Source organism: Stenotrophomonas sp. 22DLJC03, from assembly GCF_056861405.1.
Map to the genome: position 1 here is coordinate 845,940 of NZ_JBSPUG010000001.1, position 57,671 is coordinate 903,610.

Consider the following 57,671-nt stretch of genomic DNA (forward strand, 5'->3'; position numbering starts at 1 on the left):
TGGAGCTGCCCGAGGCCTACGACACACGCATCGACGAGCGTGGTGGCAATCTCTCCGGCGGCCAACGGCAGCGTCTGGCAATCGCGCGTGCATTGGCGATCGATCCGAAGATCCTGATCTTCGACGAGGCGACCTCGGCGCTGGATGCGGAGAGCGAGGAAGTCATCCAGGACAACCTCAAGCGGATGTCCGCCGGCCGCACCGTGATCATCATCGCGCATCGTCTGTCGGCGGTACGCCAGGCCAACCGCATCGTGACCCTCGAACGTGGGCGCATCACCGAGACCGGTAGCCACGAGGACCTGTTGCGCGCCGGTGGCCGTTACTCATTGCTCTATACCAAACAGATGGGCCTGCCCGCCGTGGCGGCTCCGCTGAACTGACCACCGCGCGCCCAGCCAAGGACAGCACGCATGTTGAAGGGACTGAGGCACCACCTGGGCATCCTGCGCGAGAGCCTGCGCGCGGAGCGTGCGCAGCCGGACCAACGCGATTCGGCGGCGCCGGACTTCCTGCCGGCGGCGCTGGAGATCCTGGAAAAGCCACCGAACCCGATCGGCCGCACCGTTCTCTGGTTGCTGATCGCCTTTCTGGCCATTGCATTGATCTGGTCGTGCCTTGGCCGCCTGGACATGGTCGCCGTGGCTGAAGGCAAGGTGATTCCGCGCGGCAACGTGAAGGTGATCCAGGCCGCGGACCAGGGTGTGGTCCGTGCGATCCATGTGGTCGAAGGGCAGTCGGTGAGGGCCGGCACGCCGCTGCTCGAACTGGACCCGACGGTCAGCCATGCCGAAGTCGAGCAGGCGCGCCAGGCGTTGCTGACCGCGCAGATCGATGTGGCACGGGCGCAGGCCGTGGTTGACCACGTTGCTGGGCGGGCCGGTCGCTTCATCGCACCGGAGGGAACGCCTGACAGCATCGTTGCCATCCAGCAGGCACTGGTGGCCGCCAAGCAGCGCGAGTTCGATTCCACTGTGGGCGGCTTGCAGCAGGAGCGTAGCCAGCGCGATGGCGAGCACGGCATGATCCTGGCCGAGATCGCCAAGTTGGAAGAGCAGCTGCCGCTGGCCACCGATCAGTTGAACAAGCTGGAGGAACTGAGCCGCGACAACTATGTGCCGCGACTGCAGGTGGCCGAAGTGAAGGAGCGTGTTGTCGGCATGCGCCAGGACCTGGCGATCCGTCGCGAAGAGCAGCGCAAAGCGACCGCAGCGCAACTGGCGGCCAGCCAGCAGATGAGCAAGAGCCGCAGCGAGTTCGCACGCGAAGCATTGGATGCCCTGACCGAGGCCGAAGCGGCGCGCGCGCTGCGTGGCGAAGAATTGAAGAAGGCCCATGACAAGGCCGGTCACACGGTGCTGCGCGCACCGGTGACCGGCGTGGTGCAGCAGCTGCAGGTGCACACCATCGGCGGTGTGGTGAAGCCGGCCGATGCGCTGATGGTGCTGGTGCCGCATGACGGCGAGCTGGTGGTCGATGCGATGCTGCCCAATCGCGATGCCGGCTTCGTCCGCGACGGGCAGCCGGTGGAGGTGAAGCTGGAGGCCTATCCGTTCACCCGCTACGGTGTGGTGGATGGCGTGGTCGAGACTGTGGGCCGCGATGCGGTACAGACCGAGAAGGAAGGGTTGCGCTACCCGGCCCGCGTGCGCCTGCTGCAGCCCTGGATCGAGGTGGATGGGAGGCGTCGCGCGTTGGCACCGGGCCTGGCAGCAACGGCGGAAATCAAGACCGGTGATCGGCGCATCATTGAGTACCTGTTGTCGCCGCTTTCAAGACGTGTGCAGGAAGCGGGGCGGGAGCGATGAGCGAGCGCGGACCTCAACCCTGAATCCGATCACATTTTTTGCCAACCGGCAACGTGCCGAAATTGTTGTTCAACCCAATGGAGTGGAGAACTGACATGAGTGGTCGCACCATCACCCAGGTTCCGAAGCGGTCCATCACCACGATCGTCAGGCGGATGAAGACCGCCAGCGCGAGCGCCTCGATTGGCGACAACGCAGCGCTGATGGCGTCCATTGCCGAGCTCATGCAGTTTGACGAGATGTCGATCCGTGTCGCGCTCGATGGCACCGGCTGGTCGGTGATCTCAGCCTCCGCCGAAGAGAAGAGCGGCTATTTCGGGATGGCGCTCTATCACGACGCGAGCAACTCCTTCATCGTTGCCAATCGGCCAACACAGGCCAACCCGGTGGATTGGCGCGACATCATTACCGATGCCCTGGCCACGCTGCACATTCCAACGCAGCAGCAGTTGGACGCCATCACATTCGGTCGACAGGCGCTGGCAGATGCCAAGGGAATCGGACTGAACTTCGGCGACCTGTATTTCCCGGGCTTCTCGCTGGGAACCGCGCTTGCGCAGACGCAGATGATGGATCTGTTCCTGACCCGCGACAACCTGCCGGTGGGCTTCGATATCAACCGGATGAGTGGCATTGGCAAGGGTTCAGCCGGCTTTGGCGTGGGGAATCCATCCGACAGCCTCGGCATGATCATGGCGATGGTGCATGGTCAGGGGGTGGATACGACGGCCGCGCAGGCCTTCATCCAGGGCCATTACACGCACTATGTGCGCCAATCGGATTTCGTTCCGGGCGGCGCCTGGACTGCCGGTGGCCGCCTCGGCGATGTTGTGATCCTGCCGGATCTCTATGTACTGACCGAGAGCGGGAAGTACGTGATGGTGACAGGCGTGGGTGCTCACAATGGCCCCGCCTATACCCTGTCAATCGAGGCCTACAAGGAGCATCAGGTCACCGCACAGGACTACATTGCGGTCATCCGCACCGACGGCACGCTCGCATTCCTGCCCAAGGCGGACAAGGAGCTCATCCTGCCCTCGGCTGATTTCATCGGGCAGAGCCAGAGCTATCTGCCCACCGGCTACATCCTGACCATCGCCGAACCGCAGGGCGACGGCGTGAGGATCGTAGGCGAGACGATCAATGGCGACGTCATCGAGATCGTCCGCACCGATCTTGATGGTGACGGGGACTACGACCGCATCGAGCGCGTGCTGCAGGAGAAGACCAGCGGCAGTCGCAACTTTGGCAACAATCGCTTCCTGATCTCCGGCGGCGATGTCAGCGACGAGGACGACTATGTCCAGACCGCGCAGGTGAGGATCGACAGCAACGGAGATGGAAAAGTCGACCAGATCGACAACGTCACCACCCGCGGCAACATCCGCATCGAGGTCAACACCGTCATCGCTGCGGATGGCACGGTGACCACCACCGACGATGTGCTGTATCTGGGTGTGAACATCGGTTCGATCGGTTCAAGCTTCGGCAGCTCGCTTAGTTCGGTACTGTTCGACGACGCCCTGGTCAGCAGCATCGGTTCAATCGTGTTTTCCGCACTGGGCGAGAATCTGGCCGAAGCGCTGGCGCAGCTGAGGGTGACCGAATCGGCGTTCCAGGCATTCGATGCCGCGTTCCAGGATATCGAACTGGATCTGGGCGCCAACGCCACCGGCGTGGTTTCGTCCTATCTGGCCGGTGAGCTCATCCATGCCCTCGGCCTGGAGGGAACGGTGGTCGGCGAGCTGGGCCAGTCTGCAGCGGCGCAGGCGCTGGGGATGATCATCCAGAACATTTCCAACGGCGTACCAGCGCTGAGCAACATCAACCTGGGCAGCTTCAACATCAGCACGGTGGTGGCCACCTGGCTGGGCACCAAGCTGGCCTCCAAGCTGGTGGAGTTCGATACCATCGCAGGGCAGATCGGCGCGTCGCTGGGGGCGTCCATCGGTGCCATGGTTGGCGCCGCCAGCGCAGCCTCCAGTGCGGCGATGGGCACGCGATTCGGGTCCATGGCCGGGCCGGTCGGCGCGGTCATCGGTGCGTTCATTGGCTACATTTTCGGCGGCGTGATCGGATCGATGTTCGGGGGCAAGCCGCGTTCCGGCGCCGAGGTGACCTGGGACCAGGCCTCGGGCAAGTTCGCCATCAGCGGCGTCTGGCAGCGCTCGGGCGCCACCCCGATGGCGGCCATCAGTTTCGCGCAGACGGTCAGCGGAACGCTGAACAACGTACTGGAACTGGCAGGTTCACGCCTGATCGATCCCGCGTCCGTGGTTGCCGGTGGATACGGAACCCACGGCAAGGATTTCGTCTATCGGCGCAACGGGGCGGTGGTCTTCAAGACGCGCGATGCCGCCGAGGTGATCGGCTACGGCTCCCTGGCGGCACTGCGTTCGCTGGTGCCACAGATGGCAGGCGGTGACATCTACATCAAACGGACCTTGTCCAACGGTCTGGCGACCACCCGTCCACAGGACTTCAATTCAACGCAGCTGGTGGGCGATCTGTCCGTGGCCCTGGACTATGGCCGCTACATGGCCGATCCCAGCGTGGTCAACGCCCTGCTGTCGACCGGATCGGCGGATGGTTTCGCCGCAGGCTGGGCCATTACCTTCGCACGTGCCCGCGAGCTGGGACTGCACCGGCGCGCCGCCAGCGACTGGACGGGCGGTTTCTCGGTGCTGATGGATGAGATCCTCGATGGCACCGTGGACGGCATCGGTATCGGGCCAGCCAATCTCTACATGGCACTCGACGGCAAGGAGCGCACGTTCACGGTGATGGCTGGTGATGAGCGCGCCGGAACAATACGCGACAGCATCGAAACCTCGATGAAGGATGAGATCGCCGGCAGCAGCGGGGCGGACCAGATCTCGCTGGAAGGCAATGTGCTGGCCTCTTCGGCAGCGCTCAAGGTCAACGGCGCGGCGATGAATGGCAGCCACAAGGTGGATGTGGCCGCGATCATCGATGCAGGCGACGGCGACGATATCGTCCGCGGCGGGGACCTTGGCAATGATCTGCTCGGCGGGTCCGGCAATGACACGCTGGTCGGCGGACGCCTGGATGACTGGCTGCTCGGGCAGGACGGTGACGACGTCCTGTTCGCCGGCGCGGTTTCCAACATCACCTTTGCGGCCGGCGATGCCGCAGCGGAGGCCGCGGCGATCGCCGTCAACGGCGGCAACGGCAATCTGCTGCGCGGCGGCGCAGGCAACGATCGCCTCTATGGTGGCCGTGGCGCGGACTGGCTTGAAGGCGGTGCCGGCGTCGACCGGATCCTGGGCGGCGACGGTGCCGACATCATCAGCGGTGGTGCCGGTGACGACCGCTTCGGAAATGGCGCCGCGCTGTTCGGCGGCGGTGGCTCGGACCAGTACCTGTTCGGATTTGGCGATGGCCGCGATGTGATCTTCGACGAGGCGGACGGCGCGTCGGTGGCCAACAAGGGCGGTGACTCGCTGGCCTGGCGCATCCGCCAGATGGAGCAGGGGCTGCTGGCACGTGGCTGGGCAGGCGGCGGCGACTACCTTGCCGACGGCACGGTCCGTGGCGGCGAGGATGCGATCGTGTTCAGCGCCGGTGTTGCGTTCGAGAACCTGCGCATGCGCAGGGACGGCAACAACCTGGTGATCTCGCTGGTGTTCATCGATTCGGCCGGCCGTGCCAGGACCACCAGCGACGAGCTGGTGATCAGCGACTGGTTTGAGACGACCCACCGGGTGGAGTGGCTGCGGTTTGCCAATGGTGAGGAGGTCCGCATTGGTGACATGACGTCCTACATCATCGGCAGCGCCGGATCGGACGTCATCCTCGGTACCTATGGCGCCGACTTCATCTATGGCGGTGACGGCAATGACGAGATCCGTGGCTTGGCCGGCAATGACTTCGGCATTGGCGGGGCCGGCGACGATTTCGTTGCCGGCGACGGCGACCAGGACTGGGTGATGGGCGGCTCCGGCAACGACCAGGTGCTCGGTGGCGACGGCAACGACACCGTGTTCGGCGACGGTGGCAACGACCGTGTATATGGTGGTTCCGGCTCGGATCTGGTCGTCGGCGGACGCGGCAACGACGAGGTCGTGGGCGGCGAAGGCGATGATGTCTTCCGCTATCAGCGTGGCGATGGCGAAGACATTCTTCTTGATGACTACGTCGACAACTGGGATCTGGTGTGGGAGAAGGGCAGCTACGTCAACGGCTACGTGCGCAACGCCGATGGCACGGTCAGCAAGGACGGCGTGGTGTACTTCAATGGCGCCAGCTGGATCAGCCACAACGACTGGAACGACGAGGCACAGGTGCTGCGCCGCCACATGGGCGCGCTGGATGGCGTGATCGCGCGCAACGCCGGCGTTGATTCACTGGAGTTCGGTGCGGGCATCGACGTCCAGGACATCCTGCTGCAGCAGATCGGCAACGATCTGCGCCTGACCGTGGGCCGTGATGGCGACGCGGGCCGTCTGTCGCAGTCCACAGACACGCTTACGATCAAGGACTGGTACGCGCTGGGCGGCTCCATCGAGAACATGGTGTTCGCCGCCACCGGTCGCCTGGGCGTTGCCGCGATGACGCTGCTGGGCGGCAGTGATGGCAACGACACCATCAGTGGAACGTCCGGCAAGGACTGGCTGACCGGCAACGGTGGTGACGATGTCATCGACGGCGGTGCTGGCGATGATCTGCTCAACGGCAATGAAGGATCGGACCTGCTGAAGGGCGGTGCCGGTGCGGACATCCTCTACGGCGGGAGCGGCGACGACACGCTGGAAGGGGGCAGCGACGCCGATCTGCTGTTTGGCGGGTTGGGCACCGACATCGCATCCTATGCCGGCAGCAGCGCGGTCGTTGCCTATCTTGGCAACACCGTCGGCAATACCAGCCATGCCAAGGGCGACGTGTATGAGGGCATCGAGGGCCTTGCCGGCGGAAGCGGTGCCGACCGCCTGGGCGGTGACGCCTCCGACAACATCCTGCGGGGTGGCGGCGGCAACGATCTGCTGCGTGGTGGAGCGGGCGACGATGTGTATGAGTACAACGTCGGCGACGGTGACGACCAGATCATGGACGCGGCGTTCGATCTGGAGGAAGTGGTGGGCGCGGACGGCCAGGTATCCGGCGCGTACCTGGCATCGTGGGATTACCTGGGCGATAGCGCGGGGCGGCATGCGTACCGGCTGACCCTGACCAACCGCCTCAGCGGAGAGGTGGCCTACCGCAGTTTCGATCAGGTCGATTTCCTGTTCTCGCAGCAGCAGGCCACGATCCCGCCGGCTTCGGCCTGGAACTACGGGGTGGGGCGCCTGCAGGGAACGACCTGGCGCAACACCGCCAACGGCCTGCAGCTGCTGCGTGAGGCGCCGCGCCAGGACGCGTCGGGCGACGACCTGTTGTCGTTCGGAAAGGGCATCAGCCTGTCCAATCTGCGCCTGCGCATTGTCGGCGGCGAGAATCAGTTGGACGTGGTCGCGGCCCAGAATGGATCGGTGAAGATCGGCAGTGACGGCAACGCGCAGATCAGTGTTGAGCGCACGCAGCTCAACGATGGCCTTACCGTTGAACTGCGCAATCTCCGCCAGCTCGCGCAGGGGGGCACGGCCGATGACGATCTGATCCTGGGCGGTACGGCGGCCGACGTCATCAACGGAGGGGCGGGTGAGGATGTTCTTTCCGGCAGCGACGGCAACGACACGCTGAGCGGTGGCGATGGCGATGACACGCTGGAGGGCGGTGCTGGCGCGGACGTGCTGGACGGCGGCAGTGACCGTGTGAGCCTGGGGCAGGCGATCCAGCCTGGGCAGGCCTACGGAGACACGATCCGCTACGTCTCATCCAGCGCGGCGCTGGTTGCCGATCTCGCCACGGGCTCGTTGTTCGGCGGGCACGCCACCGGTGACAGCATCGTGCTGAATGGTGGTGTCAGCTCGGTCGAGAACGTGGTGGGAACCGCTGACTTTGGTGACACGATCAGTGGCGACGCGCGTGCCAACCGGCTGCTCGGGTTGGGGGGCAACGACTGGCTGGACGGCCGGGCGGGCGACGACGTGCTCGTTGGCGGAGACGGCAACGATACGCTGATGGGAGGCGACGGCGACGATGCGCTGTCCGGCGATGACGGTGATGATCGTCTGGATGGCGGTGCGGGCAAGGACGTACTGGCCGGCGGCACCGGCGCCGATGAGCTGTATGGCGGCCTGGGTAACGATCAGATCAGTGGTGACGCGGGCGACGACAAGGCCTGGGGCGGAGACGGCGACGACACGTTGGGGGGACAGGCGGGCGCGGACCAGTTGTACGGCGAGGCCGGCGATGATGTCCTGTCCGGCGGCGCAGGCGACGACCTGCTGGAAGGCGGAGACGGCAACGACACGTTGTCCGGCGACGGTGGTGACGACCTGATGCGCGGTGGTGCGGGCGACGACACCTATGTTGTCGCGGGTCATGACGGAGCGGATCGGATCGAGGATTCGCTCGGTCGCAACCGGCTGGTGTTGCAGGACGCCGGTCCGGAATCGGTCTGGTTGCAGCGCAGTGGTGACGACCTGGTGGTGAGCGTGCTGGGCGGTGGATCGAGCGTTACGATCGCCGGCTACTACACCGGGGCAGGTCGCCTGCGGGAGATCGCAACAGCGGCGGGCTCGCTGTTCCTGGCCCATGCCGAGCCGCTGATCCAGGCCATGGCGCAATTCTCCACGCAGGTGCCGGCCGTCCTGCCGGCAGCCATTGCGGCGCAGCTGACGCGCTATTGGCATCCCACCGGCAAGGCCGGCCCGCAGCTGGCCAACCAGTCGCTGTCGACTGACGAGGACGTGGCACTGGCGGGCAACGTCAATGCCGTCGATCATGACGACAACATCTCCGGCTACGCCGTGCTGCAGGGGCCGACGATGGGCAGCGTTGCACTCGACGCAGCCACCGGTGCCTGGGTCTATACGCCGGCGGCAGACCGCCACGGCACCGACCGCTTCGTGGTCCGGGTGACCGATGCCGACGGCAATACCGCCGACCAGGTGGTGGACCTGGTGGTGCGTTCGGTCAATGACGTGCCCAGCGACATCCTCGCCCCGGGGCCGCTGGCGGTGGACGAGAACGCCGCCAACAACCTGTCGTTGGGCCGCTTCGGCCATGTCGACCGGGACGGTGCAGAGGATACGGCCACCTTCACCCTCATCAATGACGGCGGTGGCCGCTTCAGGATTGCGGCCGATGGCACGCTCAGCGTCCGCGATGGCACCAAGCTGGACTATGAGACCGGCACCGCGCACACCATCCGCGTACGCGTGACCGACGGCGCCGGCGCGTGGTTCGAAAAGGATTTCACGATCGACGTGCGCAACATCAACGAGGCGCCGTTCACGCCGACCCGCCCGCCGAACACCGCACCGGTTCTGGCCGGCGAGAAGACCGGGGCCGGCACGGTGGTGGGCACCTTCGTGATTGGCGATCCCGACACCACGACGCCTACCCTGCAGCTGGTGACCAACCCGGGCGGCCTGTTGGAGGTGGTGGGCAAACAGGTGCGCGTGCGTTCGGGCGTTGCGATCGACTTCGAGGCGTTGGCGACAGCGCAGGGCGCGACTCTGGTCGACCTCGATGGCGATGGCATCAAGGAAGTGCTGCTGACCGCCAGTGTCAGGGCATTCGACGGCGAGCTGGCCTCGGCCGGAACCCTCAGCTTCACCTATGCCATCGAAGACGAAAACGAAGCACCGACCGCGGTGGCATTCGCGGCCACAACCACCAGCTTCAACGAAACCGATCGGGTGGCCACCGGCACCACGCTGCCCGCGATCCTGCTGGGGACGCTGTCGGCCACCGATCCGGACACCGTGGCGGGTAGCGACTTCGCCACCATGGCCTACAGCGTTTCGGACAGCCGTTTCGAGATCGTCAACGGTAACCAGTTGCGCCTGAAGGCTGGCGCGATCGTCGACTATGAAGCGGGAAGTACGGTGACGGTAACAGTCACGGCAACCGATCGTGGCGGAGCTGGACTGAGTGTCAGCAAGCAGCTGGTGTTCACGGTCGTCAACCGCGACGACTATCTGTATGGCACCGCAGCCGGTGAAACGCTGGTCGGCCAGGCCAACCGCGACGTGATCCAGGGGTTGGGCGGCAACGACACCATCAATGGTGGCGGTGGCAATGACGATCTGTACGGTGGCGATGGCGATGACACCCTGCGCGGTGATGCCGGCGACGACAAACTGTGGGGCGAGCTCGGTCGCGATACCCTGTACGGTGGTGCGGGCATCGACGAACTGCGTGGCGGTGACGGCGATGACAACCTGTACGGCGAAGACGGCGATGACCGTCTGTATGGCGATGCAGGCAACGACATTCTCGATGGCGGTGCCGGCAACGATCTGCTGGAAGGTGGCATCGGCAATGACACGCTGAAGGGAGGCCTCGGCAACGACATCCTGCGCGGTGGCGATGGCGACGACCTTCTTGAGGGTGGCGCTGGTGCTGACACACTCTCCGGCGGGTCCGGTGTCGATACGCTGACCTATGCTTCGGCAACGGCCGGCGTGGTGCTGAACCTGGCGACGGGAACCCATGGCGGCGCAGCGGCCGGTGACGTGCTTGAAGATGCATTCGAGCGGATCATCGGCAGTGCATTCAACGACACCATCACCGGTAGCGCGGGTGATGACTACATCGAGGGCGGTGCCGGCAATGACACGCTCTACGGGGGGGGCGGCAATGACACGCTCTATGGTGGTGACGGTGATGATCTGCTGGATGCGCAGGCCGGCAACGATACGCTGTATGGCGGCGCCGGCAGCGACATCCTGATCGGTGGCGATGACAGTGACGTCTATCTGATCGATCGCGATTCGGGTGCGGATGAGATCCGCAATTACGATTCCAGTGGCGACGACATCGACGTCATCGGCTACCGCGACATCAGTCGGAATGATCTGTGGTTCAGCCGCACCGGCGATGATCTGGTGATCTCGGTGATCGGTACCAGCGTGGTGACCACGATCAAGGGCTGGTACACCACGACCAGCGCCAATGACCGCGCCAACTACAAGATCGATTTCATCCTGGCCGGCGAGCATGCCAGCAGTACCATCAACGCCGAGGCGCTGGTCACGCTGATGGCCGGCCGGACCAAGCCCGCCACGGTAGCCGCTTATCAGGCCCTGCATGCTGATGCGTCCTTCGAGAACCAATGGCGGCACCACTGGGATGGCAACGGTCTGCCCTCGGTCAGCGTCGTGGCGGACCAGTCGATCAACGAAGATGGACAGGTTGCCGTGCAGTTCACCGTGGGCGATGACCTGACCCCCGCATCCGGCGTGACCGTACAGGCGTTCGTACTGGACGCTACCGATCTCAGTTCCACTGTGGCCTGGATGAACGCGCCGACCATCACCGCCGGTGCCAACGGCGAGCGGACGGTGACCCTGGTGCCGAAGGGCAATGCCAGCGGACGGGTAGCGATCAAGCTGGTCGCCACCGATGCGGGTGGCCTGGTGACCGAGCGGGTGTTCTTCCTCGACGTGAAACCGGTGGTCGATGCGCCGGTGATCAGCCGCGCGGTGCAGGTCGGTACGACCCTCGACGGTGGCACGCTGGCCCTGGATGTGCAGGCTGCGTTGTCCGATACCGATGGTTCGGAGACCCTGGAGATCCGCATCTCCAACCTTCCGACCGGGCTGACCCTGAACAAGGGAACGAACCTGGGCAACGGCGTGTGGTCGCTGACGCCGGCGCAGCTGGCCGGCCTAGCGCTGGTCGGCCCGGCCACGTGGTCGGCCGATCTGACCGGCACTGCGGCGCTGACCGTGACCGCCATCGCCAAGGAGACCGCCACCGGCCTGACCAGCAGCAAGACGCAGACCCTGTCGGTCTCCATCAACGCGCGTCCGACCGACATCACGGTCGACCGCGCGTTGAGCACGGTCGAATCCACGGCGGATGCGCCGGTGGCCAATGGCACGGTGCTGGGCAACTTCGCCCGCGTCGACGCGGACAACGATGGCTTCACCTTCAGCCTGACCGACAATGCCGGTGGCCGCTTTGCGATTTCCGCGGCGGGTGTACTGACGGTGGCCAATGCCAGCCTGCTCGACTACGAGACCAACACATCGCATCAGATCGTGGTGCGCGTGACCGACGCCGGTGGCCTCACCCGCGACAAGACCTTCACCGTGGCGGTGACCAACGTCGATGAAGCTCCGGCGATACCGACCGTGTCCAGCCAGCCGGTGGCCATCGCTGCCGAAAATGCCGCGTTGGGCGGTGTGGTGATTGCCAACCTGGCTTCCAGCGGCGGCAATGGCAGCTACAGCTATGTGCTGGAGGGAGACTCGCGCGGCTGGTTCACTCTGGTCGGTAACCAGCTGAAGTTCCGTGACGGCCTGGTGCTGGATTTCGAGGCGCTGAAGGCCGCCGGCATGACACTGAGCGATGCTGACAGCGATGGCCGCCAGGAGGTGGTGTACTCGGTGTCGGTGAAAGCGGTATCCGGTGGATTGACCTCGGCCGGTGCGCGCACCATTACCGTGCGCCTGGAGGACGTCAACGACGCGCCTCATGGTATCACTGCCGACCGCTCGCTCAGCATTGCCGAGAACACGGGCAACGGCACCGAGGTCGGCAGGTTCAGCGGCCAGGACCAGGATGCCACCGACGGCCTGACCTTCACCCTGGTCAACAATGCCGGCGGCCGCTTTGCCATCACTGCTGCTGGTGTACTGAGCGTCGCCAATGGTGGGCTGCTGGACTACGAGGCAGCCACTTCGCATGCAATTACAGTGAGGGTGACCGACACCCACGGCGCGACCCGCGACCAAGTGTTCCAAGTGGGCGTGTCCAACGTCAACGAAGCACCACGAACGCCGGACGTCGTGCAGCACGTGGCCCTCACCTCCGAGAACACCGGCGTGTCCGGGCAGGTGGTAGCCACGCTGTCCTCGTCTGATCCGGACGGAACCGCGCCCTCGTACCAGATCATCAACGACCCGTTTGCCTGGTTCGTGATATCCGGCAACCAGCTCAAGTACAACGTCAGCAGCTTCGATTTCGAGGCCGTGGCGCCGTACCTGCAGCTGATCGACGGCGATGGCGACGGCCAGCTGGAGGCGTACTACAACGTCACGGTGCGTGCGACAGACGGCGCGCTGGTGTCGGGCAACCGCGAGATCACGGTACGCATCGAAGACGTCAATGAAGCGCCGACAACCTGGGGCCAGAGCCTGACGCTGGCTGAATCGTCGCCGGGCGCAGGGCAGACCGTGTTCCAGTTCACCAACTGGTCCGACCCCGACAGCCAGTGGTACAACCGCGACCACCGTTTTGCCATTACCGGCGGCGCCAGCAATCTGTTCGGCATCAATGCCACCACCGGGCAGATCGCATTGCACGGGCAGCTGGACTATGAATCCGCACAGAGCCACCAGATCCAGGTGACGGTCACCGATCGTGGCGGATTGTCGAGCACCACCTGGGTGACGATCAATGTGCAGAACGTCAATGAGCGTCCGACGATTGCGACCTGGCAGGATGGGAACTTTGTCCAAGTGGTGTCCGCCAGTGACCCCGAGGACTTCTTCGCACGCCTGGTTGTCACCAGTGCCGTTGAGTTTGTCGGAACGTCGGGCCAGTATTGGGACACCTATTCCGGGGACACCTACACCTTCGATGGGGGAACCACCACGCGGGCCATCTCGGGTGATGGGTTCCTTGCGGCCTACTCGGACAATATCTTTCTCCAGCGCATTGTTGCCCGAGGTGGACTGCGCACGGAGACCTCGGGAGATTGGGGGGATCCACGCGGAAGTGGGGCTGGCTACTTCCAGGAGGTCAATTACGATACCTGGTATGAGATCGTGGTCCAGTCGCAGGACAGCGCCGGCCTGTGGAGTGATCCTTTGAAGTTTGTCGTCAACCAGTGGGGCGGGCGCCTGGGCCCAGTCGTACTTGATTTGGATGGCGACGGCGTCGAGACCGTGGGCTGGGCGCAAAGCGCCACACGCTTCGACATGAATGGTGATGGCGTGCGTGACCTGACAGGCTGGGTCGGGCCACACGATGGCCTGCTTGTCCTGGACCGCAACCGCAACGGCACGATCGATTCCGGCGCCGAAATCTCGTTCACGATGGATCTGGAGGGGGCCCATTCCGACCTTGAAGGCCTGGCTGCCTATGACAGCAATGGTGACCGGCGCCTGGATGCCAACGACGCTCGCTTTGCAGAGTTCCAGGTCTGGCGCGACGCGAACCGCGATGGCATCAGCCAGATCGGTGAACTGTTGACGTTGCAACAGGCGGGCGTGGCGTCGATCAATCTTGATGCGCGCCGCACCGGGCAGATGCCCGGTACATCGCCGGACAACACCACCTACGCCAACGGTCAGTACACCCGTACCGATGGCACCCAGGCGGCCTTGTCGGACATGTTCTTCGCATTTGGAGAGCGGGAGGAGGACGCTGACGGGGACGGCTTGAATCTCAACGGTGGCGCCGGCAAGGGCGGACGTGACCTGGGCAGCGGTGATGCCGCCTCCGGCCGGGTCAACCGCCGAGGCGGCGATCCACGCTTAGCGCCTGCAGCTGACCTGTCGCAGGCCCCGGCGGAACTGGCGGCGGCAGAATCCCGGGATCGCTTCGGCGGCGTTGAGCCCACAGCCGCCGAGCGGATGCAGCAATCGGCTCGGTCGGAACAGCGTGCCCCCATCGACGAAAGCATTCCGTCCGGCCCGGCAACACAGCGCTCAGCCTTGCATGACAATCTGGCGCTGGCACAGAAGAAGCGGTTCCAGATGATCGAAGCGATGTCCACGTTCGACGCCCAGCCCTATGCCCAGGGCATCAGCACGGCGGCGCGCGATCCGGCCACCATGGAACTGTTGACCGCCATTCCCGACTACAGGATTTCCCGTTCATGATTACGTCCACGACCGACACCACCGCCGCCGAAGGGGCGCCGCGCACCGTTGCCGAGGCCCTCGGCCAGATCGTCTGGCTGCTTTCGCAGTCGCCGCTGCACCGTGAGATGCAGCTCAAGGACCTGGAATGGTCGTTCATGCCACCGCTGCTGAAGGAGCAGTTCCGGGTGTTCCGTTTCGGCACACTGCCGCCGCTGCCGGGCATGCAGGAAGCCGGTGCGGCCTTCGCCGGGTTGACCCAGCAGGCGCTGGAGCAGCTGCCGCTGGGCGTTGCGATCTGGGCGAACCTGTCCGAGCAGGCCGAGCAGAAGCTGGAGCAGGGCGAGCGGCTGGAACTGGACGACTGGAACAGTGGCGATCGCCTGTGGCTGATCGAGTTCATCACCCCCTTCGCCCAGCCCGGCAATGGCCTGGCCGAGGCCATGCTGGGCGATCTGCTGACCGGGCCGTTCGCGGGGCGCAGCCTGTCCATGCACCGGACCGATCCGGACACCGGCCGGCGTGACAAGGTGACCCTGGGCGGCGTGCCGTCGCAGGCGGCCTGATCCGGGAAGGGTGAACGTCCGCCCCGGCCGCCACTCTGGCGGTCGGGGGAATAGCGGCAAGCCCGGTGGGCCGGGGCTCGATGATAGAATGCCGGGTTTCTGGCAGTGCCCACCATGGGCGGCCGGGTATCGGCAACTCCGGCTGTGTGCTATGACAGGCACCAGCCCCCGGACAATGGAATCACTTACCTATGGCGCGCGGCATCAACAAAGTCATCCTGGTCGGCAATCTCGGCAACGACCCGGACGTGAAGTACACCCAGGGTGGCATGGCGATCACCCGCATCAGCCTGGCCACCACCAGCGTCCGCAAGGACAAGGATGGCAACCAGCAGGAACGTACCGAATGGCATCGCGTGGTGTTCTTCGGCAAGCTCGGCGAAATCGCCGGCGAGTACCTGCGCAAGGGCAGCTCGGTGTATGTCGAAGGCAGCCTGCGCTACGACAAGTACACCGGCCAGGACGGCGTGGAGAAGTACTCCACCGACATCATCGCCGACGAGATGCAGATGCTGGGCGGCCGCGGTGAAGGCGGCGGTGGTGGTGGTGGTGGCGGCAATTACGGCGGCGGTGAGCGCCCGCAGCGCCAGCAGGCGCCGCGCCAGGAGTACGGCGGCGGCGGTGGCCAGCGCGGAGGCCAGGGTGGTGGCTATGGCAACCAGGGCGGCAACCAGGGCGGCGGCTACGGCAACCAGGGTGGCAACCAGCGCCCGCAGCCGCAGCAGGCGCCGCCGATGGACGACTTCGCTGATGACGATATTCCGTTCTGATCGAACGGTCGCCTGCAGCAGAAAAGAAAGCCCCGCGATGCGGGGCTTTTCTTTTTCCGGAATCCATTCGGAGTTGTGCCCCGCAGCATCGGTTTTCGTGCACCGCGACTTGCAAACAGACAATTTCCTCCCCTATGGTGCAATCGATTGCATTGCTGTGAATCGTTGCGTTTGATACCGGTTGGGAGGCCGGCAGGTGGATGTCCATCCATTCGATCAGACCGGCCCCGGCGACGGGCCTCACGCGGCGCGATGCGCTGCGTCTCGCAGTTGCCGGCAGCATTGGCTTGGGGGCGGCAGGCATGCTCCCCGCATTCGCCGCCACTGCGCAACTCAAGGGCAACCTGAAGCATTCCGTCGCCCGCTGGACCTTCCCGCAGCTGTCGGTCGCCCAGCTCTGCACGACAGTGAAGGACATCGGTTTTGCCGCGATCGACCTGGTCGGTCCGGAGGACTGGCCGACGCTGAAGGCCAACGGCGTGTACAGCTCGATGTGCAACGGCGCGGAGCTGGGCCTGACCAAGGGCTTTGCTGGCCGCCAGTTCCATGACCAGTTGGTGGAACGCTACACGCGGCACATCGATCTGGTCGCCGATGCCGGTTATCGCAACCTGATCTGCTTCTCCGGCAACCGCAACGGCATGGACCCGAAGGAAGGTCTGGCCAATGCAGAGGCCGGCCTCAAGCGCATCCTCGGGCACGCCGAGAAGCGCGGTGTGGTGCTGGTGATGGAGCTGTTGAACTCCAAGGTCGATCATCGCGACTACCTGTGCGACCACTCCGCATGGGGTGTGGAGCTGTGTCAGCGGCTCGGCTCGGACAACTTCGGCCTGCTCTACGACATCTACCACATGCAGATCATGGAAGGCGACATCATCGCCACCATCGGCAAGCATCATGCCTGCTTCAAGCATTACCACACCGCGGGCGTGCCCGGCCGGAACGAGATCGGAGACCAGCAGGAGCTCCACTATCCGGCCATCTGCCGCGCAATCCGCGACACCGGTTTCAAGGGATATCTGGCGCAGGAGTTCATGCCTGCAGCGCCCGATCCCGTTGGCTCATTGCGCGAGGCAATCCGCCTCTGCGACGTCTGAAACGATATCCACCCAGGTGAGAAACCCATGGCAGATAATCACTACGACGCCATTGTTGTTGGCTCGGGAATCAGTGGCGGTTGGGCAGCGAAGGAGCTGACCGAAAAGGGCCTGAAGGTCCTGATGCTGGAACGTGGACGCAACATCGAGCACGTCAAGGACTACGTCAATGCGATGAAGGAGGCATGGGATTTCCCGCATCGAAACCGGCCCACCCAGGCGATGAAAGCCGATTTCCCGGTGCTGATGCGCGACTACGGGCTGGCCGAAAACCTGGAAGGAATGTGGGCCAACGAGCAGGACTCGCCCTACGTCGAGACCAAGCGCTTCGACTGGTTCCGTGGTTACCACGTCGGCGGCCGCTCATTGTTATGGGGCCGGCAGAGCTATCGCTTCTCCGACCTGGACTTCGAGGCGAACCTCAATGACGGCATCGCGGCCGATTGGCCGATCCGCTACGCCGATATCGCGCCGTGGTACGACCATGTGGAGAAGTTCGCCGGTATTGCTGGTACGCGTGAAGGGCTGGACGTGTTGCCGGATGGCGAGTTCCTGCCGCCTATCCCATTGAACATCGTCGAGAAGGACGTGGCCGCACGGATCAAAAAGGCATTCGGCGGCACCCGGCACATGATCCACTCGCGCACTGCCAACATCACCAAGCCCATGCCCGAGCAGGGCCGCGTCAACTGCCAGTACCGCAACAAGTGCATCCTGGGTTGCCCCTTCGGCGCTTACTTTTCCACCCAGGCAGCGACACTGCCGGCGGCGATGAAGACCGGCAACCTGACCTTGCGGCCGTTCTCGATCGTCAAGGAAGTGCTCTACGACAAGGACCGCAAGCGTGCCCGCGGCGTGGAGGTCATCGACGCCGAGACCGGCCAGACCTACCAGTACACCGCCAAGGTCATCTTCCTCAACGCCTCGTCGTTCAACTCGACGTGGCTGTTGATGAACTCGGCCACCGATGTCTGGGACGGCGGGCTGGGCTCCTCGTCGGGCGAGTTGGGGCACAACGTGATGGACCATCATTTCGGTGCGGGTGCCTCCGGCCGCGTCGAGGGATACGAAGACAAGTACTACTTCGGCCGTCGTCCGTGCGGTTTCTACATTCCGCGGTTCCGCAACGTCGCGGCCGACAAACGCGGCTACCTGCGCGGCTTCGGCTACCAGGGCGGTGCCAGCCGCACGGGGTGGTCGCGCGAGATCGCCGAGCTCAACATCGGTGCCGACCTTAAGGAAGCGCTGACCGTGCCGGGCGACTGGCGTATCGGCATGACCGGCTTCGGCGAAATGCTGCCGCACCACGACAATACGATCCGCTTGGACCGGGAGCGCAAGGACAAGTGGGGGCTGCCGGTACTGGCGATGGACGTTGCCATGCGCGCCAACGAACTGGCGATGCGCAAGGACATGGCCGCCGATGCCGCAGAGATGCTGGAAGCGGCCGGCGTCAAGGACGTGAAGATGCATGACAACGACTACGCCCCGGGCAAGGGAATCCACGAGATGGGGACCGCGCGGATGGGACGTGATCGGAAGAGCTCGGTGCTGAACCAGCACAACCAGGTCTGGGATGCGCCCAACGTGTATGTCACCGACGGTGCCTGCATGACCTCCAGCGCCTGCGTGAATCCTTCGCTGACCTACATGGCGCTGACGGCCCGGGCCGCCGACCATGCGGTGCGCGAACTGAAAGCGGGGAACCTCTGATGGATCGCCGTGAACTGTTGAAAATGATCGTCGCCGCCACTGGTGCGGCCATGGTCGGCCTGCCTGCGCTCGTGCAGGGGCAGGCCCCGGCCGCCACTGCGAAGATCCATTTCTCCGACGCCGATGTCGGCACGCTGGACGAGATCGCCGAGACCATCCTGCCGCGGACCCGGACGCCAGGCGCGAAGGATGCCGGCGCCGGCCTGTTCATGGCGACGTTCGTCAGCGACTGCTATACCGCCCGACAGCAGGCAACGTTCCGCGCCGGCCTGGCCGACATCGACAAACGCGCCGGCGGCCGGTTCGTATCGCTCACACCAGAAGCCCGCACCGGGCTGCTGCGAACGCTCGATGCGGAAGCCAAGGCACGTCATGCCGACGTGACCGAAACCGGTACGCCTGAAGAGGGCGAGGCGATGCCACACTACTTCACGATGCTCAAGCAGCTGGCCATCTTCGGATTCTTTACCTCCAAAGTCGGCGCGACCGGGGTGCTGCAGTACGTTGCGGTGCCGGGGCGCTACGATGGCGACCTCGGCTATGTTCCCGGCACGCCGGCGTGGGGGACCAGCTGATGGAGCGCAAAAGGATGATCAAGCCGCTGCTGATCGCGGTGACCGTGCTGGTTGCCGCACCCGCCTTCGCGCAGAACGGTGCCGACGCTGCACGCGATCCGAAGAAGACCGAGGTGTGGACGCCGGTGCCTGCGACCGTGGCCACGCCGCCAGGCAGGGCCCCGTCCGACGCAATCGTGCTGTTCGATGGCAAGGATGTCTCCGCGTGGGAGTCGGAGCAGGGCGGACGCGTGCCCTGGAAGGTTGCCGATGGCGCCATGACCGTCGTGCCCGGCAGCAAGGGCATTCGCACCAGGCAACGCTTCTGCGACGTCCAACTGCATGTCGAGTGGCGCACGCCCACCGACACGAAGGGCTTCGAGGGACAGAACCGGGGCAACAGCGGCATCTTTCTGCAGGAGCTGTATGAGCTGCAGGTGCTCGACAGCTACAGCAATCCGACCTATGCCAATGGCCAGGCGGGTTCCATCTACAAACAGGCGATGCCGTTGGTGAACGCCTCGCGCGCGCCGGGCGAGTGGCAGGCCTACGATATCCTCTGGAAAGCACCGCGCTTCTCGGCGGGCGGCGGCCTTGCGTCGCCCGCGCGCATCACGGTGCTGCACAACGGCGTGCTGGTGCAGGACGACACCGTGCTGGCAGGCAAGACCGAATACATCGGTGCGCCTTCCTACGCGCCACATGGGTGTGCGCCGCTCTACCTGCAGGAGCACGACTCCAGGGTCAGCTACCGCAACATCTGGGTGCGCGAGCTGTAGTGGCACGCGGCCGGCGTGGTTGCCGGCCGCTTACTTCGCCAGGTAGCTGGCGATGTCATCGATTTCCTGCTGCGACAGCTGGGAGAAGGGCGGCATCAGCCCGCCGCCCTTGCTGATCTTTTCCTTGATCTGCGCGGGTGCCATGCGCTTGCCGATATCGGTGAGCGCCGGGAATGCGCCCGGCATGCCCGCGCGATCCGCACCATGGCAGGCCACGCAGTTCGCGGTGTAGAGCTTTGCACCGGCGGCCGGGTCATCCTTGCACCATGCTGCTGTCGCAAGGCTCATGCCTCCCAGGGCCGCCGCCATTGCCAGGATCATTTTCATGTGGGGCTCCTTGATGCGTCAGCGCCGCGCATGGGCAGGCGCTTTGGTGGTCAGGTGTTCACGCAGATAGTCCGCACCGGTCTGGACGACCTTGGCCGGATCGCGTGGCTGGTCGTGCTCGATGATGTACCAGTGCACGCCGGCGGCTGCCGCAGCAGGCAGGATCGCGTTCCAGTCCAGCACGCCCTGGCCCACCGCAGCGAATCCGCCTTCGTCTTCGGCCTGGTCCTTCGGCGCATTGTCCTTGGCATGCACGGCGAACATGTGCCCGCGGAATTTTCCCAGCATCACCGCCGGATCCAGGCCCGCACGCGCGACCCAGGCCAGGTCCAGCTCGGTCTGCAGGTCGGGGCCGGCCGCGGCGAACAGCAGTTCCAGGCCCGTCCTGCCGTTGAAGTCGACCAGCTCGAAGTCGTGGTTGTGGTAGGCCAGGCGCATGCCCTTGGCCCGCACCTGCCTGGCGATACTGCCCAGTTCCTGGCCCAGCGCGGTCCAGCCTGCGGCGTCGCTCGGGCGATCCTTCTTGTCCAGGTACGGAACCACCAGCGTCGTGTTGCCAATTGATCGGTTGAAGGCGACCACACCGTCCAGGTTGCTGCGCAACTCGGCCAATGGCACGTGCGATGAGATCGCCTTGATCGAATACCGGTCCAGCAGCTGCTTGAGTTCCGTCGCGCTGGTGTCCTGGGTGCCGACCGTTTCCACCGCGTGTACGCCAGCGTCGTGGACGATCTTCAACTGCTGGTCGAGCGAGCCGGCGTTGCGCAGGGTGTACATCTGCACCGCGATCGGTTTCTGCGTGCTGGCGGCTTCGCCTGCGAAGGCGGGCAGGGCAGTGAGCAGCAGGACGAGACTTGCAGTTCTACGGACAAGGGTTTTCATCTACAGATCCTCCCGGGTTTTCAACCGATGGCAGTCCAGGCGCGCGACCTGGCCGATGCAATGACACGATCGACGATCTGCGCCGAGCGCAGCCCATCTTCGAAGGTCGGCAGTCCCTGCGGGCGCTCGCCGTTGATGGCGAGATAGGTATCCGCAACAAATGCTTCGAAACACTGCGCGTACCCCTGCGCGTGACCGGCCGGCAACACCGACAGCCGGCGCTGCTCGGCACTGCCGGCGCCGGGCCCACGCACGAAGATTTCCTCGCGCTGGTCGGGCAGGCCGATCCACAGCCGCTCGGCGTCTTCCTGGTTGAACGCCACGCTGGCGTTGGCGCCATCGATCTCGAACCAGAGGCGATTGCGGCGTCCGGCCGAGACCTGGCTGACCGTCAGCGCCGCCAGCGTACCGGCGCCGGTTCTGAACAATGCCGCCGCCACGTCCTCGCTCGTCACCGCCTGCATCGGGCTGTCCCCCGTCGGCGTGCTGAAGCTCTGACCGGTGTCGGTGCCACGTTCGGCGATCACGGTATCGAACGCCGCGCTGACTTCGGTGAAGCGCTCGCCGCTGACCCATTCCACCAGGTCGCACCAGTGCGAGCCGATGTCGGCGAACACGCGCGATGCGCCACCCAGCGCCGGGTCCACGCGCCAGTTGTTGCTGGCAGGGTCCAGCAGCCAGTCCTGCAGGTAGCTGCCGTGGATCAGATGCAGCGGCCCCAGATCGCCTTGGGCGATGCGTGCGCGCGCCTCGCGCACCACCGGGTGGTAGCGGTAGACGAAGGGCACCGTAGCAACCAGTCCGGTCGACGCGGCCAAACCTGCCAGCGCCTGCGCATCTTCCAGCGTGGTGGCCAGCGGCTTCTCGCAGATCACGTGCTTGCCGGCTTCCAGCGCAGCCTGCGCCATCGAGCGGTGCAGATGGTTGGGCGTGCAGACGTGTACGACCTGCACCTGCGGATCGGCGACCACCTCCTCGATGTTCCGGTAGGCGCGCGGCACATTCCACGACTGCGCTGCCTCACGCGCGCGCTGCGGTGACGAGGCCGCCACGCCGCGTACCTCGGCACCAGCCAGCAATGCCGCACGGCGATGCACGGTACCGATCATGCCGGCGCCGATGATCGCGATTCCAAGCTTTGGCATCGGCTGCGGTCCTCAAGGCGTGGAAGGTGTGGCCGCGGCGGCAGGCCGCTCGCGGAACAGCAGCAGGAAGGCGACCAGCACGACCAGTGCAACGCCGGCCGGGAACAGCCAGATCTTCTGCCAGTCCGGCCCTGCGGCCGTCGTGTAGTGCTCGACCACCGCGCCGGACAGGAAGGTGCCGATCAACATGCCCACGCCGTAGGTGGCCAGGGTGATGAAGCCCTGCGCGCTGCTGCGTGCATCAGGGCCGGCATGCGCATCGGTGTAGATCTGGCCGGTGACGAAGAAGAAGTCGTAGCAGATGCCGTGCAGCACGATGCCGATCACCAGCAGCGAGAAGCCGCCACCCGCATCGCCGAAGGCGAACATGACGTAGCGAACCACCCACGCGGCCATGCCGACCGCCAGCATCGTCTTCACCCCCAGCCGCACGAACAGCAGCGGCATTGCCAGCATCAGCAGCACTTCGGAGACCTGGCCCAGCGATTGCAGGCCGGCCGCGCCGCGCACGCCCAGGTCGTTGAGATATGGGTTGGTGAAGTTGTAGTAGAACGACAGAGGGATGCAGATGGCGATGGATGCCAGGAAGAACACCAGGTAGGCGCGCGACCTCAGCAGCCGCAGCGAGTCCAGCCCCAGGATCTGCCCCAGTCCAGCGTCACGCTGCTGTGCCAGAGGCGGCGTATGCGGCAGGGTGAACGCGTACAGGCCCAGCGCCAGCGAGGCCATCGCCGCCATCTGGAACGTGAGCTCCAGACGATGCGCCTGTTCCCAGCCCAGCCAGCCGATCAGCACGCCTGCCACGATCCAGCCGATGCTGCCGGCCACCCGCACCAGCGGGAACTGTTTCTCGGGCGACTGCATGTGCCGCATCGCCACGCTGTTGGCCAGCGCCAGCGTGGGCATGAACAGCAGCATGTAGCCCATGACGTACGCCGAGAACATGCTGAAGCTGGTGGCCGTGGACGCCAGCCACATCAGCACAGCGCCGGCCAGGTGCAGCACCGCGAGGATGCGCTGCGCGGCGAAGTAGCGATCGGCGATCAGGCCGACCAGGAAGGGCGCGACGATGGCGCCGATGGACTGGCTGAGGAAGGCCGTTGCCACCTGGCTGGCGCTGGCCTGCAGCGGGCCCTGCACCAGGTACGTCCCCAGGGTGACGAACCAGGCCCCCCAGATGAAGAACTGCAGAAACATCATCGCGCCCAAGCGCGACATGGTGTGCGTCATGGCTTGCCCTCCCAGGGCGGTAATGGCTCAGATCCCCAGCATGCGGCGCAGTGAGTGTGGGGCCGTGCCGCTGTCGGCGAAATCATCGAAGGCACGCTCGGTTACCCGGATGATGTGGTCGCGGATGAACGCGGCACCTTCGCGTGCGCCGTCCTCGGGGTGCTTCAGGCAGCACTCCCACTCCAGCACCGCCCAGCCCGGGAAGTCGTACTGCGCGAATTTCGAGAAGATCGCCTTGAAGTCGACCTGGCCGTCGCCGAGCGAACGGAACCGCCCCGGACGATCAATCCAGTCCTGGTAGCCGCCATAGACACCACTGCGCGCGCTTGCGTGATACTCCGCGTCCTTGACGTGGAAGATGCCGATGCGATCGTGATAGCGGTCAATGAAACCCAGGTAGTCCATCTGCTGCAGCAGCAGGTGGCTGGGGTCGTAGAGGATCTTCGCGCGTGGATGCTGATCCACCACATCGAGGAAGCGCTCGAAGGTCGCGCCGTCATGCAGGTCTTCGCCCGGATGGATCTCGAAGCACAGGTCCACGCCGCAGGCGTCGAAGGCATCCAGGATCGGTCGCCAGCGGCGGCCGAGCTCGGCGAAGGCTTCTTCCACCAGTCCCGGTGGACGCTGCGGCCAGGGATAGAAGTAAGGCCAGGCCAGTGCGCCGGAGAACGTGGCATGCGCGGTCAACCCCAGGCGCTGGCTGGCCTTGGCCGCCAGCAGCAGCTGCTGCACCGCCCAGGCCTGGCGTGCAGCCGGATCGCCGCGCTTGTCTGCCGGCGCGAAACCGTCAAACAGGCTGTCGTAGGCGGGGTGGACGGCAACCAGCTGCCCTTGCAGGTGGGTGGACAGCTCGGTGATCTGCAGGCCATGCCCGCCCAGCATGCCAGCGAGGTCGTCGCAGTAAGCCTGGCTGCGCGCGGCCTCGGCCAGATCGAACAGGTGGGGCGCGCTGGTCGGTACTTGTAGGCCAGAATAGCCCAGCGCCGAGGCCCATCCGGCCAGCGTGTCCAGTCGATCAAAGGGAGGTGTGTCGCCAATGAACTGCGCCAGGAACAGCGCTGGACCCTTGAGCGTCTTCAAGATGATTCGCCCTGATGCAATCGATTGCATTACCCTAGCATGGGCCTCCTGCAGACCCGTTGTGCACTGCACAGCGGCTGGAACAACGTAACGCCATGGCAACCATCTACGACATCGCAAAGCACGTTGGCGTTTCCGCTGGCACGGTGTCGCGTGCGCTTTCGCGGCCGGACAAGGTGCTGCCGGCCACCCGCACGCGCATCGAACAGGCGGCTGCTGCCCTGGGCTATGTGCCCAACACGGTCGCCCGGACGCTGAAGACCCAGCGCAGCGGCAAGATCCTGGTCACCGTCCCGGACATCGCCAATCCATTCTTCGCGCAGATCCTGCAGGGCGCGGAGGACGCGGCGCAGGCGGTCGGTTACGCCGTGCTGCTGGGCGATACCCAGAATCTGCCCGAGCGCGAGGAGCGCTACGCGCAGATGCTCCGGCGCAACGAGGCCGACGGCCTGATCGTGCTGGGGCACCGCCTGCCGCCGACGGCCCACGAGATCGTCCAGCAGCGGGGCACCGCTGCACCGGTGGTCAATGGCTGCGAATTCGATCCCGCGCTGGGCATCCCCAGCGTGCACATCGACAACGCGGCCGCCGCGCGCGCGGTGATGGACCATCTGTATGGACTGGGGCACGAGCGCATCGCCGTGGTCGGCGGACCGTCCGACAATCCGCTGCACCAGCAACGGATGGAAGGGGTCCGGGCCGCCGCCAAGGCGCGTGGCCGCCTGCGCCAGCTGGGCATCGTGCCGGGCGACTTTTCCCTGCAGTCCGGCCATGCGGCTGCGCAGGGGCTGTTGGCCTCGGCCGCCGCGCCGACGGCGATTTTCTGCTTCAGCGACCAGATGGCGCTGGGCGCCCTGGCGGCCTGCCGGGATCTGGGCATCCGCGTGCCGGATGACCTGTCCATCGTCGGCTTTGACGATCTGGCATCGTCGCGTTACCTCACGCCGCCGCTGACCACCATCCGGCAGCCCATGCGCGAGATCGGTGAGCGCGCGGTCAGCCTGCTGCTCGCCATCATCGAGCAGGTCGATGTGCCGCTGCAGCAGACGCTGGATTTCAGCCTGATGCTGCGCGGCTCGACGGCTGCACCCAGGAACGGCTGAGGGCGGTGCGCGGCAATGGACGTGCGGCCGCCGGCCCGCGCCGTTGCAGCCAGCAACCCTTGATCCGGAATTGACGCGAAGCTGTCAGACTCGGCACAGGCAGCCCGCCAGGCTGCCAGGGGGGAACGTGCGATCGCTCAAGGGGGTCGGCCATGCCGTTCTTGATTGACGCGACGGAAGTCGCAGTCGAGGGCATCGGCGCGGCACGGCGCATCGGCTGGATGCGCTTCGTCGGCAATGGGCTGGGGGCGATCCCCATCGCTTCGATCATTCTCGAACGCCAGGATGGCGCTTGGGCGTGGGTACTGTTGCTGCTCAACGCGTTGGCGTGGCCGGCGCTTGCACTACTGCTGACCCACCGATCCCGCCAGCCCGCAGTGGTCCAGTTCCGCTGCATGGTGGCCGACTCCTTCTTCGGCGGCGGCTGGATCGCCTTCATGGCGCTGAGCGCGGTCCCCAGTGCGTTGTTCGCCGCGCTGCTGGTCGCCGACAAGATCGCTGCCGGTGGCGTGCGGTTGGCGATGCGGGCGACGCTGGCACTGGTGCTGGGCTTTCTGCTCAGCTGGTGGGCGCTTGGATTTCCCTACCAGCCCATCTCCTCGCAGCGCACGATCGTGCTGAGCGTGCCGTTCCTGTTCGTGTATGGCATCGGGCTGAGCATCCTGAGCTGGCAACTGGCACGCCGGGTCAAATCACAGAACCGCCAGCTGCAGCGGTTGAGCCGGATGGATCCACTGGTGGAGCTGGCCAACCGTGGCTTTCTGATCCTTCGCGCGCAGCAGGTGCTGGACAAGGCGCAGGGACAGGGTGGATTCGCCTGCCTGCTGATGCTCGACGTTGACGACTTCAAGCGCATCAACGATTCACATGGGCACCGGGCCGGGGATGAGGTGTTGCGGCAGATCGCCGCCACCTTGCGCGAATTCGCGCGCCCGGGCGACATACCGGCACGGTTGGGTGGCGACGAATTCGTGGTGCTGCTGCGTGATTGCACAACGCGTGATGCGATGCATGTGGCCGAGCGGATCCGGCTGCATCTGCTCGAAGCGGCAAGGCAGGTGGCACCGGGCGTGGAGTTCAGTGTCAGCATCGGTATCGCGGCGACGCCGGGCCAGGGCACCGTGGAAGACTGGTTGGCCACGGCCGACAAGGCTCTCTATCACGCCAAGCGCCAAGGCAAGAATACGGCCAGCTGGGCGGACTGATATACGGCACCGCACGCCGTGCGCATGCGGGTATCAGAGCGCTCGTTCCCAGACCTGGCCGAGCAGATCGTGGCCAAAGCTGTGGTGGGGTTCTTCCTGCACCAGCTGGAAGCCTGCGCGTTCGTACAGGCGCCGGGCATCGGCCAGCACGCTGTTGGTCCAGAGCGTCATCCGCGTATAGCCGGCGGACGCCGCAAACGCGATGCACTCTTCCACCAACCGGGCGCCGATGCCCATGCCGCGCGCGGTGGCATCCACATAGAGCAGGCGCAGCTTGGCGGTGCTGTCGTCCTGCCTGACCACGAACACCGAGCCCACCATGTCGCCGTCCTTCTCGGCGATCCAGCAGCGTTCACGCGCCGGGTCCAGTTCGCGCAGGTACCTGGCAACGATCTCCGACACCAGCGCTTCGTACTCCGCATTCCAGCCGAATTCGCGGGCGTACAGCGCGGACTGCCGCGAGACCACCAGCCCCATGTCGCCCGGCCGCGGGTCACGCAGCAGGTACGAGGGAGACCTGTCGCCCAGCACGCTTTCGATCTGGCCCATGGCCGAAAGCAGCATCAGCTGTGCCGTCTCGGGCAGCGTCGCCAACAGCTCGGCCATTTCCCGCCGCGAGGTTTCTTCCAGCGGCGCGAACACGCTGTGCCCAACCGGAGTCAGGGTCAGAACGACCACGCGCGCATCCTCGGCCGAGCGGTCCTTGATGAGATAGCCCTGCCGCTCGAACCTGGCGATGACCCGGCTCACATAGCCGGCATCCAGGCCCAGCTCGCGGCACAGGTCCGAGGGCGACAACGGTGCGTGGTGGGCCAGTTCGTACAGGATGCGGACTTCGGTGAGGGACAGGCCACTGCGCAGCAGCGATTCCTGCAGTACGCCGATCTGCCGGGTATAGAAACGGTTGAAGCGCCGCACTGCATCGGCGCGTTCGGAAAGCGTACCCGTTGTCATGGCCGATCCACTTGTTTGACTTGGTCAAATAATTACTTGCCCAAGTCAAATAATCAAGGGGTAGGCAGCTCCGTGCTGCGGGCGTCGCCCAGCACCGGCGGCGGCTGTGCGCTGCTGCATGCACAGCGCAGTAGCGCGGCGGCCAGCGCGGGATGCTGGCCGCGCATGGCCAGCTGCAGGGCGGTGATCGGCATGCCTAGTTCCAGCGCGACGAAGGCCAGGCCCGGCCGATGCAGGGTCTGCATCGAGGCCGGCACGATGGCGATGCCCAGGCCCGCTGCGGCCAGGTTGATGGCCGAGGCCACCTGTGGCGCTTCCTGCTGGATGGTGGGGGTGAAGCCCTGGCTGCGGCAGGCAGCGACGACATCGGCGCTCAGGCCATAGCCGGATTTCCGCGAGAACAGGATGAAGCGCTCATCGCGCAGCTCGGTCAGTGCGATGCCCGCCCGGCAGGCCAGCGGGTGTTCGGCCGGCAGTACCGCCACCAGTGGTTCGGCGCTGAGCTGCTGGATCACCAGCTCGCCGGGATGCGAGTACGGTGGGCGCACGATTACCGCGTCCAGTTCGCCGTCGTCCAGGCGCCGGATCAGGGATTCACTGCCGTCTTCGACCAGTTGCAGCTGTACCGCCGGATGCGCCTGCCGGAACCTGCGCAGCAGGGCGGTCACCGCGTCGTTGTATGAGGCCGATTCGGTCAGCCCCAGCGTGAGCGTGCCGACCTCGCCGCGTGCAGCGCTCAGCGCCTGTTCCTTGGCCTGGTCGACGCGCGCGAGGATGTCCACTGCAGCCGCCCAGAACACGCGGCCAGCGTCACTGAGCACGATGCCGCGTCCCTGGCGATGGAACAGCGGCGTGCCGATCTCTTCCTCCAGGGCGCGGATCTGCTGCCCGAGCGGTGGCTGGGCGATATGCAGGGCCTCAGCGGCCTTGGTGAAGCTCTGCAGTTGGGCGGTCATGACGAAGTAGCGCAGGTGGCGCAGTTCCATTGGAACCTCAGGCGTTCTGGTGCTGTACGAACACGGTATTGGACGGTCGCCGGTGGCGGCAACATCATCGGTATCCCACGGCAGATGTCCAACTACAAGGGAGACCACATGAAGAAGACACGTCGGCTGCGCGATCTGCTTCGGCAAGGCAGCGTGATCGCACCGGGCGTATTCGATGGCTTGTCGGCACGCCTGGTGGAGCTGGCCGGCTTCGATGCGGTGTACGCCAGCGGCGGGGCCATCGCACGTTCGGCCGGCGTGCCGGACATCGGCCTGCTCGGTCTCAGCGAAGTGCTTGCGCAGGTGGAACGGATCGTCGATGCCTGCGATCTGCCGGTGATCGCCGACGCTGACACCGGCTTCGGCGGCACCGCGAATGTTGAACGTACGGTGCGCGCGTTGGAAAGGGCAGGGGTTGCCGCCCTGCATATCGAGGACCAGGCCTTCCCCAAGCGCTGTGGCCACCTGGACGACAAGACGCTGGTGGACGTGGGCGAGATGTGCACGAAGATCCGCGTCGCCTGCCAGTCGCGGATCGACCCGGAGCTGATGATCATCGCGCGTACCGACGCCATCGCCTGCGAAGGCCTGGACGTGGCGATCGAACGCGCGCGTGCGTATGTGGAGGCGGGCGCGGACATGATCTTCGTTGAAGCACCGGAAACGCTGGAACAGATCGAGGTGATTTCGCAGCGTGTTCCCGGGCCGAAGTTGATCAACATGTTCCACAGCGGCAAGACGCCGCTGGTGCCGGTGGCGCGGCTTGCCGAACTCGATTACCGGTTGGTGATCATTCCCTCGGACCTGCAACGCGCGGCGATCCGGGCCATGCAACGCACCCTGCAGGAGATTGCTGTGACCGGTGACAGCGGACGTGTCGCCAATGCGCTGGCCAGCTTCAGCGAGCGCGAGGAGATCGTGCGTACCGGTCGTTATCTGGCGCTGGATCGCGCCTGAGTCGAGGAAGCCTGCCGGGGGCAGGGAGGCGGCCTGTGCAATCGTGGCGTAACGGCCATTCATCCTGCACGCGGCATCGCCACGGCAATCCTCTACCATGGGCCACCCCGCCCGGACCTGCCCTGATGCATGACGCCCTTGTTGCCCAGCCCAAGCCCCCCGTCCCGAGGATCGCGGCCTGGCTGATGATGCTGCTGGGCATGTGGCTGGCGTTGAAGCTGGGCCTGGTGGTGACCCTGCTGTCGGGCCTGCTGGTGTTCCAGCTGACCCACCTGCTGGCTTCCACCGTGGAGGGCAAGCTGCCGCCAGGCCGGGCGCGGGCCATCGCGGTGATCGTGCTGTCAGCGGTGATCATCAGTGCGCTGGTGCTGGCCGGAATCGGCGTGGCGTCATTTTTCCGCAACGAGACCGGTGGGCCGGACGCGTTGCTGGCGCGGCTGATGGAGATCCTCAATTCGTCGCGGCACCAGGTGCCGGCGCTGCTGCAGCCGTACATCCCCGAGGACATGCCGGCACTGCGTACGGCGCTGAACGACTGGGCCGCCGAACATCAGCGCCAGCTGGGCGTGGCCGGTACCTCGGTGGTGCAGGTGGGTGTACGCGTACTGATCGGTATGGTGCTGGGCGCGATGATCGCGCTGTACGACGAACTGCCGCTGCCGAAGATGGGGCCGCTGGCGCAGGAGCTGATCGGCCGCACCAGCCGCCTGGCCACCGCGTTCCGCCAGGTGGTGTTCGCGCAGGTGAAGATCTCGCTGCTCAACACCGTGTTCACCGCCATCTTCCTGCTGGGCGTACTGCCGTTGTTCGGCGTGCACCTGCCGTTGTCCAAGACCCTGGTGCTGATCACCTTCATCGCCGGCCTGCTGCCTGTGGTGGGCAACATCATCTCCAACACCATCATCACCATCGTCGCGCTGTCGGTTTCGTTCTATGTGGCGGTGGCGGCGCTGCTGTACCTGATCGTGATCCACAAGCTGGAGTACTTCCTCAACGCACGCATCGTCGGTGGTGAGATCCAGGCCCGTGCCTGGGAGCTGCTGCTGGCGATGCTGGTGATGGAAGCGGCGTTCGGCCTGCCGGGCCTGGTTGCCGCGCCGGTGTTCTACGCCTATGTGAAGCGCGAACTGGTCGACCAGCGCTGGATCTAGTACGGCAGGGTGTGACGCATTTGCCCCGGCCAGGCGCTTGGTGAGGCCTTGCCGGCGCATTCGCGGTGACTGCGGTATACCCGTGGTCACGGTTCGCGCGGCACTGGCTTGGCGCTACCGGGACCGGCAGCTACAGTGATCCGCACTTCAGGGGAAATTTGCATGGCCGGCAAGGCATCGCCCATCGGGTTGCGGACCTGGGTCTGGATCCTGGCGGGGTTGTTCGTGGTCTGTACGCTGCCGTTGATGGCCATCGCGCTGGTCCAGGGCACACTGCGCTACAGCGCCGCCGAAGACAATCTGGTCAGCCTGCGCCAGCTGCGGCAGACCTTCGACCTGGCCAACCTGGTCTCCGCCGAACGCGGCCCGGCCAACAGCCTGCTCGGCGCCGACCCGGCCGATGCCGCCGAACACGCGCGGCTGGCTGCGCAGCTGGCGATGGCGCGCAGGCGGGTGGATACCTTGATGCAGCAGCTGGACAGCGTGTTCGGGGCTGCTCCCAGCGTAGTGGATGAGCAAGGCCTGCTGGCCGATGCGCAGCGTCGGCTGAAATCGGCGCGTGCGGCGGTCGACCGCGTCACCGCGCAGCCGCAGGAGGAGCGCCGGGTGGAGGAAGTGGAGCGGGCGATCAACAGCATGTTCGCGGTCGTCGACCGGCTGCACCTGCTGACCTCGGCGCAGATCAATCTGCTGGTCAGTGTCGACCGTGAAGCAGCCATTCCGGCGATGCAGGGCCAGGTGCTGATCGATCTGCGCGAGCATGGCGGTCGCCTGGCGTCCAATGTAATGGCACCGGTGGCGGTGCGGGGCGCCTGGCGCGACGAACAGGTACGCGCTGCTCTGCAGACCGAGGGCCGCCTTCTGGAGCTGTGGCGGCTGGCTGGCAGCCACCAATCGGTGTTCCGCAGTGACCCGGCGCTGTCCTGGCATTGGGACATGGCTCGCTGGCAGTTCTTCGGCGAGTCGCTGCCGATGATCGAGCAGCTGATCGAGGACGGTCGCCGCGGCGTGCCGCCACCGTGGACCGCGGCCGAGTTCACCGCACGCTACGTGCCGACACTGCAGTCGCTGGAAGCGCTGCGTGATGGTTACCTGAGCGTGTCCATCGCCCGTTTCGAGCGCACCCGCAACCGCGAGGCGACGCGGCTGGCAGTGCTGCTGGCGACTGCGCTGGGCACGCTGGTGGTGCTTGGGGTGGCCCTGCGCATTGCCCATCTGCAGATCCTGCGGCCGTTGCTGCAGGCGCAGCGGCAGGTGATCCAGATCGCCTCCGATGCACCCGGGCCGGAGCAGCACGTCACCCATCCGCTGGCCGAAATGCAGCGCCTGTTCGATGCCATCGAAGTGCTGCGCGAGAAGTCGCGGGAACGCTCGGCGTTGACCAGTGAGCTGCGCCAGCTGGCCGGTACCGACGAACTGACCGGACTGCTGAACCGGCGCGCGCTGGAGGAAGTGGTGCAGCAGCGGCATGCCGAGGGCGAGGCCAGTGCGGTGGTGATCCTGCTGGACGTCGACCGCTTCAAGGCGATCAACGATGGCCATGGCCACGATGCCGGTGACCAGGTGCTGGAGCAGGTGGCACAGCTGCTGCAGCGCCACCTGCGCCGCAGTGACAGCATTGCCCGCTACGGTGGCGAGGAATTCCTGGTGCTGTTGGCCGACGGTGATCTCGCGGGTGGCCGCCGCTTGGCGGAGTCGCTGCGCCTGGCGCTGCAGCAGCTGGACATCGTAATCTCGGGTGGCATCGAACTGCGGGTGACCGCCAGTTTCGGCGTGGCCCAGGGCGGCACCGATGCACTGGGCTGGCGCACGCTGCTGCGTGCCGCCGATGCCGCCATGTATCAGGCCAAGGCGCAGGGCCGTGATCGCGTCCGGGTGGCCGGTGGTGGGCGCGTTCCGCGCTGAAACGCCACGTTCATCGCTGGCGCACGCAGTGCCATCTAGACTGACCCTCCGATCGCTTGGAAGGAGCCATCATGACCGCTCGCCCTGTTGTCGCCGCAGTGCTGCTGGCCGGGTTGTTGGCCGGCTGTACCTCCACCGCTTCGCAGACGGCTGCGGATGCGCCGCGCCATCCTTCGATCGCCGCGGACCTGAGCCCGGTGCCGGCCTTCACCGGTGGCGGTGCGGGTTGGAGCATCGAGATTGCTTCTACCGGCAAGGGCAACCACGATGCCAGCCTCAGCGCTGACGGCCGCACCCACAAGGGCACGCTGCGCTATATGGGGCAGCCGGCGGATGCACCCAGCTCGCTGGTCGTGCTCAACGGTGAACTTGGCAGGCAGCCGGCCGTCGTCGAGATCAAGCGCGAGTCGTGCCGCACTGCCGAAGGTGTCGACACCCTGGCCAGCGTACAGGTGACGATGGAGGGGCAGCCACAGCGCCGCGGTTGTGGCCACCTGGCGGTGTATTGAGGTCACGCGACGGCATGCTTGAGATTCCCACGCTTTACACCGAACGCTTGCGGCTGCGCCCGCAACGGCTCGATGACTTCGAGGTCTACGCCGCGTTCCTGGCATCGCCGCGCGCGGGCGGCATGGGCGGTCCGTTTGGTGAGGTCGCCGCGTGGGGGCAGTTCTGCCACGATCTGGCCAGCTGGCAGTTGTTCGGCCACGGTGCGCTGATGATCGAGCGTGGTGACAATGGTGCCTGCATCGGCCAGGTTGGTATCAACCACGGTCCGCTGTTCCCGGAAAAGGAACTGGGCTGGCTGCTGTACGACGGCCATGAGGGGCAAGGGTTCGCCACCGAGGCGGCCGGCGCGCTGCGCGACTGGGCCTTCGTGGTGGCGCAGCTGCCGACCCTGGTCAGCTACATGGCGCCGGACAATATGGCATCACAGGCCGTTGCGCAGCGGCTGGGCGGCGTGCTCGATGCGCAGGCCGTGCGCAGCGATGCGGATGATCTGGTGTACCGCTACCTGCGTTGAGGCCTAGCCGCGGGTGGCGGGGGCCTGCACCGTGCGGCCGAGCGCCTTGGCGACGCCTTCGCGCTTCTCGATCAGGAACTCCATCAGTGCACGCACGCGAGGTGGCATCTGCTCGCGCGAAGGCACATACAGGTAGAAGCCGGGGAACGGCGTGGACCACTCCGGCATCAAGCGGAGCAGGCGTCCATCGGCCAGCATCGGCTGCAAGGAGAGGTCGATGTGCTGCATCACGCCCAGTCCCTGCAGCGCGGCGCGGATCATGCCCTCATCGTCGTTGGTGACATAGCGTCCGCGCGGTTCCACTTCAAAGTCATGACCGGGCTGGCCCGGCGTGCTGAATTCCCAGGCATAGATCCCGCCGCTGCCGGTCTGCCGGTAGCCCAGGCACTCGTGGGCGGCCAGTTCGGCGGGCGTGGTGGGCGTGCCATGGCGGGCCAGGTAGGCCGGCGAGGCGACCACCACCATTTCCAGCATAGGCGTGACCGGCACGGCGATCATGCCTTCGGCCAACCGCTCGCCAAGGCGGATGCCGGCGTCACAGCCGTCGGCAACGATGCTGGACAGGCCGTCGTCCATCACCAGCTCGATTCGCAGCTCGGGGTAGCGCGCGAAGAACTCCGGTAGATGCGGTTCGATCAGCGTCTTGGCAGTCAGGCGCGCGGTGTTGATGCGCAGCAGGCCGGACGGAGCGTCATGGCTGGCGCGCAGGTCGCGTACTGCGGTTTCGATGGTGCTCAGCGATGGCCGCAGTGCGTCGAACAGGCGCTGGCCTTCCTCGGTGAGCGACATGTCACGGGTGGTCCGGTGCAGCAGGCGTACCCCCAGCTGTTTCTCCAGGGTCTTCAGGCTCTGCGACAACGCCGGGCGTGAGACCCCCATCTCAACGGCCGCTTTGGTGAAGCTGCGGTGGTGGGCGATGTGGGCAAACCAGGCCAGCTGGGGCAGCAGGGCCGGGTTGATCGGGCTGGGTGCGCTCATGGGGCTCGGTCGGCAGGAGGGCGGGAGAAGATGGCGGCACAGGCTGTCGTTCTTTGGTAATTGCAGCTTACTACTTTGGTTGTGATTGGCCTCTTTTTCGGTCCCAATCCCGAGTCTATCGTGCTTGCATCGGCGACACCCGTCGCCTCCCGCCGCTACCGAGGAGCCGCAGCATGGAAACCATCAACATCCAGAATCCGGACATGGCCTGGCCGATCGCCGCCGACCTGCATTTCCCGCCGGACTTCGACCGCAACCGGGTCTATCCCGCGATCATCAGCATGCATCCGATCGGCAGCTGCAAGGAGCAGACCGCCGGCAACATCTACGGTGAGGCCCTGGCTCGCGAGGGCTACATGGTGATCGCCTATGACGCCAGCTTCCAGGGCGCCAGCGGTGGCGAGCCGCGTCGGGTCGAAGACCCGACCCAGCGCGTGGAGGACGTACGCCGCGTGGTCGACCATCTGGTCACTCTGCCGTACGTGGACGCCGAACGCATCGGCGTACTGGGCATCTGTGGCGGTGGTGGCTACGCGATCAACGCCACCATGACCGAGCGACGCATCAAGGCGGTCACCAGCATCACCGGTGTCAACTTCGGCCGGCTCAGTCGTGAGGGCTTTGGCGGCTTCGATCCGATCGGCACGCTGGAGGCCATCGCTGCCCAGCGCACCGCCGAGATGCGCGGCGGCGAGGCCCGTGTGGACCTGTTCCTGCCGACTTCGGTGGAACAGGGGCGCGCCGCCGGCATCACCGATATCGACGTGCTGGAGGCCACGGACTATTACCGCACGCGTGAGCCGCAGCCCAACGGCGTGGTCAGTGCGTTGTTCTCGCATCGCGGTGCAGCGGTGGGCTGGGATGCCTTCCACCTGGCCGAAGTCCTGCTGACCCAACCGTTGCTGGTGGTGATCGGTGACAAGCCGGGTGGCTTTGGCGCCTACCGTGATGGCCTGGAAATCCATGGCCGTGCGGCGTCGAAGCACAAGCAGTTGAAGGTGGTGGAAGGCTGGTCGCACTACGACCTGTATGACAAGCCGGAGCCGGTGCGCGAGGCCCTGTCAGCGGTCGTTCCCTTCTTCAAGCAGCACCTGTGAGCTGATGTGGCAGGTGGTGCCGGCCACGGGCCGGCATCATCTGTACGCGGAGTATTCCGCCCAGTCATCGAGATCGGCCAGTTCCGGCGCCAGCGCATGTTCGACCGCGCGGCGCAGCAGTGCCGGCGCGACGTAGTGCCGGTGTGCGGCATCGATCAGCGCCATGTAGATGCGGCCGAACGCATTGAGGGTCTGCACGCGTGAGCCGAGGCTGATCTCGATATGTCCATCGGCACAGCGCTGCACTCGTACGCTGCTGCGGAAACGCAGATGGCGATCATCGGCGCCGAGCAGCACTTCGGCATAGTCATCTTCTGTATCGACATGCGAATCCAGCACTGGATAGCGGCCGGCGAACAACCGGCTGCGATCGGTCGACAGTAGTGACGATACCGGGCAGCCGAGCGGTGACGTACGCAGCCGCAACGGCGCAACCAGGCGGTTGCGCAGCGCCATCAACCGGCCCACGCCGCTGGGGGGATTGCGCAGGAAGCCTTCCAGTACCTCGGCCAGCAGTGTCGACGCGGAACGCTGCCGCACCTGCGTACTGTCCAGCAGTAGCGTAGTCAGGTCCTGGTAGTGGCTGAGCGGTAGCGCGGTGGCCAGCAGGCCGTCGTTGTGTGGCGGCTGCGACTGGATGGGGTAGGCCGGCGTAGCGCGTTCGACGAACCCACGCAGCGGCTGCAATGTGATCCGCCGCAGCGGGCCGAACCATGCGCGGGTGCGCGCGCATAGCCGGGCACGCAGGCTGGGGGCCGCAGCCTGCAATGACAGCTGTACCAGCGGTGTGGCCGTCAGTGCGGCGGCCGTTGGCCAGCAGGCTTCCGGCAGTACGTCGGTCAGGCTGGGAATGTCGGCGGCATTGCGCTGTACCTGCGCACGGGTGTGCTCGCTCATCGCACCGGCCAGTTCATTGCTGTGGCACGACAGCGCGAACAGCGCCGGATGGTTGCGGTGGTTCGATGCGAACTGGTGCCAGGTGCCGCCGCCGAAGCGCACGGTGAACAGGCAGTCCGGCGGGATGCGGACGCGCCGCAGCGTGTGCGCGAAGACGCCGGGATCGCTCGCCAGCTCGGCGTCGGAAGCGCTGGCGAAGCGCAGCTCGGCACCAGCGCTGCCGGCGATGGCCGTGAACATGCGTGGACCGGCATGGCGATGGAACGGATGGCCACCGGCACCAACAGAGAAACTGTACAACGAGGACGGATCACCCTGCTGCAGATGCATGCCGCCCAGCCGTGCGGAGGGCTCATCCAGCGCATCGATGAAGGCCGGATGGTGGCGCTGGCGCTGGCTGGCGTCGGTGATCAGTGCATCACCGGCACCGATGCCCAATTGCGCGATCAGCGTGACTTCGGTCGGGCTGGCTCCTTCCCGGGCGGGAAGCTTGACTGCTGGAAACGAACGGCGGTCGCGGGTCGATCCAGGCATGGTCGCGCTCCTTGGCAGGGATGCTCAGCGGGCAGGGGACTTGCGGCGGGCGCGGGCTTCGCGCTTGAGCGGGCCACCGACCGGACAGACTTCAGCGGCCCAGGAGAACAGCGTATTGGCCAGGCGGTCCGGCACCTGCCGGAAGTACACGAACTGGCCACGCTTCTCGCGTTCGATCAGCCCGGCTTCCTCAAGGATGCGCAGATGGCTGGACAGCGCGGGCTTGCTGAAATCGAAGCGCTCGGCCAGTTCACCCGCGCTGAGCTCGCCGGCGCTGAGATAGGCCAGGATCTGTCGGCGGGCGGTGGAGGCGAGGGCTTCGAAGATGCGGTCCATGGCGAGCTAATTAACTAATTCGTTAATTGATAGTCCTCCCGCTACGGCCGGCTGTCAAGCGTCGGCCAGTTGCACGGCCCGCATGCCCTTTGCCATCCTCCCTGTTGCTTTCCGCCCTTGGAGTTCCGATGCGCGCTGCGTTCTGGCTGGTCCTGGCCCTGCTGCCCACCCTGGCAGTGGCACAGCCCGCGCGCACGACCAAGGGCAACGCCCCCGCGCAGGACCCCTTCAGCGAACTGTTCGATACCGCCTGCATGCAGCACATCGGTGCCCCGGCGCGGCTGCAGTCATTGATGGAATCCAATGGACTGTCGCCATTGCAGCCTGCCGAAGCGGCCACGCTGCTGCAGGGCCAGCCGGGCGTGGCCTGGATGGTACCGCTGGCCAGTGGCCGCTATGCGGTGAGCTGGGCCGACGATGGCACCTGTACGGTATATGCGGAGAAGGCAGATGCGGCGGTGGTGCAGAAGGGCTTCGCACGGTTGATGCTGGCCGCACCGAAGCCATTGCAGGCACGTTCGTTGCCTGGGCGCGGACCGCTGTCGGCCGACCAGGTCGCCATCCAGTACGGCTGGGCCACACCTGGCCAGAGCAGGCTGCAGGTCCGTTTCCGCCTGGTCACGCGGCAGGCACCGGAGGCCGGCGTGCAGGCGATGGCGTCGGCGACCCCGGGTGAGGCGATGCTGGAACAGGCCGCGCCCGGACGCTAGCGCCGGGCCAGGCGCGGGGCCACGCCCGCGATTCAGCTTTTCACCGGGGATGTGGTATATCGTTTATCGATAAACCCACCCCGGGGCGGCGAAGCCACCCCAACACCGGAGGCCGCTTGACCGCTCGTCCCGCCCGCGCCAGATCCGCGCGAGGCTTGTTCACCCTGGCCCAGGCCGCCGTACAGGCCGTCCGGGCAATGTGCTGGCTGGGCATCCTGGCCGCACTGCTGGCCGTGCCGCTGGTTGCCCACGACCGTCGCTGGCTGCTCGACAGCGTCCACGACGCCAATGCTGCCGCCGCGCATGGCAACGACCTGTTCCTGCATTTCTGCCTGGGCCTGGGCGCGATCGTCGCGCTGCTGGTGCTGTGCCTGGTGTTCCTGCGCCACCTGCTGCGGCTGCTGGCATCGGCGGCACGCGAGCGGCCGTTCACCCATGCCAATGCGCAGCGCCTGCAGCGCATGGCGTGGTTGATGCTGGCGATGGAACTGCTGTCGATCCTGATCGGCGCCTACGCCGCATGGATGGGCCCGGACTTCACCTGGATGGAAGTCGGTGGCGGCATGTCGATCACCGGCCTGGTCGCGGTGCTGATGCTGTTCGTGCTGGCGCGCGTGTTCGCGGTGGGTGCGGCGATGCGCGATGACCTGGATGGCCTGATCTGATGGGTATGTACTGATGGCGATCGTCATCACCCTGGACCGCATGCTGCAGGAGCGGGGCATGACCCTGTCCGAGCTGGCCGGGCGCATCGACATCACCCTGGCCAACCTGTCGATCCTGAAGACCGGCAAGGCACGCGCCATCCGCTTTTCCACGCTGGATGCGATATGCCGCGAACTGCAGTGCACACCTGGCGACCTGCTCGGGCATGACCCGGCGCAGGCGCAGGAGGCTGACTGAGTGTTTCCCCTTTTCCCTTACCTACTGACGAAACGGACCTGAAATGGAATGGTTGGCTGACCCCTCGATATGGATGGGCCTTGCAACCCTGGTCGTGCTGGAGATCGTTCTCGGCATCGACAACCTGGTGTTCATCGCGATCCTCGCCGACAAACTGCCGCCGCACCAGCGCGATCGCGCGCGGGTGATCGGCCTGGCCCTGGCCCTGCTGATGCGGCTGGTGCTGCTGGCCGCGCTGGCATGGATCATGAAACTGACCGAGCCGCTGCTCACGCTGTTCGACCACAGCTTCTCCGGGCGTGACCTGATCCTGCTGGGCGGTGGTCTGTTCCTGCTGTTCAAGGGCACGATGGAACTGCACGAACGGCTGGAAGGCCGCGAGCATCACGAAGATGGCAAGAAGGTCTATGCCAGCTTCGCGATGGTGGTGGCGCAGATCGTGGTGCTCGATGCGGTGTTCTCGCTGGACTCGGTGATCACCGCGGTCGGCATGGTCGACAACCTGGGCGTGATGTATGCCGCGGTGACCATCGCGATGGTGCTGATGCTGGTGGCCAGCAAGCCGCTGACCCGCTTCGTCAACAAGCATCCCACGGTGGTGGTGCTGTGCCTGGGCTTCCTGTTGATGATCGGTTTCAGCCTGGTGGCCGAAGGCCTGGGCTACAAGATTCCGAAGGGCTACCTGTACGCGGCCATTGCCTTCTCGATCCTGGTCGAAGCCTTCAACCAGTGGGTGCGTTTCAACCGTGAACGCAATGAGCGCCGCCAGCCGTTCCGCCAGCGTACCGCCGACGCCGTGCTGCGCATGCTCGGCGCGCGCCCGGCCAATGGTCATCACGATGAAGATGCGAGCGAGCAGGTAGATGCCGAAGAGCGGTTGCAGCCGGCCGAGCACGAGATGATCCGCAGCGTGCTGGGCCTGGCCGATCGCCCGGTGTCGAGCGTGATGACCGTGCGTGCCGACGTGCAGTGGATCGACATGGCGCGTGGGCCGGAGGATGTGGTGGCACGCCTGGTGGCGTCGCCGCACACTCGCTTGCTGGTGGGCGATGGCGATCTGGACAGTCTGCGCGGTGTGGTACAGAGCCGCGACCTGCTGGCCGACCTGCTGCAGGGCAAGCCGCTGCAGCTGGAAGCCAACCTGCGCGAGCCGCAGTACGTGCTGTCCAGTGCCAGCGCATTGCAGGCGCTGGAACTGATCCGCCAGCACCCGGTGCCGCTGGCGGTGGCGGTGGACGAGTACGGCAGCGTGGAAGGCCTGGTGACCGCCAACGACCTGCTGGCGGCCATTGCCGGTGACCTGGTCGACACCCAGGACGAGCGCTATGGCGTGGTCGCGCAGGGTGACGATTGCTGGGAGGCCGATGGCGCGCTGACCCTGGACGATCTGCAGCGGCTGACCGGTGTGTCGCTGCCGCGCAGTGACGACTACATGACCATCTCCGGGCTGGTGCTGGAACAGCTGGGCCGCCTTCCGGACGCCGGCGATGCGGTGGAGGTGACCGGTGTACGCGTCACCGTGCTGGCGATGGAGAAGCGCCGCATCACGCGACTGCGGGTGGAGCGTCTCGACGGAATGGCTTGACCTACCTGTTGTTGTAGAGCCGAGCCCATGCTCGGCTGCATGTTGAGAAACCGAGCATGGGCCCGGCTCTACATTCAAAGCAGCGCCGCATGGCCCGGCTCTACACAACACTGCCGGCAACCGTCACCATGGCGGGCCCGTTTTCCTTCCCGGATGGTTGCAGTGCTGAGTACGATCGGTTTGTTGATGGGCCTGTACGTGGCCTGGCGCCTGTTCTGGCCGCTGCGTATGCCCACCGGGCTGAAGGTGGTGCTGTCGCTGCTGCTGGTGGGCGTGGCCGTGCAGCTACGCATTGTTGCTACCTTCTGGGGCACGATGGCCTCGCCGGAAATTCCGAAGCTGTCCATCGCCACGTTGGCCACGGGTTCGACTGCCGTACTGCTGCTGGCGCTGGTCCTGCTGGTGCTGGACGCGGGCCTGCTGGTGTCGCGCATCCTGCGCAGGCCACGTGCTGTATCGGCGTTGCGCGCGCCGAAGCTGCGGCCGGTGGCGGGTGTGCTGGCGCTGCTGGTCAGCGGCTATGGCGTCAGCCAGGGCATGGCCGTACCCGAGCCCCGGCAGATCGAAGTGAGCATCGCCGGACTGCCGGCTTCGTTCGACGGCTATCGCGTGCTCCAGCTGACCGACATCCATGCCAGCCGCCTGTTGACCGGTGACTGGGTGCGCAAGGTCGTGGACGAGAGCAACGCACTGAAGCCGGACCTGATCGTGATCACCGGCGACCTGATCGATGGCAGCGTCCAGGCCCGCCGCGATGACGCGCGCCCGTTGGCTGACCTGCAGGCGCCCGACGGCGTCATCGCCATCACCGGCAACCACGAGTACTACGCGCAATACCAGGAGTGGATGCAGGCGTTCCGCGCGCTGCACATGCAAGTGCTGGAGAACAGCCACCTGCAGGTACGACGCGGTGATGCAGCGCTGACCATCGCCGGCGTCACCGACCCGGTGGCGGCCCGCTATGGCCTGCCTCTGCCGGACCTGGAGGCCGCGCTGGCGGGTGCCGATCCGGCGGCACCCGTGATCCTGCTTGATCATCGCCCGCGCAATGCACGCGAGGCGGCGGCGCGTGGCGTCAAGCTGCAATTGTCCGGACATACCCACGGCGGGCAGATCATCGGTATGGACCAGCTGGTGAAGCGTGCCAACGGTGGCTTTGTCTCCGGCCGCTACGACGTGGATGGGATGACCCTGTACGTGAGCAACGGTGCAGGCCTCTGGGCGGGTTTCCCGGCACGCATCGGCGTGCCATCGGAAATCACCCTGATCACCTTGCGCCGCGCACCGTGATGCAGACCGGGGTCGGATCCCTTTGCCAACGGCAAAGGGATCCGACCCCGGTCTGACCCTGCACGCAGGTGCACCGCGCCATCACCCTGCGCATGACACCCTGCGGCGATGAATGAAATGACGGCGGCGCGGCAGCGCTCGATGTGGGTGGCCGGCCTGTCCACGGTGGTGGAGTGGTACGACTTCACCTTGTATCTGTACTTCGCCACGGTGCTGTCGCGGGTGTTCTTCGGCGGCGGCAAGGAGGCGATGCTGGTGACCCTGGCCGGGTTCGCGGTGTCCTATCTGATGCGTCCACTCGGTGCACTGTGCTTTGGCCACCTGGGCGACCGGCTGGGCCGGCGCTGGATGCTGCTGGCGTCGATGGCCTTGATGGCGGCGGCGATGCTGGCCACCGCACTGCTGCCGACCGCTGCCACGGCAGGTACCACGGCCGGCGTGCTGCTGCTGGTACTACGCTGCGTGATGGCCTTCTCGGTGGGCGGTGAGTACACGGGTGTGGTGGCCTATCTGCTGGAGAGTGCACCGGCACGGCGACGCGGCCTGGTGACCTCGCTCGCTTCGGCGGCCAGTGAAGTTGGGGCGCTGCTGGCAGTGGCGATCTCCGCGCTTACGGTTGCGCTGCTGCCCACCCCGCAGCTGGACAGCTGGGGCTGGCGCATTCCCTTCTTCGTCGGCGCGGCGCTGGCGGTTGTGATCCTGGTCGCGCGCTCGGGCATGCACGAGTCGCCGGAGTTCGAACGCCAGCGTCGCGAGGGCACTATTCCGGCTACGCCGCTTCGCCACGTATTGCGTAACCATCCGCTGGCGGTGGCACGCACCTTCGCGATCTCGGCGCTGGGCTCGATCACCTACTACGTGGGCATCACCTATGTGCCGGCGTTCCTGCATGCACAGGGCCACGACGAGGGCGATGCGTTGTGGCTGTCGACGATTGCGGCAGTCGCGGTCATCGCGATCACGCCATTGTGTGGTGCCTTGTCCGATCACGTAGGACGACGGCCGATGCTGCTGGGCCTGACCCTGCTGGCAGCGCTGCTGCCGCTGTCCCTGTTCGCGTGGATGGCGCAGGCGACGGCGCTGGGCATCGCGCTGGCGGCGGTGTTGCTGGCCTGTGTAGCCGGTGGTGTGAGCGCGGTGGCGGCCCCGGCCACGGCCGAGCAGTTCCCCGGCGAAGGCCGGGTCAGTGGGCTGGCACTGGGGGTGACCATGGCCACCGCATTCTTCGGCGGGGCAACACCCTGGCTGGCGCAATGGTGGGTGGAGCGCAGCGGCTGGGCGGCCGCGCCGGGCGCGATGATCGCGCTGGTGGCGGTGCTGGTGTTGCCAGTGCTGTGGACCCTGCCCGAGACGGTCCCGGGCAGGGCCAAGCGCTAGGCGATCAGACCTTCAGGGTCTGCTCGATGTCGGCCAGTACGGCGGCCGCATCCACGCCGATGGCAATCGACTGCACTACATGGCCGTCCCACACGCTGGGACCAAAGCCCATGCCTTCCGGCTTGGGAATGGTCATCCCACGGGCAACGCCATCGGTGGCCACGCGCACGCTGGCACGTTCGAACTGGAACAGCTCCGGGCGGGTCAGCGCGATGCAGGCGCAGCAGTCATGCACGACCATGCCCTTGTGGCCGGCCTGCAGGTAGAAGTCGACGTAGTCCTGTGACAGCGCACGGACCAGCTCGGCGTCGGCACCGCCGAGGGCGGCCAGCTTGTCCAGGCCGTCGCGGTTCATTTCCACGCGGGTGGTCACGTCCAGGCCGATCGCGGTGACCGGCCAGCTGGCGGTGAACAGCACGTCGGCGGCTTCGGCATCGCCCCAGATGTTGGCCTCGGCGGCCGGGGTGATGTTGCCGTTGACGTGGAAGGCGCCGCCCATGATCACCACGCCGCGCACCAGGCCGGCGATGTCCGGCGCCTGCTGCAGGGCAAGGGCCAGGTTGGTCATGCGGCCGACCGCGACCAGGGTCACTTCGCCCGGATGGGCGCGGACCAGGTCGATGATCAGCTGGTGGGCGGGGCGCGCGTCGGCAGCCACGTCCAGGTCGGCTGGTACCGGGTGGTTGCCCAGGCCGTTGTGGCCGTGGATGTGTACCGGCCAGGCTTCCGGGGTCGCTTCCGGCTGCAGCGGGCCTTCCGCGCCGCGCGCGACCGGGGCGGCAAAGCCCCAGGCCTGCTTCAGGTACAACGCATTGTGGGTGGTCGACTCCACCGAGGCGTTGCCGAAGGTGGTGGTGACGCCGATCAGGTCGATCTGGGCGTGCTTGTGCAGGTACAGCAGGGCCAGGGCGTCGTCGACGCCCGGGTCGGTATCGAAAATGACTTTCAGCATGTTGTTGTTCTTCTTCTTCCGTGTGGTGCAGGGGGGCCGGCGGCCTTGCGGGCAGGCCGGCGCGCCCTACATTGTCCCATCTTCATGACAGGCAGGGCCATTGCCGGGGTGGCAGGCCATAATGCCCCCAGTCCAGGCACGGAGCCGCCGAATGCTGATCGTTGCCCTTCTGCTGGTCCTGCTGGTGCTGGGCCTGAACGTGGTGGCCACCGTGGTGATCGCGCAGCGTGACGGCCTGACGGCGGGCGGCCGGACGGTGCAGTTGCTGCTGGTCTGGCTGCTGCCGCTGGTCGGCGCGATCCTGTGCATGGCGGTGGCCACGGCCGATGGCTCGGGTCGCCGGGGGGATGGCGGCGCAAGCTACGACAGCTCAGGCGGCTATTCCGGTGACAACCACAGCCATCACAGCCACAGCAGCTCCGACTGCAGCAGTGATGGCGGTGGGGGTGACGGCGGCAGCTGCGGTGGTGGCGATTGATGAGACGTCCCAGGGTGTCGGTCAAGGTCACGTCCTGGTAGTGCCGGCCGCTGGCCGGCAACCTCAACAGCTCAGCCGCCGCCTGCGGTCGGCAACGGTGCGGGAACGTTCAACAGGCCCCCTGCCGCCACGTAGGCGGCCAGTGCCTGGCCCTGGCTCAGCAGATGGCGTTCCATGGTGCGCTCGGCAGCCTGTGCGTCGCGGCGGCGGAAGCACTCCATCAACTCACGGTGTTCGGCCAGTGACTGCGCGGTGCGCCCGGGGGTCAGCAGCTGACGGCCGCGATGCATCTTCAGGATGCGGTGCAGATCGTGGGTGATGCGGATCAGCCACGGGTTACCGGCGTAATGCTGCACGGTTTCGTGGATCAGGTAGTTGTTGCGGTAGTACTCGGCGATGTTGCCCTCGGCTGCTGCGGTTTCCATCGCCGCATGCAGGTCTTCCAGCTGCTGCACGCCGGCGTCGTCGATGTGCTTGACCGCCTCATGCGCGCAGCGGCCTTCCAGCATCGCCATCACCGGGAACAGCTGGTTGAGGTCTTCCAACGTCAAACGGGTGACCCGGCTGCCACGACCGGCATCGATCTGCACCAGGCCTTCGGCTGCCAGCAGCTTCAGCGCCTCGCGCAGCGGTGTGCGGCTGATGCCCAGTTCTTCGCACAGCGCGGGCTCGTCGATCCACTCGCCCGGCGGCAGCCGGTAGTCGTAGATGCGTTCGCGCACGTGTTCGGCCACCTCTTCATACAGAGGCGCGCGCTTCTTCGGTGAACGTGGGGCAGGGGCAATAGCCATGCGCAGAGTGTAACGCCAGGTCGTACCGACCAGCGGTCGGCACGACCGGATGGCGTTTACATCCAGCCCGGTACCACGAACACCAGCCAGGCCAGCAACGGCCCCAGCGCCACCACCAGGCCGCTGTAGACCAGGAAGCGGCGGAACAGGGTCTCGCGCTCTTCCTTCGCGGCCGAAGCCACCACCAGCGCACCATTGGTCGAGAACGGGCTGACATCGACGATGGTGGATGACACCGCCAGCGCACAGATCACGCCGGCGGCGCTGAGATGGCCCTGCATCAGGAACGGCACCGCCAATGGAATCGTCGCGCCGAGTACCGCCGCCGACGAGGCGAATGCGGAGACGATGCCGCCGACGTAGCAGACCAGCAGTGCGCCCAGCAGCGGGATGCCGATGTCGGAGACACCATTGCCGATGAAGTCCACAGCGCCAGCATGTTCCAGCACGCCGATGTAGGTCACCACGCCACAGATCAGCAGTACGGTGGACCAGCTGATGCCATCGACTGCGCCTTTCTGGCTCTGCGGCGAAAGCAGTGCCAGCACCACCGCCACAGTGATCGACACCAGACCTACGTTGAGGTTGTAGATCAGCGCGGCCACGCCCAGGCCGAGCAGGCCGATCAGGGTGAACAACCGTTCGCGGGTCAGGCTCACCGCATCCAGTGCCGCCGGATCATTGCTGAGCGTGCCGCCGCCTGCTGCGACCAGCGCGCCGTGGCCTTCGATCGCGAACTGGCGCGAAGATGCCTGCGGGCCACCGGCCATCGCCAGCTCCGCGTTGCCGACTGTTCCCGCCGCGGTGATCGAACCACGACGCAGCAGGGCGATGCCACCGAAGGCGAAGAAGCAGATCGTCGCCATCATGAAGTTGAAGCCCAGGCTGGTCAGGAACACCGCCATCTCGGTCACCTCCAGCCCGGCCTTCTGCACCACGCCGTTGGTGATGCTGCCATACACGCTGATCGGCGAGAAGCCGCCCGCCTGTGCGCCGTGGATGACCAGCAGGCCCATCATCAGCGGGTTGATGTTGTACTGCTTTGCGAAGCGCAGCGCGACCGGGCCGATGATCGCCACCGCTGCCGGGCCCAGCGCACCGAAGGCGGTCAGCACCGCAGTGATCACGAACATCACCCACGGAATGGCCACGATATGGCCGCGCACGGCTTTCACTGCCCAGTGCACCAGCAGGTCGATGGTGCCGTTCTTCTGCGCGATGGCGAACAGGTAGGTGATGCCGACCAGGGTCAGGAACAGATCGCCGGGGAAGCCGGCCAGGACTTCCTTGCCCCCCATGTCGACCCACAGCCCGCCGATGATGAAGGCCAGCGCGAAGGCGACGGCGCCCATGTTGATCGGCATCGCAGTGGCAACGATGAACATGATCACCAGACCGATGATCGTTGCGATTTGTGGACTCATGCGCCCTCCCAGACACGTGGCTCACGTACAGCGCGGATGGAGACCCGCCATCCCGGGGTAAGGCGACGTACTGCGTGTTGCGTGATACGTACTGCTCGAACCCGTTACTGCAGCCGCTCCAGCGCGCTGTGGACCCATGCCGCCGCGCCTTCAAGGCTGTGGAACTCTTCCACTGCGCGCACCTCGCAGCACGGATAGGCCGGCGCGATCATGCGTGCCAATGCGTTGCCCGGGCCCAGCTGCAGGAACACCCGCGCGCCGCGCTCGAAGGCCTGGCGCATCACCTGCGCCCATTCGATGGTCTGTGCCAGCTGCGCCGACAACGTGTGGACCATAGTGGCGTGATCACGCACCGGGCGCGCATCGATGCCGGCCAGAAGAGGTAGGCGTGGCGCCTGCAGTGACGCTGCTTCCAGTGCGGCGGCAAACGGTGCCACTGCGCCAGCCAGCAGCGGCGTGTGCGCGGGCACATGGACCGGCAGCGGACGGATCTCGGCACCGTGCGACTGCGCGTCCTCCGCCAATGCGTGCAGCGACCGCCATGCGCCGCCTACGATGAAGTGGTCGTGGCCGTTGGCGATCGCGATGAAGGCGCCATGCGCATCGCACAACCGCTGCGTGGCAATGCGGTCAACTCCCAGGACCGCTTGGAGCCCAGCATCGTCGGGGCTGGCGGCATCCATCAGGTGCGCACGCTGCGCGGACAATGCCAGGCAGGTGGCTGCATCGATGCTTCCAGCGATGGCGTGGGCGGCCAGTTCGCCGATGCTGTAGCCCGCGATCACTGTCGGCGTTGGCAACACCTCGCGCAGGCCCTGCCAGTGCGCCAGGCTTGCCGCGCACAGCAGGGGCTGCGCCTGCACATTGTCGAAGCGGTCGTCGGCCGTCGCGGCGGCGAATACATCGCGGCCCAGCAGTTCGCTGGTGGCATCGAGCACCGGCCGTGCGGCAGCAAGGTCGCGCACGCGATCGAACATCGCCGGATGCTGTGCGCCTTGTCCGGGGCAGAGCAGGGCAAGGCTCATGCGCGCTCCTGGTGCAGCAGGAACACGCTGCATGCCAACAGATCGGCGCTGCCGCCCGGGCTCAGCCGACGCGCAACGAAGGCGGCAGCGACGAGCTTCAGGCGTGCGCGCCAGTCCGGTGCAAAGGCACCGCCGGTAGCAAGGAAATCCTGCGCCTGCTGCTGTGCCCAACGCAGGCCTTCAGCACCACCGCGATGCAGCAGGTTGAGGTCGTCGGTGTGGGCGACCAGCTGCATCAGCGTGTGGCACATCGCGGCCTCACGCGTCAGGCCACTGGCCAGCGCATCGCGCAGGCTGGGCAACGCCACCTCGCGCAACAGCGGGTAACCGGCGGCGGCCTGCTCGCGCACGCCCGGCACCTTGTGCAGGGCGCGCGCACGCTGGCCAGGACTGGCTGCATCCAGCGGGGCGTTTGCGAAATCCGCAGCCCAACGGCGTACCTCCAGGCAGACCTGCTCACCGGTGGCGGCATGGCCCAGGCGGAAGCGACAGGCAGCGGCGGTCGCCACCAGCAGGCCGAGGCTGAAGATCGCACCGCGATGGGTGTTGACGCCCGAGGTGGCACGCAGCATCGCTGCTTCGGCCGCGATACCGTGCTGGCGCAACGCATCGAACGGGGATTCCGTAGCGCCGGCGCGGGCCACGGCGGTGAAATAGTGGCGCAGCGCAAACAGGCTGCGCAGGAACGTGCCGGCATCCATGTCGTGGTGGCTGCCGCGATCGAACGGTGTGACCAGTCCCGGCTTCGGTGCCAAGGCCAGTTCTGCATGCAGGCTGGCAACGGCGAGACGCCCCAGGCGCGCGCAGTCCACGGCCGTTGCTGGCCGGACAGTCGGCTGCGCAACGGCGTTCATGCGCTCACCCCGGCGGAGGCGAACACGGACTCGCGCAGTTCCAGTGCGGCGCCTTCCGGGCGCTTGACCAGTACCTCGCGGCTGCGTCCCGCGTACTCCCGCCAGTTCACGGCGGCACCGTCGGCCAGGCACAGCTCGCCATCGACCCGGCGACCGTATCCGGCTTCCCATGCCTGCAGCTTTGCAGCCAGGGCATCGGCCTGCGCGGTGGTGTCGATCCGCCACAGCAGATCGATGTCCGAGCGCGCGTGCACATAGTGCAGTCCAGTGAGGTACTGCCAGGCAAACGCTCCGAACACGCGTGCTGCTGCGATGTCCTGCAACGCCAGCAGGGGACGCTGCCAGTCCGGTGCAAGGTCGCTTTCCAGCACGGCCTGCAGCGTCGGTGGCGGCGCGGTGCGCAGCACATCGCGTGCCGGCACGCGCAGGGCGAGGCGCAGCTTGCCCTCCATCGGGGGCAGCGGCACGCCGAGGCGCAGGCGTGGGTCGGCATCGTCCGCGGCACGACGCGCAACGATGGCCGGCAGACCCTGCGCAAACCAGTTGGCCAGGCGCGGCTCATGCGCAGCGATGTCCGCCTGCCAGCCGGCGCGCGCCGACAACCAGACCAGCGTATGGCGGGGCAGCCGCTCAGGCATCGCCCTGGCTCACGGCTGCCGCCACGCTTGCGGATAGTGTGCGCCCACCACGTTCAGCACCCCGCGCGGCGCGGCAGTCGCCTTCGGCGGGCGTGCGCAGAGCCTGAAGCAGGTGCGTGGCCAGATCGCCATCCCACAGCGATTCCACCGCACCCATTGCCACGTAGTTCTCCACACCCGGCGCGAACACCGGCGAGCTCTGGCTGAGTGCCTGAAGTTTCTCCAGCGGCTGCTTGGTCACCCTTGCCATCGCGCGCAGGTCCATTACCCGCACCTGCGCATCGGGCAGGGCGTGGATGTGGTCGGCCATCAAGCCGAACGACAGGAAGCCGCCGCTGACCGACTCGCCATAGACCAGGGTCACCAGCCGCGCACCGCGTCGGCGAGCCAGATCCAGCGTCTGCGCCAGGTGCGCGAAGTAACCGTTGATGCCAAGCAGTTCGTCACGGCGCGCCAGGCGCTGGCCGGCGGTGTCGACCAGCATCACGATCGGTTGTTGCGGATGCGCGGCGGTGCTGGCCAGCACGGTTTCGGCCAGCGCCATTGCGTGGTCCACGCCCACTTCAAGCTTGTCGGCGGTGCCGATCACGGTCACGTCGCCGTCGTCGGTGGTGGCGCTGCCGGTCAGTACCGAATCGTTCACCGTAATGGCGTGGCCGCGCGGGAACAGGGCATCGAGCAGCGCGTGCAGCGGAAGGCTCATGGCAGGCTCCGATCGGCGGTGGCGGCGAGGAAGGCATCGGTATCCAGCAGCGGCAGCCGCTCGGGTTCGGCGATGCCCTGGAGAGACCAGATCTCAAGTCCATCGCGGCATCCGCCCCACGCCTGCACGCGTGCCTTCAACGCGACATGGCGGGCCTGCAGCGCACTCAATGCCGCATCGGCATCGGTGCTGGCCGTGTCCGGCTGTAGTGCATCGAATGCTGCCTGCGCGAACGCCTCGATGGCATCGGGCACCAGTACCTGCGCCTGGTCGATCAGGTAGCGGTGCTTGCCACCGGTCACCCGCCAGACCAGTGCGCGGTCGCGGGAATCGAATTCTTCCACGCCGCGAACCGTCTCGATCACCTCCGGCCCGGACAGCGACAGCCGGCCTTCCTCCGACATGATCACGGTGCTGCAGCAGCGGGCGACGATGCCCATGCCACCGAACGCGCCGTTGCCGCTGCCGATCAGTGCTACCACCGGCACGCCTGCAGCGCGCGCATCCAGCGTGGCGCGCATGATCTCGGAAATGGCAATCAATCCCGCATTGGCTTCGTGCAGGCGCACGCCGCCGGTATCGAGCAGCAGCAGTACGCCTTCGGGCCGGGTCGCGGCTGCGCGGCGCAGCAGGCCAGAGAGCTTGGCACCGTGTACTTCACCGACGCCGCCGCCCATGAACTGGCCCTGCTGTGCGGCAAGCAGCACGCGCCGGCCACGCAGGGTGGCTTCACCCACAACGATGCCGTCGTCGAACGCCGCCGGTTGGTCCAGCTGCGCCAGATGCGGGCTCATCATCCGTCGCGCAGGGCCCAGGAATTCCTGGAACGTTCCGGCATCGACCAGGCCGGCGAGACGCTCGCGGGCGTCGGCTTCGTAGTAGCTGTGGCGCTGTACGCGGTTCATGGCGTGCCTCCGGCCAGCAGCGTTTCCACTGCCTGGTCAAGGCGCAGGCTGACCACCGCCGGGGTTGCGCCGGCATCGTTGATCGAGATGCGCACATCGCGCAGCGGATGGCGTCGCGCGAAGTCGGTGATCACCGCTTGCCACACGCTGCCGAAGCCCTGCGCGGAGGTGATGATGCGCACCGTCATCGCGCCGTCCAGTGCGGCCGGCTCCAGCAGGATTTCCAGGTTGCCCGATGCCAGCACGCCGACCAGCACCGCATCGGTGGGGAAGTGTGCAGGCGTCGTGCCGTCGAATTGATAGTCAAGGGTTTCCATGCTCTGTCCCTTACCAGTTGCGGAAGCGCTTGGGCGGGTCGTACAGTCCGCCGGACCAGCGAACCAGGTCCTTCACCGAGCGTGCGGCCAGCAGATCGCGGCTGGCATCGCGCACGGAGATACCGAGGTCATCGGGACGGCGGATGACGCCACGGTCGCGAAGGTTCTCCACCATCGCGCGGTCGCGGCCCATGCCCACTGCGGTGTAGCCGGCCACGCCACGGATCGCCTGTTCGCGCTCCTCAGGAGTGCGGCACAGCAGCAGGTTGGCGATGCCTTCCTCGGTCAGTACATGGCTGACGTCGTCGCCGTAGATCATCACCGGCGGCAGCGGCATGGCCGCGCGCTCGGCCAGGTCCCAGGCATCGAGGCGGTCGACGAAGGCCGGCGCCATGTGCTCGCGGAAGGTTTCCACCATCTGCACCACCAGCTTGCGTCCGCGTGGCATCTCGCCCGGCCGCGCGGCTTGCTGGCCCGCCTTGATCCAGGCGTCGCTGGCATGGCGGCGGCCGCGTGCATCCGAGCCCATGTTGGGTGCGCCACCAAAACCGGCAATACGGTCGCGCGTTGCGGTGGAACTGTTGCCCTGCAGGTCGATCTGCAGGGTGGAGCCGATGAACATGTCGCAGGCATACAGCCCTGCGGTCTGCGAGAACGCGCGGTTGGAGCGCATCGAACCATCGGCGCCGGTGAAGAACACATCACCGCGCGCAGCGATGTACTTCTCCATGCCCAGTTCCGAACCGAACGAGTGCACCGATTTGACGAAACCCGATTCGATGGCCGGAATCAGCGCCGGGTGCGGATTGAGCGCCCAGTGCTGGCAGATCTTTCCCTTCAGCCCCAGCGATTCGGCGTAGGTCGGCAGCAGCAGCTCGATGGCGGCGGTGTCGAAGCCGATGCCATGATTGAGGCGGTTCACGCCGTACTCGGCGTAGATGCCCTTGATCGCCATCATCGCCATCAGCACCTGGATCTCGGAGATCTGTGCCGGATCGCGGGTGAACAGCGGTTCGATGTGGTTCGGCTTCGGCGCCTGCACCACAAAGTTGACCCAGTCGGCCGGAATGTCGACGCGGGGAAGGGTGTCGACGATCTCGTTGACCTGGGCGATGACGATGCCGCCACCGAACGCGGTAGCCTCGACGATCACCGGGGTGTCTTCGGTGTTCGGGCCGGTGTAGAGGTTGCCGTGGCGGTCCGCCGCCTGCGCGGCGACCAGCGCCATGCGCGGCGTGAGGTCGATGAAGTAGCGGCCGAACAGTTCCAGGTAGGTGTGGATGGCACCGATCTGGATGCGTCCTTCGGCCACCAGATTCGCCAGCCGCACCGATTGCGGGCCGGAGAACGAGAAGTCCAGTTTCGAGGCGATGCCGCGCTCGAATACATCCAGGTGCGAGGGCAGCGACAGCACCGACTGCACCATGTGCAGGTCATGCACCCGCGCGGGATCGAGGTCGGCCAGGCACTGGGCGAGGAAGTCGGCCTGCTTCTGGTTGTTACCTTCCAGGCAGACCTTGTCGCCCGGCTCCAGCAGTGCGTGCAGCAGCTCGCCGACGTCGGCGGCGGCGACCTCATGGCCGCGTGCCCAGGGCGAAGCACGCTCCAGGCGCGCCTGACGGCTGCGTTCCAACGTATCCCAGCTCGGGTTCATCGACCGGCTTCCGATTGGCGTTGAGATAATTACGCCATAATTACGAGCGGGCGTGCAACCCGCAATGCAGCAAAAAGAAGGGCCCGCGCGGAGGCGGGCCCATTCAGGGTTGGGGTGTTCCGACCAACGGTCGGCACCCACCGGTTCGCGGGCCCCTCAGAACTTCCAGCGCAGGCTGGCCGACACGAAGCGTGGTTCGCCGTAGTTGTTGTAGTCCAGGTTGGCCCAGTAGGTCTTGTCCAGCGCATTGCGCACGCTCAGCGTCGCGGTCCAGTTGTCGCTGATGCGATAGTTGGCGTTGAACTGCACCAGCATGTAGGCCGGCTGGTTCACGGTGACCGTGCCGCCCAACGGGTAGGCGATGTTGTAGCCCTGCACCTTGCTCTGCCACTGCAGGCCACCGCCGATGCTCAGGCGCTCCAGCGCGCCGCGCAGCTGCAGCTGGGTGTTGAGCTGCAGCAGGTCCTTGGGCGGGTTGGCGTACAGCAGGTCGGTGGCGGCGCGGGTGACCTTGACGTGGGTATAGCCGGCGTTGACCGTCCAGCCCGGCAGGATCTCGCCGTTGACGTCCATCTCCCAGCCGCGGGCCTTGGTGCCGTTGATGCCGATGTAGGCGGAGGTGCCATCGCTGAGCGAACCGTCCGGCACGCTCATATCACGCACCGCGTAGTTGTCCTGCTTGGCCTCGAACACGGCGGCATTAGCCGTCAGGCGGCCATCGAGCCACTGCGTCTTGATGCCTGCTTCCAGGTTCGAGCCCTGCACCGGTGCCAGCAGGTTCTCGTTGCGGTCCTTGAAGTTCTGCGGATTGAAGATCTCGGTGTAGCTGGCGTAGGCCGAGACGTTCGGAGTGATGTCGTAGACCAGGCCTACGTACGGGGTGACTTCGTCGCTGACCTTGTACGCACCGCTGGTGGCCGTGTAGGCCCCGGTCGAGTTGTACGAGCGGCTGAGGGTTTCCCAGCGGCTCAGGCGTGCACCGGCAATCAGCGACAGCGGATCCGCCAGTCGCAGGCGGGTGGCCAGGTAGACGCCACTCTGCGTGGTCTTGGCCACGCGGCGCGCGCCGGTGCGGCGGTAGGTCACCTCGGAGATGTCGCCGTTCCAGCTGTACACGTTGGGGATGTAGTAGCAGCGGTCGCTGCCGCAGCGCGCCCAGTCGGTCGGGAAGTTCAGTGCGAGCGTGTTGGTGGTGCCTTCAAGATCCGACCACTGCGCACCGAGGGTGACATCGTGGTCGCGGCCGAACAGCGGGAAACTGCCGGTCAGGTAGGCATCGACATTGCGGCGGGTGTCCTTGGAATCACCGGCAGCGGCACGCAGGTAGATGCCCGAGCCGGTCACCGGGTCCGGGTTGCCGGTGCCGTACAGACGTACGTTCTGCACGTTGCCGCGGGTGTAGGCGGTGTTGATCTTCAACAGCCAGTTGTCGCCGAAACGCTGTTCCAGGTTGGCGAAGGCGGTGTTGCTCTCGCGCTTCCAGTAGCTCCACTTCGGCGACAGGTTGGTCGAACGCGGCAGGTGCGCGAAATTGCCCTGGTTGTCGAAGAACGGCACGGTGCCCCAGGTCGAACCGGTGGGGTTGTTGTCCTGGCTCTGGTAGCCGAGGGTGAGGGTGGTGCTGTCGGTGACGTCGCCTTCCAGCACCGCCATGCCGGCCATCTTGTTTTCGTCGTAGCGGTCGTAGTACAGGCCACGATCGGTATAGGCGGCGACCACGCGGCTGCGGAAGCGGCCGTCGGCGGTCAGCGGCGCGGTCACGTCGGCTTCCATGCGGCGATAGTCCCAGCTGCCGGCGCTGACCGAGAACGAGGCGTCGAACTCCTTGCCCGGGCGCTTGCGCAGCAGGTTGACCGTGGCCGACGGCACACCGGCACCGCTGAGCAGGCCGTTGGCGCCGCGGATCACTTCGATGCGGTCGTAGAAGGCGGTGTCGTATTCCTGGTTGGTCGAACCGCTGTAGGTGGGAATGCCATCGACCTGGAAGTCGGTGATGGCGAAGCCACGCGCGTAGTACAGCGGGCGCTGGGTGTCATAGAAGGACACGCTGACGCCGGTGACGTTGCGCATCACATCGTTGATGCTGAACAGCGATTCGTCCTGCAGGCGCTTCAGGCTGATCGCGGTGGCCGACTGCGGGGTTTCCTGCAGGGTGATCGGCAGGCGGGTGGTGCTGGCCGGAGGCGCGGATTTTTCGGCGCGCACGCTGACCCGGTCCAGGGTTTTGGCATCGGCAGCACCATCGACGGCGGCCTCGGCGAACGCCGGAGACGCGACCACTGCGAGCGAGGACAGCAGGGCAGCCGGCAGCAGCGCACGGCGGGGCAGGCGATTACGGAACGTCAGGGACATGGCGGGTTCGAAGCTCGGAGACGGGAAGGGGGCGGCAGCAGTCGTCCAGCACCCGGGGCGGCGGCTTCGGGCACGGCAGGTCCATCTGGGAGAGGCGCGGTCACTGCGCAGGACGCAAATGTAAATAATTCTTAACAACATTACAATTCTCGTCATTGCGCAGAGGCTTCCCGGCATGCAGCAGCGCCCGTTTGGGGGTCGGATCCCTGCAAACGCGAACGGCCACCCGAGGGTGGCCGTCCGTGTCTGCTGCAGGGAATCTGCCGGGCTTACAGCGCCTGCAGTTCCTCGTTGGCGTTGCGCTTTTCCTTGGCCGGTGCCGGCACCGCTGCCGGCGCGACCGCCGGGGCCGGCGCCGCCGCATTGGCGTCCACCGGCACCTCCAGGTACGGCAGGTGCAGGCTCTGGCTGGTCAGCGTGCGGATCTCATTGACCAGCGCCGCGCTGTCGTTGAGCTTGCGCCCGTACGACGGCACGATCTCGCGCAGGCGGCTTTCCCAGCCGGCCTTCATCTGGTCCGGGAAGGCCTTGGCCATCAGGTCCAGCATGATCGGCGGCGAGGTCGACGCACCCGGCGAAGCGCCGAGCAGGGCGGCGATGGTGTGGTCCTTGTCGGTCACGATCTCGGTACCGAACTGCAGCACCGGGCCCTTCAACGGATCGCGCTTGATGATCTGCACGCGCTGGCCGGCGGTCACCAGCTTCCAGTCGCCCGGCTTGGCATTGGGGAAGTACTTGACCAGTTCGGCCTGGCGATCAGCATCGTTCAAGCGTGCCTGGGCCATCAGGTACTGCACCAGGTCCAGATTGTCCTTGCCCACTTCCAGCATCGGGCCGACGTTGTTGTGGTTGACCGAAGAATACAGGTCCCACCACGAGCCGTGCTTGAGGAACTTGGTGCTGTACAGCGCGAACGGCCCGAACAGGACCACCGGCTTGCCGTCCAGCTTGCGAGCATCCAGGTGCGGCACCGACATCGGCGGCGAACCGGTTTCGGCCATGCCGTAGGCCTTCACGCCGTGGCGCGAGGTCACGTCCTGGCCCTGGAAGGCGAGGAACTGGCCACCGACCGGGAAGCCGGCGTAGTCCTTCGATTCCGGAATGCCGGACATCTGCAGCAGCTTCAGCGCGGCGCCACCGGCACCGATGAACACGAAGCGGGCGTGGGTGGTGGACTCGGTGCCGGCCTTGAGGTCCTTCACCGTCACGTTCCAGCTCTTGTCAGCGTTCTGCCGCAGCGCGCTCACTTCGTGGTTGAGGTGCAGGCTGAAGTTCGGGCTGCGCTGCAGGCCGGTGGTCAGCTGGCGGGTAATCACACCGAAGTTGACGTCGGTGCCCAGCGGCATCCAGGTCGCGGCAACCTTCTGCTTCGGATCACGGCCTTCCATCAGCAGCGGTGCCCACTGCTTGATCTGTGCCGGATCCTCGGAGTACTGCATGCCATAGAACAGCGGGTTCTTCACCAGGGCCTGCTGGCGCTTGTGCAGGTAGGCGATGTTGTCATCGCCCCAGACGAAGCTCATGTGCGGGGTCGGGTTGATGAAGTCGCTGGGCTGGCTCAACCGGCCTTCCTTCACCTGGTGCGACCAGAACTGGCGCGAGACCTCGAACGATTCGGCGATGCCGACCGCGCGCTTGGTCTCGATGCTGCCATCGGGCAGTTCCGGGGTGTAGTTCAGTTCGGCGAAGGCCGAGTGGCCGGTGCCGGCGTTGTTCCAGCCGTCGGAGCTTTCACCGGCGACGCCGTCGAG

47 protein-coding genes (2 of these 47 cut by a window edge) are annotated in these 57,671 nt (G+C 66.1%); 24 read left to right on the forward strand and 23 right to left on the reverse strand.

All coding sequences use genetic code 11. The annotated features are described in order from the left end of the window. A protein-coding gene (locus AC13GA_RS03985) for a type I secretion system permease/ATPase (protein ID WP_426354065.1) crosses the window boundary here: on the forward strand, window positions 1–383 show its 3' portion. 1,801 nt of this gene lie to the left of the window's left edge; the window shows 383 of its 2,184 coding nt (coding positions 1,802–2,184); its start codon lies beyond the left edge, outside the window; it ends in the stop codon at window positions 381–383. A gap of 30 nt (window positions 384–413) precedes the next feature. Continuing rightward, on the forward strand, window positions 414–1,808 hold the full coding sequence (locus AC13GA_RS03990) for an HlyD family type I secretion periplasmic adaptor subunit (RefSeq protein WP_046985704.1): 1,395 nt from the start codon (window positions 414–416) through the stop codon (window positions 1,806–1,808). A gap of 13 nt (window positions 1,809–1,821) precedes the next feature. On the opposite strand, the gene AC13GA_RS03995 is transcribed toward AC13GA_RS03990, so the two are convergent. Continuing rightward, entirely contained in the window at window positions 1,822–2,022 is a 201-nt protein-coding gene (locus tag AC13GA_RS03995) for a hypothetical protein (protein WP_046985705.1), read from the reverse strand. Window positions 2,023–2,047: 25 nt separating this feature from the next. Between AC13GA_RS03995 and AC13GA_RS04000 the strand changes: the two genes are divergently transcribed. The 7 genes from AC13GA_RS04000 (at window position 2,048) to AC13GA_RS04030 (ending at window position 20,171) form a co-directional block, all read left to right on the forward strand. Next, window positions 2,048–14,713, forward strand: coding sequence for a cadherin domain-containing protein (locus tag AC13GA_RS04000; RefSeq protein WP_482997564.1), 12,666 nt, complete (start codon window positions 2,048–2,050; stop codon window positions 14,711–14,713). Further along, window positions 14,710–15,258: a toxin-activating lysine-acyltransferase gene (locus AC13GA_RS04005; protein ID WP_482997565.1), complete on the forward strand. Its 549-nt coding sequence runs from the start codon at window positions 14,710–14,712 to the stop codon at window positions 15,256–15,258. The genes AC13GA_RS04000 and AC13GA_RS04005 overlap by 4 nt, the downstream gene beginning before the upstream one ends. 191 nt (window positions 15,259–15,449) lie before the next feature. Next, entirely contained in the window at window positions 15,450–16,028 is a 579-nt protein-coding gene (locus AC13GA_RS04010; RefSeq protein WP_482997566.1) for a single-stranded DNA-binding protein, read from the forward strand. Window positions 16,029–16,228: 200 nt separating this feature from the next. Next, window positions 16,229–17,125, forward strand: a complete 897-nt coding sequence (locus AC13GA_RS04015; protein WP_211195185.1) for a hydroxypyruvate isomerase family protein — start codon at window positions 16,229–16,231, stop codon at window positions 17,123–17,125. Window positions 17,126–17,152: 27 nt separating this feature from the next. Continuing rightward, window positions 17,153–18,838 carry a GMC oxidoreductase gene (locus tag AC13GA_RS04020; protein ID WP_482997567.1) on the forward strand — a complete coding sequence of 562 codons (1,686 nt, stop codon included), beginning with the start codon at window positions 17,153–17,155 and terminating at the stop codon, window positions 18,836–18,838. After that, a complete protein-coding gene (locus tag AC13GA_RS04025; RefSeq protein WP_426354059.1) occupies window positions 18,838–19,413 on the forward strand; it encodes a gluconate 2-dehydrogenase subunit 3 family protein in 576 nt (191 codons plus the stop codon). Before AC13GA_RS04020 ends, AC13GA_RS04025 begins: the two co-directional genes overlap by 1 nt. Window positions 19,414–19,427: 14 nt before the next feature. Then, entirely contained in the window at window positions 19,428–20,171 is a 744-nt protein-coding gene (locus tag AC13GA_RS04030; RefSeq protein WP_426354058.1) for a 3-keto-disaccharide hydrolase, read from the forward strand. Between the two features lie 30 nt (window positions 20,172–20,201). Here AC13GA_RS04030 and AC13GA_RS04035 read toward each other — a convergent pair whose 3' ends face one another. Genes AC13GA_RS04035 through AC13GA_RS04055 form a run of 5 tightly spaced genes read right to left on the reverse strand, consistent with a single transcriptional unit; the run spans window position 20,202 to window position 24,835 of the window. Further along, window positions 20,202–20,498, reverse strand: coding sequence for a c-type cytochrome (locus tag AC13GA_RS04035; RefSeq protein ID WP_046985711.1), 297 nt, complete (start codon window positions 20,496–20,498; stop codon window positions 20,202–20,204). Window positions 20,499–20,516: 18 nt separating this feature from the next. Continuing rightward, window positions 20,517–21,380 carry a sugar phosphate isomerase/epimerase family protein gene (locus tag AC13GA_RS04040; RefSeq protein WP_426354056.1) on the reverse strand — a complete coding sequence of 288 codons (864 nt, stop codon included), beginning with the start codon at window positions 21,378–21,380 and terminating at the stop codon, window positions 20,517–20,519. A gap of 20 nt (window positions 21,381–21,400) precedes the next feature. Then, window positions 21,401–22,525 (reverse strand): Gfo/Idh/MocA family protein, encoded by a 1,125-nt coding sequence (locus AC13GA_RS04045; protein WP_482997568.1) that lies wholly within the window; start codon window positions 22,523–22,525, stop codon window positions 21,401–21,403. A gap of 12 nt (window positions 22,526–22,537) precedes the next feature. Next, on the reverse strand, window positions 22,538–23,755 hold the full coding sequence (locus tag AC13GA_RS04050) for a nucleoside permease (protein ID WP_482997569.1): 1,218 nt from the start codon (window positions 23,753–23,755) through the stop codon (window positions 22,538–22,540). Window positions 23,756–23,782: 27 nt separating this feature from the next. Further along, entirely contained in the window at window positions 23,783–24,835 is a 1,053-nt protein-coding gene (locus AC13GA_RS04055) for a sugar phosphate isomerase/epimerase family protein (RefSeq protein WP_295377418.1), read from the reverse strand. Between the two features lie 95 nt (window positions 24,836–24,930). Between AC13GA_RS04055 and AC13GA_RS04060 the strand changes: the two genes are divergently transcribed. Together AC13GA_RS04060 and AC13GA_RS04065 are read left to right on the forward strand one after the other, a co-directional pair. Next, on the forward strand, window positions 24,931–25,938 hold the full coding sequence (locus AC13GA_RS04060; protein WP_046985716.1) for a LacI family DNA-binding transcriptional regulator: 1,008 nt from the start codon (window positions 24,931–24,933) through the stop codon (window positions 25,936–25,938). A gap of 152 nt (window positions 25,939–26,090) precedes the next feature. Then, window positions 26,091–27,143, forward strand: a complete 1,053-nt coding sequence (locus tag AC13GA_RS04065) for a sensor domain-containing diguanylate cyclase (protein ID WP_004147793.1) — start codon at window positions 26,091–26,093, stop codon at window positions 27,141–27,143. 33 nt (window positions 27,144–27,176) lie between these two features. Here the strand turns inward: AC13GA_RS04065 and AC13GA_RS04070 are convergent, their stop codons facing one another. Next, entirely contained in the window at window positions 27,177–28,097 is a 921-nt protein-coding gene (locus AC13GA_RS04070; RefSeq protein ID WP_426354051.1) for a bifunctional helix-turn-helix transcriptional regulator/GNAT family N-acetyltransferase, read from the reverse strand. Between the two features lie 53 nt (window positions 28,098–28,150). Then, window positions 28,151–29,083, reverse strand: a complete 933-nt coding sequence (locus AC13GA_RS04075; RefSeq protein WP_253078448.1) for a LysR family transcriptional regulator — start codon at window positions 29,081–29,083, stop codon at window positions 28,151–28,153. A 108-nt stretch (window positions 29,084–29,191) separates the two neighbouring features. On the opposite strand from AC13GA_RS04075, the gene AC13GA_RS04080 reads away from it, so the two are divergent. The 5 genes from AC13GA_RS04080 (at window position 29,192) to AC13GA_RS04100 (ending at window position 34,120) form a co-directional block, all read left to right on the forward strand. Next, window positions 29,192–30,040: an isocitrate lyase/PEP mutase family protein gene (locus AC13GA_RS04080; RefSeq protein ID WP_482997570.1), complete on the forward strand. Its 849-nt coding sequence runs from the start codon at window positions 29,192–29,194 to the stop codon at window positions 30,038–30,040. Window positions 30,041–30,165: 125 nt separating this feature from the next. Beyond that, window positions 30,166–31,191 (forward strand): AI-2E family transporter, encoded by a 1,026-nt coding sequence (locus AC13GA_RS04085; protein ID WP_046985719.1) that lies wholly within the window; start codon window positions 30,166–30,168, stop codon window positions 31,189–31,191. 162 nt (window positions 31,192–31,353) lie between these two features. Then, the gene (locus AC13GA_RS04090; protein ID WP_482997571.1) at window positions 31,354–33,096 is read left to right on the forward strand and encodes a GGDEF domain-containing protein; all 1,743 of its coding nucleotides are present in this window, start codon (window positions 31,354–31,356) and stop codon (window positions 33,094–33,096) included. Between the two features lie 71 nt (window positions 33,097–33,167). Beyond that, window positions 33,168–33,605, forward strand: a complete 438-nt coding sequence (locus AC13GA_RS04095; RefSeq protein WP_482997572.1) for a hypothetical protein — start codon at window positions 33,168–33,170, stop codon at window positions 33,603–33,605. A 14-nt stretch (window positions 33,606–33,619) separates the two neighbouring features. Beyond that, the gene (locus AC13GA_RS04100) at window positions 33,620–34,120 is read left to right on the forward strand and encodes a GNAT family N-acetyltransferase (RefSeq protein ID WP_482997573.1); all 501 of its coding nucleotides are present in this window, start codon (window positions 33,620–33,622) and stop codon (window positions 34,118–34,120) included. Between the two features lie 3 nt (window positions 34,121–34,123). On the opposite strand, the gene AC13GA_RS04105 is transcribed toward AC13GA_RS04100, so the two are convergent. Continuing rightward, entirely contained in the window at window positions 34,124–35,098 is a 975-nt protein-coding gene (locus tag AC13GA_RS04105) for a LysR family transcriptional regulator (RefSeq protein WP_426354043.1), read from the reverse strand. Window positions 35,099–35,271: 173 nt separating this feature from the next. On the opposite strand from AC13GA_RS04105, the gene AC13GA_RS04110 reads away from it, so the two are divergent. Then, a complete protein-coding gene (locus AC13GA_RS04110; RefSeq protein WP_482997574.1) occupies window positions 35,272–36,195 on the forward strand; it encodes an alpha/beta hydrolase in 924 nt (307 codons plus the stop codon). A gap of 36 nt (window positions 36,196–36,231) precedes the next feature. Here the strand turns inward: AC13GA_RS04110 and AC13GA_RS04115 are convergent, their stop codons facing one another. Continuing rightward, window positions 36,232–37,626: a DUF2867 domain-containing protein gene (locus AC13GA_RS04115; RefSeq protein ID WP_482997575.1), complete on the reverse strand. Its 1,395-nt coding sequence runs from the start codon at window positions 37,624–37,626 to the stop codon at window positions 36,232–36,234. A gap of 24 nt (window positions 37,627–37,650) precedes the next feature. Next, window positions 37,651–37,962, reverse strand: a complete 312-nt coding sequence (locus AC13GA_RS04120; protein WP_004147836.1) for a metalloregulator ArsR/SmtB family transcription factor — start codon at window positions 37,960–37,962, stop codon at window positions 37,651–37,653. A 128-nt stretch (window positions 37,963–38,090) separates the two neighbouring features. Between AC13GA_RS04120 and AC13GA_RS04125 the strand changes: the two genes are divergently transcribed. The 6 genes from AC13GA_RS04125 to AC13GA_RS04150 all read left to right on the forward strand — a co-directional run bounded on the left by AC13GA_RS04125 (window position 38,091) and on the right by AC13GA_RS04150 (window position 43,827). Beyond that, entirely contained in the window at window positions 38,091–38,672 is a 582-nt protein-coding gene (locus AC13GA_RS04125; RefSeq protein WP_482997576.1) for an NMCC_0638 family (lipo)protein, read from the forward strand. A 197-nt stretch (window positions 38,673–38,869) separates the two neighbouring features. Continuing rightward, a complete protein-coding gene (locus AC13GA_RS04130) occupies window positions 38,870–39,337 on the forward strand; it encodes a DUF2975 domain-containing protein (RefSeq protein WP_032969209.1) in 468 nt (155 codons plus the stop codon). 13 nt (window positions 39,338–39,350) lie between these two features. Beyond that, window positions 39,351–39,575 (forward strand): helix-turn-helix domain-containing protein, encoded by a 225-nt coding sequence (locus AC13GA_RS04135; RefSeq protein WP_032127628.1) that lies wholly within the window; start codon window positions 39,351–39,353, stop codon window positions 39,573–39,575. Window positions 39,576–39,618: 43 nt separating this feature from the next. Then, on the forward strand, window positions 39,619–41,160 hold the full coding sequence (locus AC13GA_RS04140) for a TerC family protein (RefSeq protein WP_482997577.1): 1,542 nt from the start codon (window positions 39,619–39,621) through the stop codon (window positions 41,158–41,160). Window positions 41,161–41,313: 153 nt separating this feature from the next. Then, window positions 41,314–42,450: a metallophosphoesterase gene (locus tag AC13GA_RS04145; protein ID WP_482997578.1), complete on the forward strand. Its 1,137-nt coding sequence runs from the start codon at window positions 41,314–41,316 to the stop codon at window positions 42,448–42,450. 117 nt (window positions 42,451–42,567) lie between these two features. Beyond that, the gene (locus tag AC13GA_RS04150) at window positions 42,568–43,827 is read left to right on the forward strand and encodes an MFS transporter (protein ID WP_482997697.1); all 1,260 of its coding nucleotides are present in this window, start codon (window positions 42,568–42,570) and stop codon (window positions 43,825–43,827) included. A gap of 4 nt (window positions 43,828–43,831) precedes the next feature. Here the strand turns inward: AC13GA_RS04150 and AC13GA_RS04155 are convergent, their stop codons facing one another. Then, window positions 43,832–44,779, reverse strand: a complete 948-nt coding sequence (locus tag AC13GA_RS04155; RefSeq protein WP_482997579.1) for a nucleoside hydrolase — start codon at window positions 44,777–44,779, stop codon at window positions 43,832–43,834. Between the two features lie 151 nt (window positions 44,780–44,930). Between AC13GA_RS04155 and AC13GA_RS04160 the strand changes: the two genes are divergently transcribed. Further along, on the forward strand, window positions 44,931–45,257 hold the full coding sequence (locus tag AC13GA_RS04160; RefSeq protein WP_482997580.1) for a hypothetical protein: 327 nt from the start codon (window positions 44,931–44,933) through the stop codon (window positions 45,255–45,257). Window positions 45,258–45,328: 71 nt separating this feature from the next. On the opposite strand, the gene AC13GA_RS04165 is transcribed toward AC13GA_RS04160, so the two are convergent. The 11 genes from AC13GA_RS04165 to mqo all read right to left on the reverse strand — a co-directional run. Next, complete coding sequence (locus tag AC13GA_RS04165) at window positions 45,329–46,048, reverse strand: GntR family transcriptional regulator (protein ID WP_046985729.1); 720 nt, start codon at window positions 46,046–46,048, stop codon at window positions 45,329–45,331. 56 nt (window positions 46,049–46,104) lie between these two features. Beyond that, window positions 46,105–47,472, reverse strand: coding sequence for an SLC13 family permease (locus AC13GA_RS04170; RefSeq protein WP_046985730.1), 1,368 nt, complete (start codon window positions 47,470–47,472; stop codon window positions 46,105–46,107). A 104-nt stretch (window positions 47,473–47,576) separates the two neighbouring features. Continuing rightward, a complete protein-coding gene (mdcH, locus tag AC13GA_RS04175) occupies window positions 47,577–48,497 on the reverse strand; it encodes a malonate decarboxylase subunit epsilon (RefSeq protein WP_428709249.1) in 921 nt (306 codons plus the stop codon). Further along, complete coding sequence (mdcB, locus tag AC13GA_RS04180) at window positions 48,494–49,351, reverse strand: triphosphoribosyl-dephospho-CoA synthase MdcB (RefSeq protein ID WP_482997581.1); 858 nt, start codon at window positions 49,349–49,351, stop codon at window positions 48,494–48,496. Before mdcB ends, mdcH begins: the two co-directional genes overlap by 4 nt. Then, a complete protein-coding gene (mdcG, locus tag AC13GA_RS04185) occupies window positions 49,348–49,989 on the reverse strand; it encodes a malonate decarboxylase holo-[acyl-carrier-protein] synthase (RefSeq protein ID WP_253078432.1) in 642 nt (213 codons plus the stop codon). Before mdcG ends, mdcB begins: the two co-directional genes overlap by 4 nt. Beyond that, window positions 49,982–50,692, reverse strand: coding sequence for a biotin-independent malonate decarboxylase subunit gamma (gene mdcE, locus AC13GA_RS04190; RefSeq protein WP_482997582.1), 711 nt, complete (start codon window positions 50,690–50,692; stop codon window positions 49,982–49,984). The genes mdcG and mdcE overlap by 8 nt, the downstream gene beginning before the upstream one ends. Continuing rightward, on the reverse strand, window positions 50,689–51,597 hold the full coding sequence (locus AC13GA_RS04195) for a biotin-independent malonate decarboxylase subunit beta (RefSeq protein WP_482997583.1): 909 nt from the start codon (window positions 51,595–51,597) through the stop codon (window positions 50,689–50,691). The genes mdcE and AC13GA_RS04195 overlap by 4 nt, the downstream gene beginning before the upstream one ends. Continuing rightward, window positions 51,594–51,914 (reverse strand): malonate decarboxylase acyl carrier protein, encoded by a 321-nt coding sequence (gene mdcC, locus AC13GA_RS04200; RefSeq protein ID WP_046988478.1) that lies wholly within the window; start codon window positions 51,912–51,914, stop codon window positions 51,594–51,596. The genes AC13GA_RS04195 and mdcC overlap by 4 nt, the downstream gene beginning before the upstream one ends. A gap of 10 nt (window positions 51,915–51,924) precedes the next feature. Continuing rightward, a complete protein-coding gene (gene mdcA / locus AC13GA_RS04205) occupies window positions 51,925–53,568 on the reverse strand; it encodes a malonate decarboxylase subunit alpha (RefSeq protein WP_428709253.1) in 1,644 nt (547 codons plus the stop codon). 156 nt (window positions 53,569–53,724) lie between these two features. Beyond that, complete coding sequence (locus tag AC13GA_RS04210) at window positions 53,725–55,920, reverse strand: TonB-dependent siderophore receptor (protein WP_482997584.1); 2,196 nt, start codon at window positions 55,918–55,920, stop codon at window positions 53,725–53,727. A 269-nt stretch (window positions 55,921–56,189) separates the two neighbouring features. Continuing rightward, a protein-coding gene (gene mqo / locus AC13GA_RS04215; RefSeq protein ID WP_426354024.1) for a malate dehydrogenase (quinone) crosses the window boundary here: on the reverse strand, window positions 56,190–57,671 show its 3' portion. The gene runs 219 nt beyond the window's last position; the window shows 1,482 of its 1,701 coding nt (coding positions 220–1,701); its start codon lies beyond the right edge, outside the window; the stop codon is at window positions 56,190–56,192.

Excerpts from the sequence above, each read along its gene's own strand:
- AC13GA_RS04110 (WP_482997574.1), top strand. The coding sequence starts at position 35,272 with ATGGAAACCATCAACATCCAGAATCCGGACATGGCCTGGCCGATCGCC.
- mdcC (WP_046988478.1), bottom strand. The coding sequence starts at position 51,914 with ATGGAAACCCTTGACTATCAATTCGACGGCACGACGCCTGCACACTTC.
- AC13GA_RS04095 (WP_482997572.1), top strand. The coding sequence starts at position 33,168 with ATGACCGCTCGCCCTGTTGTCGCCGCAGTGCTGCTGGCCGGGTTGTTG.
- AC13GA_RS04145 (WP_482997578.1), top strand. The coding sequence starts at position 41,314 with ATGGTTGCAGTGCTGAGTACGATCGGTTTGTTGATGGGCCTGTACGTG.
- AC13GA_RS04080 (WP_482997570.1), top strand. The coding sequence starts at position 29,192 with ATGAAGAAGACACGTCGGCTGCGCGATCTGCTTCGGCAAGGCAGCGTG.
- AC13GA_RS04130 (WP_032969209.1), top strand. The coding sequence starts at position 38,870 with ATGTGCTGGCTGGGCATCCTGGCCGCACTGCTGGCCGTGCCGCTGGTT.
- AC13GA_RS04040 (WP_426354056.1), bottom strand. The coding sequence starts at position 21,380 with ATGAAAACCCTTGTCCGTAGAACTGCAAGTCTCGTCCTGCTGCTCACT.
- AC13GA_RS04075 (WP_253078448.1), bottom strand. The coding sequence starts at position 29,083 with ATGGAACTGCGCCACCTGCGCTACTTCGTCATGACCGCCCAACTGCAG.
- AC13GA_RS04015 (WP_211195185.1), top strand. The coding sequence starts at position 16,229 with ATGTCCATCCATTCGATCAGACCGGCCCCGGCGACGGGCCTCACGCGG.
- AC13GA_RS04065 (WP_004147793.1), top strand. The coding sequence starts at position 26,091 with ATGCCGTTCTTGATTGACGCGACGGAAGTCGCAGTCGAGGGCATCGGC.
- AC13GA_RS04085 (WP_046985719.1), top strand. The coding sequence starts at position 30,166 with ATGCATGACGCCCTTGTTGCCCAGCCCAAGCCCCCCGTCCCGAGGATC.
- AC13GA_RS04135 (WP_032127628.1), top strand. The coding sequence starts at position 39,351 with ATGGCGATCGTCATCACCCTGGACCGCATGCTGCAGGAGCGGGGCATG.
- AC13GA_RS03995 (WP_046985705.1), bottom strand. The coding sequence starts at position 2,022 with ATGGACGCCATCAGCGCTGCGTTGTCGCCAATCGAGGCGCTCGCGCTG.
- AC13GA_RS04060 (WP_046985716.1), top strand. The coding sequence starts at position 24,931 with ATGGCAACCATCTACGACATCGCAAAGCACGTTGGCGTTTCCGCTGGC.
- AC13GA_RS04050 (WP_482997569.1), bottom strand. The coding sequence starts at position 23,755 with ATGACGCACACCATGTCGCGCTTGGGCGCGATGATGTTTCTGCAGTTC.
- AC13GA_RS04125 (WP_482997576.1), top strand. The coding sequence starts at position 38,091 with ATGCGCGCTGCGTTCTGGCTGGTCCTGGCCCTGCTGCCCACCCTGGCA.
- mdcH (WP_428709249.1), bottom strand. The coding sequence starts at position 48,497 with ATGAGCCTTGCCCTGCTCTGCCCCGGACAAGGCGCACAGCATCCGGCG.
- AC13GA_RS04120 (WP_004147836.1), bottom strand. The coding sequence starts at position 37,962 with ATGGACCGCATCTTCGAAGCCCTCGCCTCCACCGCCCGCCGACAGATC.
- mdcB (WP_482997581.1), bottom strand. The coding sequence starts at position 49,351 with ATGAACGCCGTTGCGCAGCCGACTGTCCGGCCAGCAACGGCCGTGGAC.
- AC13GA_RS04030 (WP_426354058.1), top strand. The coding sequence starts at position 19,428 with ATGATCAAGCCGCTGCTGATCGCGGTGACCGTGCTGGTTGCCGCACCC.
- AC13GA_RS04045 (WP_482997568.1), bottom strand. The coding sequence starts at position 22,525 with ATGCCAAAGCTTGGAATCGCGATCATCGGCGCCGGCATGATCGGTACC.
- AC13GA_RS04090 (WP_482997571.1), top strand. The coding sequence starts at position 31,354 with ATGGCCGGCAAGGCATCGCCCATCGGGTTGCGGACCTGGGTCTGGATC.
- mdcE (WP_482997582.1), bottom strand. The coding sequence starts at position 50,692 with ATGAGCCTTCCGCTGCACGCGCTGCTCGATGCCCTGTTCCCGCGCGGC.
- AC13GA_RS04100 (WP_482997573.1), top strand. The coding sequence starts at position 33,620 with ATGCTTGAGATTCCCACGCTTTACACCGAACGCTTGCGGCTGCGCCCG.
- mdcG (WP_253078432.1), bottom strand. The coding sequence starts at position 49,989 with ATGCCTGAGCGGCTGCCCCGCCATACGCTGGTCTGGTTGTCGGCGCGC.
- AC13GA_RS04035 (WP_046985711.1), bottom strand. The coding sequence starts at position 20,498 with ATGAAAATGATCCTGGCAATGGCGGCGGCCCTGGGAGGCATGAGCCTT.
- AC13GA_RS04160 (WP_482997580.1), top strand. The coding sequence starts at position 44,931 with ATGCTGATCGTTGCCCTTCTGCTGGTCCTGCTGGTGCTGGGCCTGAAC.
- AC13GA_RS04070 (WP_426354051.1), bottom strand. The coding sequence starts at position 28,097 with ATGACAACGGGTACGCTTTCCGAACGCGCCGATGCAGTGCGGCGCTTC.
- AC13GA_RS04105 (WP_426354043.1), bottom strand. The coding sequence starts at position 35,098 with ATGAGCGCACCCAGCCCGATCAACCCGGCCCTGCTGCCCCAGCTGGCC.
- AC13GA_RS04020 (WP_482997567.1), top strand. The coding sequence starts at position 17,153 with ATGGCAGATAATCACTACGACGCCATTGTTGTTGGCTCGGGAATCAGT.
- AC13GA_RS04010 (WP_482997566.1), top strand. The coding sequence starts at position 15,450 with ATGGCGCGCGGCATCAACAAAGTCATCCTGGTCGGCAATCTCGGCAAC.
- AC13GA_RS04115 (WP_482997575.1), bottom strand. The coding sequence starts at position 37,626 with ATGCCTGGATCGACCCGCGACCGCCGTTCGTTTCCAGCAGTCAAGCTT.
- AC13GA_RS03990 (WP_046985704.1), top strand. The coding sequence starts at position 414 with ATGTTGAAGGGACTGAGGCACCACCTGGGCATCCTGCGCGAGAGCCTG.
- AC13GA_RS04210 (WP_482997584.1), bottom strand. The coding sequence starts at position 55,920 with ATGTCCCTGACGTTCCGTAATCGCCTGCCCCGCCGTGCGCTGCTGCCG.
- AC13GA_RS04165 (WP_046985729.1), bottom strand. The coding sequence starts at position 46,048 with ATGGCTATTGCCCCTGCCCCACGTTCACCGAAGAAGCGCGCGCCTCTG.
- AC13GA_RS04155 (WP_482997579.1), bottom strand. The coding sequence starts at position 44,779 with ATGCTGAAAGTCATTTTCGATACCGACCCGGGCGTCGACGACGCCCTG.
- AC13GA_RS04005 (WP_482997565.1), top strand. The coding sequence starts at position 14,710 with ATGATTACGTCCACGACCGACACCACCGCCGCCGAAGGGGCGCCGCGC.
- AC13GA_RS04195 (WP_482997583.1), bottom strand. The coding sequence starts at position 51,597 with ATGAACCGCGTACAGCGCCACAGCTACTACGAAGCCGACGCCCGCGAG.
- AC13GA_RS04140 (WP_482997577.1), top strand. The coding sequence starts at position 39,619 with ATGGAATGGTTGGCTGACCCCTCGATATGGATGGGCCTTGCAACCCTG.
- AC13GA_RS04025 (WP_426354059.1), top strand. The coding sequence starts at position 18,838 with ATGGATCGCCGTGAACTGTTGAAAATGATCGTCGCCGCCACTGGTGCG.
- AC13GA_RS04000 (WP_482997564.1), top strand. The coding sequence starts at position 2,048 with ATGTCGATCCGTGTCGCGCTCGATGGCACCGGCTGGTCGGTGATCTCA.
- AC13GA_RS04170 (WP_046985730.1), bottom strand. The coding sequence starts at position 47,472 with ATGAGTCCACAAATCGCAACGATCATCGGTCTGGTGATCATGTTCATC.
- AC13GA_RS04150 (WP_482997697.1), top strand. The coding sequence starts at position 42,568 with ATGACGGCGGCGCGGCAGCGCTCGATGTGGGTGGCCGGCCTGTCCACG.
- mdcA (WP_428709253.1), bottom strand. The coding sequence starts at position 53,568 with ATGAACCCGAGCTGGGATACGTTGGAACGCAGCCGTCAGGCGCGCCTG.